Source organism: Flavobacterium sp. ST-158, from assembly GCF_058309975.1.
This window is the reverse complement of sequence record NZ_JBZEEN010000013.1, coordinates 1-57671: the sequence shown is the minus strand read 5'-3', so window position 1 is coordinate 57671 and position 57671 is coordinate 1. Positions and strand designations below refer to the sequence as shown.

Genomic DNA, 57671 nt, shown 5'->3' with positions numbered 1-57671 from the left:
GCCGTTTCCAAAGATTTATTAATCATGATTGTTTTTGCCATTCTGATGATTAGTGCTTCGATTTCGATGATAAAAAAGAATAAAACTGAAATAACAGTTCATAAAACCAATTACCCAAGACTCGCTTTTATTGGGTTTCTGGTTGGAATTGTAACCGGATTTTTAGGCGCTGGAGGAGGCTTTTTAATTATTCCTGCCTTATTATTCTTTGCTAATTTACCTATGAAACAAGCAGTAGGGACTTCATTATTGATTATTTTCATCAACTCCACAATAGGTTTTGCTGGCGATTTATACCTCAATACCCCTATCGATTATGAGTTTTTACTTTTAATATCTACCATGGCATTTATCGGAATGTTTATTGGAGTCTTCCTTTCTAAAAAAATTGATGGAAACAAACTAAAACCTATTTTTGGATGGTTTGTATTGGTAATGGGAATTTATATTATCATCAAAGAAGTTATGATGTAGTAACTCCAACTAATTAATAAATTTCTTAATATTCAAACCCTATTTTTACAAAAAGAGCCAATTTCAAATTTATCGAAATTGGCTCTTTTTATTTTTTATACACAAATCAATGCTCACCATAACCCACATCATCCATTTTTCCATTAAACACTTTGTATTGAATAATAAAATACCCAATTACCAAAACCAAAGCAATAGCAAACCAATAGACACCAACAGACAAAGCATATTCACCATTGGCCACATTATAAATAGTCAAAGAAGGATTAACAGCATTGGTTGATGGCAAAACTTCAGGAAAAATAGAAGCAGTTGTTGAAGTAAATCCACCTACAAGAAAAAGACTAGAAAACAGAAATCCTGTACCGTCTTTCTTAAAAGTTCTGACTTTGAAAAGACCAAACAAACCAATAAAAGTTATCAATGGAAATACAAAAAGTATTGGATTATCAATAAAGTTATGAAATGGTTTTTTCTCGATAATATGCCAAACCGATAACGAGACAATGACCAATGCTAACAACACAAAATTCATTTTATAAACCATTTCTTTTAATTGGGCATTCAACGATGAATTAGTTTTGTAAATAATCCAATTAGCTCCGTGAATCATCAAAGCAACCACACTTACCACTCCCAGAAAAAGCGTAAACCAATCGATAATTCCGAGTTCGCTAGCTACTGGACTCAAAGTAGGATTCCACAATGGTAAGAAGAAAAAATGAGGTTCTTGAGTAGCAACACCATTAACGACCATACCTAGATTGACACCTCGAACAACATTTCCTAAAGCCATTCCGAAAAACAAAGCCAACAATAAACTCGCTATTCCAAAAGCTTTGTCCCAAACGGCTTCCCACATCCTATTGTGAATTTGTCCACGCAATTCTAATCCTACCGCTCTAAAAATAAGCAACCACAAAATCATCATTAAAGGCAAATAAAAACCACTGAAAGAAGCGGCATACAAGGTAGGAAATGCATAGAACAAAACACCTCCCGCAGCAATAAGCCATACTTCATTAGCATCCCAAAAAGGACCAATAGCATTGGTGATTGCTTTCTTGTCTTTTTCTGTTTTGGCAAAAAACAAATGAATGATTCCTGCTCCAAAATCGTAACCATCTAAAACCAGATAAGTGGCTAAAATGCCTATTAATACTATATACCAAAAGAATTCCATACTTTATTTTTTTACTGGTTCTGGACCGTGATAAATAATTTTTCCAACTAAAATGGCAAACAACATTCCTAACAAAGCATACAAACCTACAAATCCCATTAGGGTAAATAAAGTATTCCCTGAGGAAACTGTTGGCGAAGCACCATCAGCTGTTCGCAATAAATCATATACTAACCAAGGTTGTCTTCCTAATTCCGAAGTATACCATCCTGTAATGTTTGCGATATAAGGAAATGGCATCAGGAACATAAATGCCCACAAAAGCCATTTGGTTCCAAACAATTTATTTCGAGTGAGCTGAAAAGCTGCCAGCACCATTACTCCTATAAATAAGGTTCCTAAACCTACCATAATGTGATAGGCATAATACAATCCAGAAATATTGGTTGGATGTACATCTTCAGGATATTGGTCTAATCCTTTTACTTCAGTATCCCAATTGCCATAGGTTAAAAAGCTCAAAACATTAGGTACTGCAATCTTATTATCTAACTTCTTGTCTTTTACATCAGGTTGCCCAATAAGAACAATTTCAGCACCTTTTTTCTCCGTATGAAAAATCCCTTCCATTGCTGCAAACGTCACAGGTTGATGTTTTACTACATTTTTAGCCAATAAATCACCTGTTGGCATCGCCACAATAATACTCGAAATCAATCCAAAAACAACCCCTGTTTTCAAAAACAATTTTCCGTAAGACACATTTTTATTTAGCAAAATATAAAAAGCACCAATTCCTGCAACCACAAAAGAACTAGTCACCATAGAAGCAGCCTGATTATGCAAATAAGAAGGCCACAACCAAACATTAGTAAACAAAGCCGAGAAATTAGTCAGTACAAACTTTCCGTTTTCCAATACTTCATAGCCCACAGGATGCTGCATCCAGGAATGTGTTGCAATGATTAAAAATCCACTGGCCCAAGATCCTAAACAAATCAATAATCCGGTTACAAAATGCCATCGATGACCAAGAATTTTTTCTCCAAAAATAAACATTCCTAAAAAAGAGGATTCAAGAAAAAACGAAAACATTCCTTCCATAGCTAAAGTTTGCCCGATAATTCCTCCAGTAAGTTCCGAAAATTTAGCCCAATTGGTTCCAAATTGAAATTCCATCGGAATTCCGGTTACCACACCCATTGCAAAATTGAGCGCAAATATTCGCATCCAAAAATGAGTGGCTTTGTTATAATGCGGGTCGTTGGTTTTTAGAAATTTCCATTTGAAATAAACAACTATTAACGAAAGTCCCATTGTCAATTGCGGAAATAAATAATGAAAGGTGATAGTAAATGCAAATTGCATTCGGTCATAAAAGAGCATTTCTTCCATAGAAAGGAGTTTTTTTGATAGCACAAATTTAACTCAAATGCTTCGAAAAGCCTTATAAAAAGTACTGTTTTAATTCGCTTTTTTACTATTTTAAACAAAAAACACAATTAGAATTCTTTATGTAACTTTAGTCACTATATACCCCTGATGTAAGCTTTATCTTTGCTATATTAAATTAAAAAAAGTGATTATGAAAATAGAACAAATATATACTGGATGTCTAGCTCAGGGAGCTTATTATATTACTTCTAATGGAGAAGCAGCTATTATCGACCCATTGCGTGAAGTTCAGCCTTACCTTGTGCGTTTAGAGCGTGACAATGTAAAACTAAAATACATTTTTGAAACACATTTCCATGCCGATTTCGTTTCGGGACACATAGATTTAAGTAAAGAAACAGGAGCACCAATTGTTTACGGACCGACGGCTAAACCTGAATTTGAAGCCATAATTGCCACTGACGGTCAGGAATTCAAAATTGGAAATGTAACAATAAAAGCTTTACACACTCCTGGACACACCATGGAAAGTACTACTTATTTACTAATTGATAAAAATGGCAAGGAACACGCTATTTTCTCAGGAGACACTTTGTTTATTGGCGATGTTGGACGACCAGATTTGGCTCAAAAAGCAGCTCATATGACACAAGAACAGCTGGCAGCAACCTTATTCCATTCGCTAAGAGATAAAATTATGACTTTGCCAGATGACGTAATTGTATATCCAGCGCACGGAGCCGGTAGTGCCTGCGGTAAAAACATGAGTAAAGAAACCGTTTCTACTATTGGAAATCAAAAAGCAACAAATTATGCGTTAAGAGCCAATATGACTGAAGCTGAATTCATTAAGGAAGTAACGGATGGTTTATTACCTCCTCCGGCTTATTTTGGAATGAACGTTGCTATGAACAAACAAGGTTATGAAAGCTTTGAAAGCGTTTTAAACCATGGAATGCTTGCTATTTCAGCTGAAGAATTTGAAGCTGTTGCTGATGAAAGTGGAGCCTTAATTTTAGATACCCGAAAAAACTCAGATTTCGCTAAAGGTTTTATTCCGCAATCTATTAATATTGGAATCGAAGGTGACTTTGCTCCATGGGTTGGAGCTTTAATTGCTGATGTAAAACAGCCTATTATTTTAGTAACCGAAATCGACCAAGAAGAAGAATCAGTAACTCGATTGAGTCGTGTAGGTTTTGATAACATCCTTGGACATTTAGAAGGAGGCTTTGAAGCTTGGAAAAAAGCAGGAAAAGAAATTGATACTATTCATAGAATTACAACTGATGATTTTGCTAAAGAAGTAAAAATTGGCGAAAGTAAAATCATTGATGTTCGTAAAGAAAGTGAATATGCTGCTGAACATATAGAAGAGGCATATTCAAAACCATTAGCTTATATCAATGATTGGATAAAAGACATTAATCCGCAAGAACCTTTTTATCTGCACTGTGCCGGTGGTTACCGAAGCATGATTGCTGCTTCAATATTACAAGCCAGAGGTTTTAGAAATTTCAGCGAAATAGAAGGAGGATTTAATGCCATTGCAAAAACAGCAGTTCCAAAAACTAATTTTGTATGCCAAAGCAAAACCCTAAACACTTGATTTTAAACAGATTTATCCGTAAATTTATATCTAATTATCAACTGTTTTAGTAACTTTAAAATTGTAAAAATCATGAAACATAATATGGGAAAAACAGACAAGACAATCCGTGTAATTGTCGCTATTACATTTGCAACATTATATTTTACAAATGTTATTACAGGAAATTTAGGTATCTTCTTCTTAGCAATGGCAGCAATCCTCTTAATTACTGTTTCTATTAATTTTTGTCCAATGTATACACCTTGGGGAATTAACACAAACAAAAAGAAAATAAGTCATTAAAATGATTGCAAATAAAGAACAATGCTGTACCATAGCCTGCGAGAGTCCTTTGGATCAAAATTATTGGGATGCACAATATAAATCTGAAACTACTGGATGGGATCTAGGGCAAATTGCTCCTCCCATCAGTAGTTATATCGAAACTTTAACAAACAAGGATTTTCGGGTATTAATTCCAGGTTGCGGAAACACTTATGAAGCAGAATATCTTTTAGACAAAGGATTTACCAACATTACTGTAATTGATATTGCACCTACTTTGGTCTCTTTATTGCAATCAAAATTTACAGATAATCCTAATATCAAAATTCTATTAAGTGATTTTTTTGAACATCAGGGTCAATATGATTTGATTATCGAACAAACCTTTTTATGTGCACTTCCACCTTTTATGCGTCAAAAATACGCTTGGAAAATGCATCAGCTTTTAGCCCCAAACGGCACATTAAGCGGTTTGCTTTTTAATCGTGATTTTGAAGTAAGCCCCCCTTTTGGTGGCAATAAAAAGGAGTATAAAATGCTTTTCAAAGAAGCTTTTTATATTGAAAAAATGGAAACAGCCCAAGATTCAGTAGAACCAAGAAAAAACACTGAATTGTTTTTTGAACTGAGAAAGAACAATGCAGTTGCCGTTCAACTTTACCATTTTGAAGGAATCACTTGTAGTGGTTGTATGGAAACCGTTTCTTCAAAATTTGCTGCTTTAGACAATGTTCTAAATGTAAGCATGAATACTAACTTTAGCGAAATACTGATAGTAAGTAAAAAGACCATCCCGCTAGAGTTGCTTCAGCAAATAGTTTCATACGATGAAAAATATAAAATCACTCCGGTAGCACCATGAAACAATTATTATTTACAAACTGGCACATCATGCGTTGGATTCGATTAGCATTTGGGTTATTTTCCCTGCAACAGGCTTTTCAGTATCGCGAAATCCTATTTGGAGTAATGGCTGCGTTTTTTCTTTTTCAAGCCATTTTTAATACCGGATGTAGTTTAAACGGATGCACAATTCCAACAAATAAAAATTCTAAACATGAACACTAGATTTGATCAACTCATACAATCTGAAAAACCTATTTTAGTCGATTTCTTTGCAACTTGGTGCGGACCATGCAAAATGCTAAGTCCTATTTTAAAAGAAGTAAAAGATCAATTAGGCGAACAAATTTCGATAATAAAAATTGATGTAGATAAAAATCAACAAATAGCAGCGCAATACCAAGTGCGTGGCGTTCCAACCATGATTTTGTTTCAAAAAGGAAAACAATTATGGAGACAATCAGGTGTAGTTGATAAAAACACTATCGTTAATGTTGTCAAAGAAAAAAGTATAAAATGAACAAAAAATCCATCATAATCACACGCATAGGGATATTAATAGGTGCAGTAGCCGGATATTTGTATTACCGCTATGTAGGTTGCATCACAGGAACTTGTATGATTACTTCAAGACCTATAAATGCTACAATTTATGGAGCTATTCTGGGCGGATTAGTTTCTAACTCATTGATAAAAAAAGAAAAAAAGTAATACCGATTACTTTTTTTTTATACCTTTACTAACCAAATGGTTAAACCAAACAGTTAAAACAAAATGTCCACCGAAGAAAAAATATTTAATGCCGCTCGAATTGTTTTCCAAAAAAAAGGTTTTGCAGGTGCGCGAATGCAGGAAATCGCAGATGAAGCTGGTATTAATAAAGCCATGTTGCATTATTGTTTCAAGAATAAACAACTCCTTTTTGAAGCTGTCTTTATGAAAGCTTTCAGTCAACTGGCACCTCAAATCAATACTATTTTTAATTCGGAAAAAACGGTTTTTGAAAAAATTAAGCAGTTTACAAAGGAATACATCACTTTTGTAATCGAAAATCCTTATTTACCGCCTTTTATAATCCAGGAAATGAATAACAATCCGGAATTTGTAATGGCTATTTTGAACCATGAAAACAAACCTCATCCGGCTGTTTTAATAACTCAAATTGAAAAAGAAATTCAGCAAGGAATCATCAAACCGATTGATCCCAAACAATTATTACTAAACATCTTTTCGATGACAGTTTTCCCATTTGCAGCACAAACAATGGTCAAAGGCATATTGCATATTAATGACTCTGAATTCAGTAATATGATGGAAGAACGAAAAACCAGTATCGCACAAGACATCATAAATTTGATAAAAAAATGAGATCAACCCGCTTTATATTGCTATTCTTAGTTCCTTTTGTCGCACTAGCGCAACAAAAGGTATCTTTAGAAGAATGCTACAATCTTGTGGATAAAAACTATCCTTTGGCCAAACAAAATGATTTATTGGCTAAAAAATCGAGTTTAGAAATTCAAAATTTGGATAAAGAGTACCTCCCAAAAATAGATTTGAATGCGCAAGCTACTTATCAATCGGAGGTCACTCAAGTACCCATTAAAATTCCAAATTCTACCATTGATCCGCTAAATAAAGACCAGTATCGCGCTACACTTGATGTCAATCAAATCATCTACAATGGTGGTTTGCACAACCTAAATACCCAACTAAAGACAACTCAAAATAAAGTACAGCAACAACAAATAGCGGTTTCTTTGTACCAATTAAAATTGAAAATCAACCAACTCTATTTTTCTGTTTTTCTATTACAAGAACGAAAAGCGATTTTATTAGCCAAACAAGAACAATTAAAAACGAAAATTACGGAAGTAAAATCAGCGGTGAAATTTGGGGCAATACTTCCATCATCAGAGAAAGTACTGGAAGCTGAAAATTTAAAAATCCAGCAACAACTCAGCGAAATAAAATTTGACAAAAAAAGAGCTTTAGAAAGCCTTTCGTTACTAACCAATAGCCGTTTTGAAGAAAACACCTCATTCTTAAAACCAGAATCTAATTGGGCTCCAGATAATAATGGTAATCGCCCTGAACTCAAACTTTACGATTTACAAAACGAACAAATTGAAATTTCTAAAAATGTGATTGTAAAAAATAAATTGCCAAAAGTAAAGGCTTTTGGTCAGGCGGGATATGGAAATCCAGGGTTGAACATGCTGGATAATTCCTTTCAAACCTTTTATATGGTGGGATTAAAAGCCAATTGGAATGTATTCGATTGGAACAAATCAAAAACAGACAAAGAAATACTCGCTATTTCAGAAAATATGGTTTCTAGCGAAAAAGAAACTTTTTTACTTAATAACAATTTGCAATTACAGGAAATCAATCATGAGATTCAAAAATTGGAAGAAATTATGACAAGCGATTCGGAAATTATTGATTTAAGAAATTCTGTTTTAAAATCTTCGGATGCGCAATTGAAAAACGGAGTAATCACAGCTTCAGATTATCTTGTAGAATTTACACAATTGTATGAAGCAAAAATCAATTATAAATTACATGAAATTCAATTGCTTTTGGCGCAAGCCAATTATAAAACCATTCAGGGAAATTAAAGAAAATAGCATGAAAAAAATAATCACACTTTTAATTTTAAGTAGTTTCATTTCTTGTAACAAAGACAATGAAAAAGCAGATGGTTACGGGAATTTTGAAGCTACAGAAGTAACAATTTCGGCGGAAGCCAATGGAAAATTACTTTCTTTTACTGTTGAAGAAGGAAATCTACTGGAAACCAACACTCAAATTGGCTTAATAGATACTACCCAACTCTATTTAAGCAAACTACAATTACTAGCAACAAAAAATACAATTGCTTCAAAATCGGAAAATGTGCTTTCGCAAAACAGCATCTTGCAAGAACAGTTAAAAACTGCTTTGATTGAGCAAAAAAGGATTCAAAATATGTTTGCCGAAAATGCCGCTACTCAACGACAACTTGACGAAATAAACGGAAAAGTAAATGTATTGAAACAGCAAATAAATAGTGTAGAAACACAAAATGCTCCCATTATAAACGAAGCCAAATCTATTGATGCACAAATTGAAAAAATTGACGACCAAATTAAAAAAAGTCATATCATCAATCCTATAAAAGGAACTGTTTTGGCCAAATATGCTGAACCCAATGAGATTACAGCTTTTGGAAAACCTTTGTATAAAATTGCCGATATTTCTGAAATGACTTTGCGTGTTTATGTAAGCGAAACCCAATTGCCGCAAATAAAAATAGGTCAAAAAGTCAACGTGAAAATTGATTCCAATGCTGAAATGAAAAATTATGAAGGAACAATTTCGTGGATTTCATCTTCGGCAGAATTTACTCCAAAAGTGATTCAAACTAAAGAAGAACGTGTGAATCTGGTTTATGCCGTAAAAGTGACCATAAAAAATGATGGTGCTCTTAAAATAGGAATGCCTGCCGAAATGTGGATTAGATGAAGTTAAAGGTCAGAAGTTAGAAGGCAGTTAGATAACTATAAGCTACAAACCATAAACTCCTAACAAAAATATGAGTATTCAGGTTCAAAATATATCCAAGTCCTACCAAAATACCTTGGCGGTTTCTGATATTACCTTTGAAGTACAGGAAGGAGAATTATTTGGACTCATAGGCCCTGATGGAGCTGGAAAAACAACGCTTTTCAGAATTCTAACCACTGTTTTATTGGCAAATGAAGGAACAGCAACAGTAGCTGGATTTGATGTGATAAAAGACTATAAAGACATTCGAAAACACATTGGTTATATGCCGGGCAAATTCTCTTTGTATCAGGATTTGACCATCTCCGAAAACTTAAACTTTTTTGCCACTATTTTTGGAACGACACTCGAAGAAAACTACGAATTAATTAAAGAGATTTACATTCAGATTGAACCTTTTAAAGATAGAAAAGCTGGCGCACTTTCGGGCGGAATGAAACAAAAATTGGCTTTATGCTGCGCTTTAATTCACAAACCAAAAGTATTATTTCTGGACGAACCTACCACAGGAGTTGATCCGGTTTCCAGAAAAGAATTTTGGGAAATGCTGAAACGCCTGCAAAAAAAAGGAATAACCATATTAGTTTCGACTCCTTACATGGATGAAGCGGCTTTATGCGACCGAATTGCGTTGATTCAAAAAGGACGAATTTTAAAAATTGACACGCCTGAAACTATTGTTGCCACTTATAACAAGAAAATCTATAATGTTAAAACCAAAAACACTCACCGATTGATTCTGGATTTAAAAGCATACAGCAGTCAATACAGTGTTTATGCTTTTGGAGAATACATTCATTATATTGATAAAAAAGAGGATTTTAATCCTATAGCATTAGAAAATTATCTCAAAGAACGTCATCATAGCGAAATTACGATTGCACAATCCCAAATCAGCATTGAAGATATTTTTATGGATTTAACAACACTAAATCAATAAGTTTTGAGTCAGGAAAAAATCATTTCGGTACAGAACCTCAGCAAGAAATTTGATTCTTTTACAGCTGTAAACAACATTTCATTTGAAGTTTACAAGGGAGAAATATTTGGTTTCCTGGGAGCTAATGGAGCCGGAAAAACCACCGCCATGAAAATGCTAATTGGTATTTCAAAACCTACTTCTGGCGAAGCTTTAGTAGCTGGTTTTGATGTCAAAAAAAATACCGAAATGGTTAAAAAAAGTATTGGCTATATGAGTCAGAAATTCTCCATGTATGATGATTTGACCATCAAAGAAAACATTACTTTTTTTGGTGGAATTTATGGTTTAAGCAGAACTCAAATCAAAGAAAAAACAGAGCAATTAGTTCGTGAATTAGGATTGGAAGATGCTTTAAACAAACTCGTGGGCGATTTGCCTTTAGGCTGGAAACAAAAACTTTCCTTTTCGGTAGCCTTGTTGCACGAACCCAAAATTGTTTTTCTGGATGAACCCACCGGAGGCGTTGATCCTATTACGAGAAGACAATTCTGGGAAATGATTTATGCCCAAGCCGATAAAGGAACCACCATTTTTGTAACCACACATTATATGGACGAAGCCGAATATTGTGACCGTGTTTCCATCATGGTGGAAGGAAAAATTGAAGCACTTGACGCTCCAAAAAATCTAAAACGACATTACAAGGTTGCCTCTATGAACGAGGTATTCTTGAAATTAGCTCGAAACATTGAATAAAAAGTATGAAACGATTTCTAGGTTTTGTAAAAAAAGAATTTTATCACATCTTTAGAGATAAACGCTCGATGTTTATTCTTTTTGGGATGCCGATAGTTCAAATTATGCTGTTTGGTTTTGCCATTACAAACGAAATCAACAATGTAAAAATTGCTATTTTGGATAAATCAAAAGACAAAGAAACTCAACAAATTATTAACAAAATCAGTACTTCAAAGTACTTTCAAATCAAACAGGAAATTAGCAGTGAAAACCAAATACAATCCATTTTTGAAAAAGGAAAAGTAAAAGCCATATTGATTTTTGAAAATAATTTTATCAAAAACCTACAAACGACAAGTTTTGCAAAAGTACAAGTAATTACTGATGCCACCGACCCTAATATTGCAAATACGATTACAAATTATATCAATGCCATTTTACAAAATCATATTCAAGAAAAGAACACAATTAATGGTCAAAATTTTCAAATTGACACTCAAACTCAGCTGTACTACAACCCTGAATTAAAAGGTGTTTTTACTTTTGTTCCGGGTGTAATGACGGTTATTTTAATGTTAGTTTCCGCAATGATGACTTCGATTTCCATTACAAGAGAAAAAGAATTAGGTACTATGGAAGTTTTATTAGTTTCACCGCTGAATCCTTTGCAAGTTATTTTGGGAAAAGTGTTTCCGTATGTATTTCTATCCATTATCAATGCCTCTGTAATTATTGTTTTAGGAGTTTTCGTTTTTAGAATGCCTATACAGGGAAGTCTATTTTTATTAGCCTTAGAAAGCATTCTTTTTATCATAACCGCTTTGTCGCTTGGAATTTTAATTTCAACCGTAGCTCAGTCGCAACAAACTGCTATGATGATGTCATTAATGGGGCTGATGCTTCCTGTAATTATTTTATCCGGATTTATTTTCCCAATATCCAGTATGCCCCTACCCTTGCAAATTATCAGCAATATAATCCCGGCTAAATGGTTCATTATTATTATCAAAGCCATCATGCTCAAAGGTGCCAGTTTCTCTATTATTTGGAAAGAAACTTTGATTCTCATCGGAATGACATTATTTTTCATTTTGCTGAGTATCAAAAACTATAAAATCAGATTAGAATAATTTTAAAATTAAAGATTTTGAAAACCATTTTATTCATCATACAAAAAGAGTTCCGACAAATTTTTAGAAACAAAACCATGTTGCCTATTCTCTTTGTGATGCCTTTTATTCAACTGCTCATTTTATCCAATGCTGCCAGTTTTGAAGTCAAAAATATTCGGTTTTCATACATTGATAATGATCATTCAAAATCTTCAAGAGAACTAATTAATAAGTTCCAATCTTCAAATTATTTCATTAGTTTCGAAAGTTTTTCATCTAAAAAAGAAGCTGATTTGCAAATGCAAAAAGGAAAAGTAGATGTGATTCTGGAAATCCCTAACCATTTTGAGCGTAATCTTTTGACCGAAAAAAGAACCAATTTATCAGTTAGTATCAATGCTATTGATGGCGCAGCAGCTGGAGTTGAAAACGTGTATATTTCTCAAATCATCAACAGTTACAATCAAAAAATACGAAGCCAACTTTATCAATACAATGACGCTTCTTTTGTTCCTGCTCAAAACATAGTTACAATACCTTCTTTTTGGTACAATAATACTTTAAATTACAAAACACTAATGGTTCCCGGAATATTAGTATTACTAGTAACTATGATTACTCTGTTTCTTTCTTCAATGAATATTGTTCGGGAAAAAGAAATAGGAACTTTGGAACAAATTAATGTCACTCCCATCAAAAAATACCAATTTATCATTGGAAAATTATTTCCTTTTTGGATCTTGGGATTAGTTATTTTAACAATAGGTTTAGCAATTGCAAAACTGGTTTTTAGTATTCCAATTTTAGGCAGTGTGCTTCTTATTTACTTTTTTACTTCAGTCTATTTACTTGTGGTTTTAGGAATTGGCTTGTTTATTTCTAATTTTACCGAAACTCAACAACAAGCCATGTTCATAGCCTGGTTTTTTATGGTTATTTTTATCCTAATGAGCGGTTTATTTACGCCTATTGAAAGTATGCCCAATTGGGCTCAAAAAATTACTTTATTCAATCCTATCCGTTATTTTGTAGAAATTATTAGAATGGTGATGCTCAAAGGAGCCCGGCTTGAAGATATAACCAAACCTTTTTGCGTCATTTGTTTTTATGCGGTTTTGATAAATTCTTTGGCGGTGTGGAGTTATAAAAAAACCAATTAATCCGTAAGCCACTTATACATGATTGACTCTAAATCATTTACATTTATTGGTTTTGCAAGATAATCATTCATCCCAGACTTTAGACATTCTTCTTTTTCTTCCACAAAAATTCCTGCTGTTAAAGCTATAATTGGAGTAAATCTATTTTGTTCTATTTTCCTAATTTCATAGGTAGCCTCAAATCCGTTTTTATTAGGCATTTGGATATCCATCAAAATGATATCCGGCTGATGCATTTTGTATTGTGTTACCGCCTCATCGCCATCAATTGCTTCCACAATGATACTCTCTGGCATTATTTTTTTTATTAAAGTTTTAGCTAAAAACATATTAATCTTATTGTCCTCAACAATTAAAATCTTCTTAGTTCCAAAAATATTTTTCTTTATGATTTCTCCATTCATAGGATGTTCTCGTTTAATTTTAATTTCTGATTTTTTCAATCTAACAGTAAAATAAAAATTACTTCCTTTTCCAAAAGTACTCTCTAATTCTAACGAAGAATTCATTAATCCTAAAAGCTGATTCGAAATAGCCAATCCTAATCCTGTACCTCCAAACTGACGACTAGTTGATGTATCTTCCTGGACAAAAGAATGAAATATTTTGGCCTGATTTTGTTCTTTGATACCAATTCCGGTATCTTTTACAGAAAAAATGAGATATACATAATCCGCTTCAAGCGACATAAGATTTTTAACTTCCAATTGAACCTTACCTTTTTGAGTAAATTTAATAGCATTCCCTACCAAATTGATAACAATCTGTTTCAATCGCAAAGGATCTGCATAAAGAAACTGAGGAACATCTGGCTCTATATACAACTCTAGTTTTATTTGTTTCTGACTGGCTTGGTATTTAAACAAAGTAATAACCTGATTGACCAGTGCTAAAAGATCGATTTCTTCTATTTTTAATTCCAATTTTCCTGCTTCAATTTTAGAAAAATCCAAAATATCATTTACAATATCCATCAAAGTGGCAGCCGATTCATTAATGGTATGAATGTATTCTTTCTGGGGTTCTTTCAATCCCGATTCCATTAATAAAGAACTAAAACCAATAATTCCATTCAAAGGTGTTCGTATTTCGTGACTCATATTGGCCAAAAAATCTGTTTTGGATTTATTAGCTTTTTCTGCAATTTCTTTCGACTTCTGAATTTCAAAATTCATCTGTTTTTGTTCACTGATATCGATAAAACTAATCACGACTTCTAGTATTTCTCCATCTTCGGAAAACATTGGAAAACCATTAACTAAAACCCAAACGACCTCATCCTGATCTCTTTTTTTTATGCCTAAGGGATAATTTTTAATGGGCTTTTTGGTAAACAAAATTTGACTAATTGGAAAATCTTCCATAAGCATTTCTGAAAAATCTTCGTTTAAAAAATTCCACTGTAACAATGCTTCATTTCCAGACATTAATTCCTCAACTGAATAGTCTAATAATTCAGCCGATTTACTATTACACATAATAATTTTCCCTTTATCATCGTGTACAACGATTCCTGCCTCTAAATTTTCTAATAAGCCTCGATACCTTTCTTTATTTTTTACCAAAGCTTCATCGGCCAATTTTTGTTCGGTTATATCTCTAGAAATCACAATAAAATGTTGTTCCCTTTTTTCAGATTCTTTCATGGGAGCTAATGATAATTCGAACCAAAATTTTCCAGAAAGTAAATCTAACGAATATTGTTTTCCTCTAGAAAAACCTTTTTGGTTTGCCTCATTCAAAGCAGAATGACAAACCAAAACCGCATCTGGAGGCAATACTTCATCGATTTTTTTCCCAATAAACATGTATGGTGGCATTAATAACAAATCATTATTAGGAGAATGATAATTATATATTTTGCCTTCCAAATCAATTTCAAACATCATATCTGGAATGGCCTCTATAATGGCTTCCATTTTTTTACTAGTCTTAAAAAACTTGTTTTCGGCCTTTTTCCTTTCCGTAATATCAGTAATAGTACCTATGAATCCTATAATCTTATTCTCGGCATCGGTCTCGGGTGTTGCCTGCCCTATTACCCAAATAATACTTCCGTCAGGTTTTATAAAACGATATTCTAATATGGATCGAATGCGCTCTGCGGTTACTTTTTTCCATTCATTATACAATTTAATCTGATCTTCAGGATGTATGGCCAAATACCATCCATTACCTAATGATTCCTGGTAACCAATACCTACTATTTGAGTCCAACGCTGATTGACATAAGTAGTAGCTCCCGTCAAATCGGTTCTAAAAATACCTACTGGAGAAACTTCAGTAAGTGTATGAAATCTTTTTTCGCTTTGCGCCACAGCTTCTATTGCTTGTTTACGCATTGTTTCTTTTTCAAAAACTTCTAATGCAAAAGTAACATCACTGGCAGCCTTATCTAATAATTGAATTTCTTCCTCGTCAAAGTAATTTTTCTCAACTGAATAAATTACAAAAACACCTATTGTCTTTTCGAAGGTTTTAATAGGAATTGCTATTAGAGACTGAAATCCTCTTTTTAATGCGGCATCCCTCCATGGTTCCATTAAAGGTTCATCTTCAACAGAATTACAAACCTGATACTTTCCTTGCCTAATAGCTGTTCCCGCAGGGCCTTTTCCTGCTTTTTTGTCTAGATTAATCGAAATATTTGTTATTTCTTTCAAATACTCTTCAGCATCACCAGACATACCAACAGGAATCACATTTCGCGTTTCAAAATCAATTAGTCCTACCCAAGCCATTTTAAATTTCCCAACCTCCACGGCTACATCACAAACTTCCTCAAAAAGCTGTCCTTTATTTTTAGTACGAACAATAAGTTGATTTATTTTACTAATAAAAAGGTACAAGCGTTTGGCTTTATTGATTTTCTGCTCAAACAAAACCCTATCTGTAATTTCTGAAACCACACCATAGCATACAATAGTTCCTTCGTTATCAATACTAGAACTAATATGCATGTCGTGCCAAATCATACCTTTTACAGGATGAAGATATCGGTATTCTATGTCTATTGGTGTTAAATCTGATTTAGCATTATTAATAGTGTCTAATAAATACTTCTTATCCTTTTCATGAACTTTATCAAAAAATAAAGCAACAGTATTGTCTTTCTCTGAAAAATCCAAACCATAAACGGCATCAACAGCCCCACAGATGTAGTTGTAAAATAAACTTCCATCTTTTTTTATTGACAACGAATAAATGGACACAGAAGATGCTGTAATATTATTCTTAAGCTCGTTTACAATATTTTTTTGAGCAGCTAAATCCTTTTCAATTGCTTGTATTTTCAACTCCTGAACTTGTACCATAGCTTGTAATTCTTCATAGCTAGGTTTAATATCTTTCATTTGATCCTGCATAAGTCCACCTATTTGATAGCTAAAAATACACAATTCCATTTAGAAAACTATCCTTGCACTATTGAAATAAGACTCTTGAAATACATTTTTATTCCTAAATTTGAGAAAAACTAAAAATCATGCTAGTAAGATTTAGAACACATCTCGAAAAATTCATCACAGTAAATGATGAAGAGTTCCTTACTATTACTACATTTTTCAAAACAAAAAAAGTTTCAAAAAAAGATAACATACTATTAGAAGGTACCATTTGTAGGCAACATTTTTTTGTATTAGAAGGATGCTTGAGAAAATTTTTTATCAACGATAAAGGAATCGAACAAACCACCGAATTTGCTATCGAAAACTGGTGGATTACGGATAATATAGCCTATGAACATGGATTAGCAACTTCATTTTACATCCAAGCCGTAGAAAACTCAGAAATACTTATAATTGACAGAGAAAATCAAGAAAAATTACTAGAACAGTTTCCTAAAATGGAACGCTATTTTAGATTTATCTATCAACGAGCTTATGCCGCTTCGCAAATGAGAATCAAATATTTATATGATTTTACAAAAGAAGAATTTTACGAACACCTTTGTAAAAATCATCCCGAATTTGTACAACGTATTCCACAATACCTGATAGCATCTTTTCTAGGTTTTTCTCCCGAATATCTAAGCGAAATCAGAAAAAAAAGACGTTCTTAAACCAGTTTAAGTTTTTACCGTTTCTTATTGCAGAACTTTGTTCTATTAAAATATAAAAACAATAATCATGCGAGTAAACATTAACGAAACAGAACCACAAGCTTTTAAAGCAATGTATGCATTAGAAGGTTATTTAGCCACAATTCAATTGTCTAAAATCCAAAAAGAACTTATTAAAATTCGTGCTTCTCAAATCAATGGCTGTGCTTTTTGCATTGACATGCACACTAAAGACGCCCTTAAATATGGCGAAACTACCCAACGTATTTTTCTTTTAAATGCTTGGCGCGAAACCCAGTTATTCTCTGAAGAAGAAAAAATAATTTTAGCCATTACTGAAGAAATCACCTTAATTTCTAATAAAGGACTGTCTGATGAAACCTATGCTAAAGCCGAACAATTTTTTGACAAAAATCAAATTGCACAAATTATTATGGCAGTAGTGACCATCAATGCTTGGAACAGAATAGCCATCAGCACCCATTTAGAACCAGCCGCTTAAACTCATTTATTTTTTTTTAAAACAGCTCGATTAAACAACTTTAGTCGAGCTGTCTGTTTTAAAATCAGGATACTTGAATAAACTTGCTTTTATATATTTGCTATTCATTCAAAATTTATTTTTCTATTAACCTAAAAAACGATTCATGAAAAATTTAATATTTTGTGCTACTTTAATGCTTTCTTTTAGCCTTTTTGCATTTACAATTGAACCTTCTAAAGTAACCATAAAAACCATAAAAGTAAAAGCTCCATTTGGAACTACAAAAATTAATATTCCTGATTTTAGCAAATGTAAAAAACTATCTATCGTTGATTTTGGAGCCGTAATAGGCAACAAAGAAAAAACGACTCTAGCCATTGCTAAGGCCATAGACGAAGCGAACAAAATAGGTGGAGGAATTGTAATTATTCCAGAAGGAGAATGGCTAACAGGAAAAATTCATTTTAAAAGCTCTGTGAATTTACATCTAAACAAAGATGCCTTATTACTCTTTTCTGAAGACCCGAATGATTATTTGCCAGCAGTTCACACCACTTGGGAAGGTATGGAATGTTACAATTATTCGCCACTAATTTATGCCTATCAATGTCAAAATATTGCCATTAGCGGGGAAGGAGAAATTAAGGCCAAAATGGATGTCTGGAAAAAATGGTTTTCCAGACCGAAAGAGCACATGGAAAATTTAAAAAATTTATACATGATGGCATCCTACTACAAACCGGTGGAAGACCGCCAAATGGTAAACGGAAGCGCTAATTTTCGTCCGCAATTTGTTCAATTTAACCGTTGCGAAAATATTTTAGTGGAAGATATCACTATTACCAACAGTCCTTTTTGGACCGTTCATCCTTACCTGTCAAAAGACATTGTCATAAGAGGAATTAAAGTTTTTGCACATGGCCATAACAATGACGGAATTGACCCGGAAATGTCACAAAACGTATTAATAGAAAATTGTATTTTAGATCAAGGTGACGATGCTATTTCAATCAAATCAGGTCGAAATCAGGATGCTTGGAGATTGAAAACTCCTTCAAAAAACATTATTATCAGAAACCTTACCGTAAAAAACGGACATCAGCTGGTAGCGCTAGGAAGTGAGTTGTCCGGTGGTATCGAAAATGTATTTATTAAAAATTGTAATGTTATAGATGGTGCCAAATTAAACCATCTTTTGTTTATAAAAACAAACGAACGCAGAGGCGGATTTGTCAATAATATCTATGTCCAAAATGTCACTTCAGGAAAAATAGACTTAGGCATTTTGGGAATCGAAACAGATGTATTGTACCAATGGAAAGATTTAGTCCCAACCATTGAACGGAAATTAACACCAATATCCAATGTTTTTCTTAAAAATGTAAAAGCCAAAGATGTTCAATTTATTTCTAGAATAAAAGGTGAAAAAGAATTACCAGTCAGCAACATTTTTCTAAAAAATGTAACCGCCGAAAAAGTGGAGGGAAAAGAAAAATACATTAAAGAAAATGTTTTGAATTTTAATGTTAGTCCAAACAAAAATTAATTCTAAAAAAAAAGAGAAATCCCGTTTTGATAGCTGTCAAAACGGGATTTCTCTTTCTTAATAAAGCAGTATACTATTCTTCCTCTTCTGCCTGATGCGATTTCGAATAATTGCGCCATTTTTCAATACAATCCTGAAAATCCTGTGGCAATTCGGTGTCAAAGCGCATCATTTCACCCGTATTAGGATGCACAAAACCTAATGTTTTAGCATGAAGAGCTTGTCTTGGCAATGCTTTAAAACAATTTTCTATAAACTGCTTGTATTTGGTAAACGTTGTTCCTTTTAGAATCAAATGACCGCCATAACGTTCATCATTAAATAACGGATGTCCTATGTGCTTCATGTGGGCTCTAATCTGGTGTGTTCTTCCTGTTTCTAAAATACAAGAAACCAAAGTTACATAACCAAAACGCTCTAAAACCTTATAATGTGTAATCGCTGGCTTCCCAATTTCTGGATCAGCAAAAACAGCCATTTGCATACGATCTTTCAAGTGACGCGCTAGGTTTCCTTCAATCGTTCCACTCTCTTCAGCCACATTTCCCCAAACCAAAGCTACATATTCCCTTTCGGTTGTTTTGGCTTCAAATTGTTTCGCTAAATGCGTCATCGCCGCTTCAGTCTTAGCAATTACTAATAATCCTGAAGTATCCTTATCAATACGATGTACTAATCCTGGACGCTCGCTGCTGTTCATTGGTAAATTCTCAAAATGAAAAGCCAAAGCATTTACTAAAGTTCCCGTGTAATTTCCATGCCCAGGATGCACTACTAATCCTGGCTCTTTGTTCACTAACAACAAAGCCTCATCTTCATACACAATATTCAACGGAATATTCTCAGGAAGCACATGATTTTCAAACGGCGGATGCGACAGCATTACCGTTACAATATCAAAAGGTTTTACTTTATAATTGGGTTTTACCGTAGCATTATTTACAAAAATATTGCCTTCGCTAGCGGCATTTTGTATTTTATTTCGGGTAGCATTGGGAATCAATCCCATCAAATATTTGTCTATTCGCAACAAAGCCTGCCCTTTTGGAACTTCAAATTTAAAATGTTCAAATAATTCCTCTTCGTCTAGATCAATCTGCTCAATATTATTGTTCATTTGGCAATTCTTCTTCTGTAGGGTTAGCTATTGTATCTGTTGCAAAATCTTCTTCATAACTCGCTTTTCCATCTCCTAAAACCAAGTCAATTTTAGAGGATTTCAAAACTTTATCACCCGGTTTTATATTTCTTCCTTTATAACGCATTTCTAAAACCATATCTTTTCCAAGATTTGGAATATAAGTAATAGTTCCTTCTTCTAGACCTAAGGCTTTTAAAGTAGGTACCGCTTCACGATAGGTTTTCTCAATCAAATCAGGTACTCTAACCGATGAAAAACCAGAACTATTAATCTTAATATATACTTTTCTTCCTTCCTTCACTTTTTCGCCAGGCAAAGGGTCCTGCTGAATTACACTGTATTTTGGATAATCACTTCTGTAATCCATACTGTCCAGCAATACATAAGCCAAATCCAATCCATCCAACTTTTCTTCTACCTGTTCTTCCGTCAATTTACTCAAATCAGGCACCGTAATTTCATGTCCGTGATCGGTTGTAAAAGTCAACCAATGCATAAAAAGATACCCCAAAACAGCTATGATTAAAGCAGCAAGAAAAAGCTGTGTAAAAAACACACGACTAGTAAGATATTTACGTAAACTCATATATTAATTTTTATAGGTGGCAAAGATAAAGCTATTTCGTTTCAAAAAAAATGATAATTTTGTTTAATGCAACTTAGCCATTAGTCATTACTAGAATAAGGAGCTTTTTCCTGTTATCCGCTCTATCTTTTTCCCTGTAAAGAACAGGAAAAAAGGATGCCGCTACTACCAGGGCTAAATAAAAAAATCGATTTTTACAATACAAACGCAACTAAATGAAAAACATTGCCATTATCATGGGCGGCTATTCTAGTGAATATAAAATTTCACTAATCAGCGGTAACGTAGTTTACAATTTTTTAGACAAAAACCAATTTAACGGTTTCCGCATTCACATTTTCAAAGAAAAATGGGTGTATGTGGATGATACCGACAACGAATTCCCAATCGACAAAAACGATTTTTCAGTAACTGTAAACGGTAGTAAAATAAGTTTTGATTGTGTATTCAACGCCATTCATGGAACTCCTGGAGAAGATGGTTTAATGCAAGCTTATTTTGAATTATTAGGGATTCCACAAACTTCTTGCGATTATTACCAAGCTGCTTTAACTTTCAATAAAAGAGATTTATTGTCGGTTTTAAAACCATACGGAATCAAAACAGCGATTTCTTATTACTTAAATAATGGCGATATTGTCAACACTACCGAAATTATCAACAAAGTTGGTTTGCCTTGTTTTGTAAAACCCAACAAAGCCGGATCGAGTTTTGGAATCTCAAAAGTAAAAACCGAAGCCGAATTACCAATTGCTATCGAAACCGCTTACAAAGAAGACAACGAAATTATCATTGAAAGTTTCCTGGACGGAACAGAAGTATCTGTTGGTGTTATCAATTACAAAGGAGAAATTATCGTATTGCCAATTACCGAAATTGTTTCTGAAAATGATTTCTTTGACTACGAAGCCAAATACCAAGGAAAATCTCAGGAAATCACTCCTGCCCGACTTTCGGACGAAATGACGCAAAAAGTAGGTGCTGTTGCCAAACGTGCTTATGAAGTTTTAAAAATGAAAGGTTTCTCTCGTTCCGAATTCATCATTGTTAACGATGAACCACACATGCTCGAGATGAATACCATTCCAGGATTAACTACCGAAAGTTTGATTCCGCAACAAGCTGCAGCAGCTGGAATTTCTTTGACTGATTTATTTACTAATGCTATTGAGTTGGCGCTAACTTAATACAATTTCAAAATATTTAAGCCACAGATTTAAAAGATGAATTTGAATCTGTGGCTAATAATAAACTTCAATCCTTCAATTCAGAATAAATTATGATGGTACTTGTTGGAAATCAAACAATTCTAATTCAGGAAGGACAACTTTCTGAACTTAATTGTACAAACTGTTCAAGCAAAAACTCACTATCTTTCCAAATTTATTCTAAATATGTCCAAATCACTTTTGTTCCTCTATTTGCAGTTGGGAAAATTTTTGAATGCGAATGTTCTAATTGTAATAAAGAATTTGATTTTGAAGATTTTTCAGAAAATGAAAAACAAAAAATACTCAATCAAAAAGAAATAAAAGAAGCCAAAACACCTTGGTGGACTTATATTGGAATTATAATTCTAACAGGATTTATCATTTTTAGTATCAACTCTTATTTTGACAATAACAAACTAACAAAAGAGAGAATCAATAATCCAACAGCTGGCGATATTTATGTTTTAAAATTGGATACTGGTTATTATTCGACTTTAAAAATTGATTCAATAACCCATAATAAGATTTATACAACGGAAAATGATTTTGAATCCTATTTATCTTCCAATATTGATGAAATAGACAATCCAGACAACTATACGACCAAAAAAGAAACCTATTCCAAAAAGGAACTACTAGAATTATTTAAAAAAGATATAATTACCTCAATACTAAGGAAAGAATAAATATGGGTAAAGTTCATTCCTAAAAAATCTTTGTAACTTAGCCTCTCAGAATCTTAGTAACTCAAAAAATGAGAAAAGCCATATTTCCGGGATCTTTTGATCCTATTACTCGAGGTCATGAAGACATTATCAAAAGAGGAATTCCGCTATTTGATGAAATCGTGATTGCTATTGGGATTAATGCAGAAAAAAAATACATGTTCCCACTGGAAGAACGCAAACGCTTTATTGAAGAAACTTTTAAAGATGAACCTAAGGTTTCAGTTATTACTTATGAAGGCTTAACCATTGATTTATGTAAAAAAATAGGTGCTAATTTCATTCTTCGTGGTTTGCGTAATCCCGCCGATTTTGAATTCGAAAAAGCCATTGCACACACTAATAGACATTTGTCCAAAATAGAAACCGTATTCTTATTAACTGCTGCCAGTACTTCATATATCAGTTCGAGTATTGTTCGTGATGTATTGCGTCATGGTGGTGAGTATGAATTATTAGTTCCAAAGGCGGTAAGAGTGAAGTAGTTTTCGGTTGTGAGTTGTGAGTTATGAGTTGACAAATAGTAGACGGAACACTAAGGACTAAAAACTAAGGACTAAGGACTAATATCTAGAAACTAAACTTGCAAAAAGTACTCAATAAGTGTACATTCGCCAAAAAAATAAAAAATGAGCTTAGACAGAGAATTAAATAAACGCAGTGGAGGAAAATGTGAACTTTGCGGCGCAACGGAGAACCTTAAAGTTTACGAAGTACTTCCTACCAAAAAAGGTGGAATTGATGAAGCTATTTTAGCTTGTCCAACTTGCAAAGATCAAATTGAAAACCCAGATAACGAAGATTTAAATCACTGGAGATGCTTAAACGACAGTATGTGGAGCGAGCACACTGCAGTTCAGGTGGTGGCTTGGAGAATGTTGAGCCGTTTACGTTCCGCTGGCTGGCCACAGGAATTATTAGATATGATGTATCTGGAAGACGATGTGCTGGAATGGGCAAAAGCAACCGGAGAAGGCGATGATGATGAAAACAAAATCATTCACCGTGATAGTAATGGCGTGATTTTGGAACATGGTGACTCAGTAGTTTTGATTAAAGACTTAAAAGTAAAAGGTTCTAGCATGGTGGCCAAACAGGGAACTGCTGTTAGAAACATCCGTTTAGACCACGAAAACGCCGAATATATTGAAGGAAAAGTAGATGGTCAGCAAATTGTAATTATTACGCAATACGTGAAGAAAATATAATTTCTAGTACCTAGTAATTAGTGATTAGTAACTAGTTTCTTTTTAAGAGCAATAAAAAAACAAATCGTCAACAGCTAGCTGTTGACGATTTATTTTTTTTAAAAGCTAATCACTGATTACTAAAAAACTACTCCTCTACTTTCTTAATCACGTTTCGAGCTACTTGAATTTTATATTTCTTGCCTTTCATTTTTTCGTCCTTGATATTGTGCAGTAAATCCTTTACTTTACTAAATTTCACTGCGGCAAACGAAATAAAATCTTTTACTTCTATTAATCCCAAATCGCCTTTTTCGAGTTTTCCTTTTTGAGAAAAGAAGCCCACAATATCAATTTTATTCAATTTATTTTTCTTTCCACCACTGATATAAATGGTTTGAAATTGAGGTGCTTTTGGTAAAGACTTCGCATTTTCAACCGATAAAACAGCGGTATTTTCATAATCCAAATACTCCATTTTTTTCTCGGATTCGTGTGCAATAATATACGCTGTTCCCGTAGCTGTCATACGCGCCGTACGTCCATTTCTATGGGTGAATTCGTCTTCTTTTAATGGTAAATGATAATGAATTACATGATTCATTTCAGGAATATCCAGTCCACGAGCGGCCAAATCAGTCGTGATTAAATAGCTGACGCTTCCATTTCGAAACTGAATTAAAGCCCGTTCTCGTTCTTCCTGATCCATTCCTCCGTGATAATAAGTAGAATAAATTCCTTTTTCGTTTAAAGTATCGCTAATACGCTCAGCCGCATCACGGTGATTGCAAAAAACAATTGCCGATTCGGATTGCAACGAACAAAGCAATTGGAACAAAGTATTTAGTTTGTCTTTTTCTTTAGAAATAACCAGTTTGGTAGAAAGATTTGACTCATCTTCGGTTTCTGGAATAAAATCCAATACGGTCGGATTTACTACTCTGGTGTATTTTGGAATTTCAATATCAGAAGTCGCCGAAACTAAAACACGTTTATTTACCTTGGATAATTTTCCAATGATAAAAGACATTTGCTCATGGAAACCCAATTGCAAGGATTTATCAAATTCATCCAAAATTAAGGTTTGAATTTTATCCAAACGAAAACTTCCTCTGTCAATATGATCGGCAATTCTACCTGGAGTTCCTATTAAAACGGCTGGCGGATTGCTTAAATTTTTAATTTCAGTATCAATGGAATGTCCACCGTAGCAGACATTTACTTTATATGGCGTTCCCATTTTTTTCCAAACCTGCTCAATTTGTAATCCTAATTCGCGGGATGGAACTAAAATTAAACATTGAACCGATAGGATTTCAGGCTGTAACATTTCTAAAACAGGCATCAGGAAAGCCAAAGTTTTTCCTGAACCTGTAGGTGATAACAACAGCACATTATTTTCATTCAAAATGGTTTCTTGTGCTGCTTCTTGCATTTCATTTAGGTTCTCGATGCCTAAATTCAAAAGTATATTGTTGGAATGCTGATTTTTATTCATTTTGCAAATGTAGTGAAAAAGTTGGCAGTGTTTAGAATCCAGAAAACAGTCGGCAAAATTTAGAAATCAGAAGACAAAAAAAGATTCCAGATTAGATGTTTAGTTTTCTAAATCTGAAATCTTCTTTCTAAATTCTGCCGACTGAACAGTGTCGACTGCATTCTAGTTTCTAACTTCGAATAATATTTTCTTCTTCAAATAATAATTTGATGTTCTCATAAGAGTTTTTCAACACTTCTGGAATGTCATTAGGATGAATCCAAGCTACTTTTTCAATTCCTTCTTCCAATTGTCCTTGAGGAGTTCCTTCAAAGTCAGAAAACATTTCAAACCAATGGGTTATTTTTAACTTATAAACGCCATTTCGCTTGAATACATGGTACGTTTTCTGGAGTTTATTGATAATTCTCAATTGATTTACTCCTGTTTCTTCTTCCACTTCTCGCATGGCAGTATGCTCTATTTCTTCCTTTTTTTCGACACCTCCTTTTGGTAAGTCCCATTTCCCATTTCGAAAAATAAATAACACTTCTCCTTTTTTGTTATAAACCAGTCCTCCACCGGCTTTATTCACAGGAATTTTAGCCTTCAAGGTTTTCATAATCTCCTTTTCATCAGGATGATAGAGATAGGCTTTTTGAATTTTATTTTGAAAAATTTTAACTATAATTTGCTTAATATCAACACTTTCCAATAAAAACAACTGAAAATCTGTCTCTTTAGAGATTTTATTTGTCAAAAAAAGTGGTTTGTCGTTCACAAAAACTTTATACATTTGTACTATGATTTTTAATAAAGATACAGCCGAAAAAACAGCCGAATTGCTTTTACAAATAAATGCAATTAAATTGAATCCTGAAAATTCTTTTACATGGGCTTCTGGATGGAAATCACCTATTTATTGTGATAACCGCCTAATACTATCATTTCCAACCATAAGAAATTATGTTAGAGATGAATTTGCAAAAAATATTGAGAAACAATTTGGTAAACCAGATGTCATTGCCGGAGTAGCTACTGGAGCTATAGGTATAGGTATGCTTGTTGCCGAAAGCATGGGATTGCCTTTTGTTTATGTACGTCCTGAACCTAAAAAACACGGTCGACAAAACCAAGTAGAAGGTTTCTTGCAAAAAGGTCAAAATGTAGTTGTTGTTGAAGATTTAATTAGTACGGGAAACAGTAGTTTACTAGCCGTTGAAGCATTGCGTGCTGCAGGTGCTAATATTAAAGGTATGGCAGCTATATTTACCTATGGATTTGATGTTGCTGAAGCAAACTTTAAAAATGCAAAATTAGATCTATATACATTAAGTAATTACCAAAACCTTTTAAATTTAGCGGTTACTAAAAATTACATTACCGAAAAAGAAGAAAGCACCTTAAGAGAATGGAGCGTTACTCCATCTACTTGGGGACAAGAAGCTACCAAATAAACAAACTATATCATGAACTTAGAAAGTCCAAAGGTTAACGTTGAAAAATCAGCACAAGAATTATTCGATTTATTGACTGATATGAAAAATTTCGAAAAATTAATGCCTGAAAACATTGCTAAGTTTGAAGTTATTAGTGAAGATTCTTTTCTTTTTGGTCTAAAAGGAATGCCGGAAATTCAATTAAAAGTAACCGAAAAAACCGCACCTAACAAAATTGTTTTTAGCGCTGCAAATGACAAAGTTCCTTTTACATTAATCACAAATATTGATTCCGTTTCAGCAACTTCCAGTGCTGTTCAATTTGATTTTGAAGGCAGCTTCAATCCTATGATGGCTATGATGGTAAAAGGTCCAATAGGTAAATTTATTGAAACACTAGCTTCAAATATGTCAAAATTATAATAAGAACTTTCAAACTTATAACAGAACCCTTTTAGTATTCAAACTAAAAGGGTTTTTCTTTTTAATAAAAAATAAAATCGATTATTCTTATCGATAGTATCTTATACCGATTTGTGCTTTCCTATCAAAAACTAAAGAAGACTATTTTAAAGAACTCTTTATTCAAAACTACATACAAATACTTTGTTTTGTTATTTATCCTCTAAATGAATTATTAGCTCTTTATAGAAAATAAATTAAGATTATTAATTCTAATCAATCTCGCCCTCCATTTATTGTATTCCTTTTCGAAATAATTAATAACATATAGTTGTTTCATGTTTAACATTTCAATTGTAAAAATGAGATAAAAAAGAACAAATCTATTTTTTTATAATTAAATCAGCAGTTTTAGTTTTTTTCAACCAACAATTAATTCAAAAAACACAAAAAATTACACATACCCCCTGTTTTTTAGATACCAATAACAAAATATCTATAAAAATTTAACCAAAAAAGGCATTTAAATAACAAAAAACGAAACATACCCCTATTTTAAACATACATATCCCTAAAATAATTTTGTGAATAAATCAAAATATAAGAGTTGAAATTAAAGAATATCTATTATTTTGATTTGATTTTCGGTAATTGACAATTCTTTATCCTTTTTAGCAAAAAATACTAATTCTTTAGCTTTTTTAAAGCAAAAGTTAATAAATTCGCCATTATCAATAACAAAACAAAGAAATATTAATAATCCTTAAAAAACAGCAAGGATAAAAAAACAAAAAAAAAGTCCACGACCTAATTATTAATATAACAGAATCAAAGATGAGAAAACAAATTACCCTAAAACAAATTTCAAAAGCAATTACTTAATTAACCAAAGAGATTCTCTTAAATAACAAACAAAATAACTTTTACCATAAATCAATTTAAATCTAATTATTATGAAAAAAATCGAAGCAGTGATACGAAAATCCAAATTTGATGATGTAAAAAAAGCATTACACCAAATTGAGGTTAACTTTTTCACCTATTGGGATGTTACTGGAGTTGGTAACGAAAAAGAAGGACACGTATACAGAGGAATCACTTACAGTACTACTGACATTCAAAGAAGATACATTTCTATCGTAGTTTCTGATCCTTTTTTAGAAAGAACTGTTGACGCAATCTTAAATGCTGCAGGTACAGGAATGGTAGGAGATGGAAAAATATTTGTTTACGACATTATCGAAACTTACCGAATCAGAACTAAAGAAAAAGGAACAGACGCTGTTAACTAAAACATTTTTTTAAAATTAACTTATAAAATATATATTATGGATACGAATGCTGTATTAGACTTAATGTGGGTATTGATCTGCGGAATTTTAGTGTTTTTCATGCAAGCTGGTTTTACCTTAGTAGAAGCTGGTTTTACAAGATCAAAAAACACAGGAAATATTATAATGAAAAACTTAATGGATTTCTGTATTGGGAGTGTTGCTTTCTGGGCAATAGGTTACTCTTTAATGTATGGAGATTCAATTAGCGGCTTTATTGGGACACCAAGTTTGTTTTTTGATACTGCTGCTGATATGCATAGCTTATTCTTCCAAACTGTATTTGCTGCTACTGCTGCAACTATCGTTTCTGGAGCTATTGCTGAAAGAACAAAATTTACAACTTACTTATTCTTCTCTTTATTGATGACTTTAGTTATCTACCCTATCTCAGGAAGCTGGGTATGGAACGGAGGCGGATGGTTAGCTCAAATGGGCTTTACTGATTTTGCTGGTTCAACTGTAGTACACTCTGTAGGAGGATGGGCTTCTTTAGTAGCTGCTGCAATGGTAGGACCTAGAATTGGAAAATACAATGCTGATGGAACTTCAAATGCGATTCCTGGACACAACATTATGTTAGGAGCTTTAGGGGTATTCATCTTATGGATGGGTTGGTTTGGATTTAATCCAGGTTCTCAATTAGCTATCTCAGGAGACAACGCTATTGCTGTAGCTGGAATCTTCATCACAACAAACTTAGCTGGAGCTGCTGGAGCATTAGCTGCAATGTTTGTAACTTGGATTACTTACAAAAAACCAGATATCTCAATGACATTAAACGGTGTATTAGCTGGACTTGTAGGTGTAACTGCTGGTTGTGCTGCCGTTAGCCCAATGGGAGCATTTTGGATTGGATTAATTTGTGGTATCGCTGTAGTTTTCTCTATCGAATTCATCGACAAAAAACTTAAAATTGACGATCCAGTTGGAGCAGTTTCTGTACACGGTGTATGTGGTGCTTTAGGTACTATATTAGTAGGTGTATTTGCTACTGACGGAGGTTTACTTTACGGAGGTGGATTTGAAAAATTAGGAGTTCAAGTTACTGGAGTAGTTGCAATTGGTGCATGGGCTATGGCAACAACATTTGTGGTACTTTTCATCCTTAAGAAAATAATGGGATTAAGAGTAAACAAAGAAGAAGAAATTGACGGATTAGATATTCACGAACATGGTTCAAATGTTTATAACGACTAAATAAAAAATTACTTCAAAGTAAAAATAGCCACAACAATGTTGTGGCTATTTTTTTTTTAAAACAAATAACTTTACACCTCCTTTATTTAACTGTTAATTTTCTAAAAACCCTAAACTTTAATAAATATTCACAAAAATTTGAGACTTTGTTTAAAGTAAATTCGAAGAGAATTGTTTAAATTTAACATATAAAAAGCTATTTAAAAATAGCTATAACAGTATTAATTTAAATACATATACATTATGAGCTTATTGACAGAAAATATTATTCCAGGAGAACACGGTAAAGTTTTTGGCACGAATGCTAATGAAGAACCTGAACTTTTAGAAATAAAAAACAAACTCCTAAAAATAAATGGCATCACCCAAATTCAGTTAAACAACGCTGTTTTCCCCAAAGAATTTACTGTATTCACAAACAAAGTAATCAGTATTGAAGAAATCGAGAAAGCAGTAAAATCCATTGGCTTCCACGCAATACCTAAAGCCGTTATATAAACCATAAAGAACATAAAAAACTCCACTTGAGAAAAGATATTTTCAAGTGGAGTTTTTTTTTATTGCAAATACCAATAGACTTTTGATTAATTATCGTAATATTGCAATATAAATATATAACGATGGGGACAACTAAAACGGAATACTTTACAGAAGAACAAAATGAATTAGCTACCCTAGCTAAAGCTATTGGACATCCAGCTCGAATAGCCATAATCCAACACCTGATTAAAGTAAACAGTTGCATTTGCGGCGATATTGTAAACGAACTCCCACTAGCGCAGCCAACGGTTTCACAACATCTGAAAGAATTAAAAAATGCAGGGTTGATTAAAGGAAATTTTGAAGGAAATGCCATTTGTTATTGTTTGGATGAAAATGGATTTGAAAAAATAAAACATTTTTTTCAGCACATCCATTCCTATCTAGACAGCAAGAAAAACCAATGTTGTTAATTTAAAAAAATAGAATCATGAAATTATCAGAACTAAAAACCATATTAAGTGCAATAGAAAATGTTGCTTTCACCTTAGAAGACGGAACTTATGTTCCAGAACATTTCCATGTTACTGAAGTGGGACTAATCACCAAAAACTTTATTGATTGTGGTGGAACTGTTAGAAATGAAAAAGTAGTCAACTTTCAGTTATGGAATGCCAACGATCTTGAACACCGTTTGAAGCCTAAAAAACTTTTAGACATTATCACGCTTTCTGAAAAAGTTTTAGCGATTGAAGATTACGAAATTGAAGTAGAATACCAGTCTGACACCATAGGGAAATACGATTTAGGTTTTAATGGTATCCATTTTATTTTACTAAATAAAAAAACAGCTTGCCTAGCAGAAGACCATTGTGGAATTCCTGCTCAAAAACCAAAAATAAAACTATCTGAAATAAAAAACCAATCTAATAACTGCACTCCTGGAAGCGGTTGTTGTTAAAACTTTAAGCATCTGAAATGAAAACGACTCAAACAGTATTATTCGAAGCCATCGAAAATAAAATGCAATCTTTACAAACAAACTCAATTTCAGAGGAACGCAAAATCACCTTACAACCTCTAATTGATTTTATACAACAAAAACACACTAATCAACAAGAAATTAGACTTAATTTTATCTGCACCCACAATTCCAGAAGAAGTCATTTATCTCAGGTCTGGGCACAAACGATGGCCGCTTATTTTGATATTAAATCTGTTTTTTGTTATTCTGGAGGAACTGAAGCTACTGCCTTATTCCCTATGGCAGCACAAACTTTAACAAATACCGGTTTTCAAATTAAAACTATTGCAGGAGGAAAAAATCCAATTTACAGCATTAAATATTCCGAAAACGCACATCCAATTATAGGATTTTCTAAAACGTATGACGATACCTTTAATCCGCAATCTGAATTCGCGGCTATTCTAACCTGTTCAAGTGCCGACGAAGGCTGCCCATTTATTGCTGGTACCGAAAAAAGAATTCCAATTACGTTTGAAGACCCAAAAGCTTTTGATAACACCAACCAACAAGCCGAAAAATACGAAGAACGAAGCACGCAAATTGCTACCGAATTGTTTTATGTCTTTTCTCAAATAACAAAATAATATGTCAGCAAATCATTGTGCTCCGGCTGTTTCTAGAAAAAAATTAAGTTTTTTAGATCGCTATCTCACTCTTTGGATATTCCTCGCAATGGTAATTGGAGTTGCTATTGGAAGTTTCATACCATCTAGTGGCACCTTTATCAATTCATTTTCAAACGGAACAACTAATATTCCTCTTGCTATAGGACTTATATTAATGATGTATCCGCCACTTGCCAAAGTAAAATACGAACAAATGGGCGAAGTATTTAAAAATACTAAAGTTTTAAGCGCTTCACTTTTATTAAATTGGGTTGTAGGTCCAATATTAATGTTCTTTTTAGCATTACTATTCCTGAACGATTATCCAGAATACATGATTGGAGTAATTTTAATTGGTCTTGCTAGATGCATAGCTATGGTAGTGGTATGGAACGATCTAGCTGATGGAAACAGAGAATATGCAGCTGGACTGATTGCGCTAAATAGCATTTTCCAAGTACTTTTATATAGTGTTTATGCATATTTCTTTATAACCATCCTACCACCCTATTTTGGATATACTGGATTTGAAGTCAATATAAGTATTGGACAAATAGCCGAAAGTGTGGGTATTTATTTAGGAATTCCTTTTGCCCTAGGAATCATAAGTCGTTACAGTTTAATAGCTTTAAACGGAGAAAACTGGTTTCTAAATAAGTTTGTACCATTCATTTCTCCCATAACCTTAACTGCTTTACTATTTACTATCGTAATTATGTTTAGTTTAAAAGGAGCACTTATTGTCCAAATTCCCATGGATGTCATCCGAATAGCGATTCCATTAGTAATTTATTTCACACTAATGTTTATTAGCAGTTTCTTCATCGGAAAATATTTTGGTGCCGATTATTCTAAAAGTACAGCCATTGCATTTACGGCTACTGGAAATAATTTCGAATTAGCCATTGCTGTTGCTATTGGTGTTTTTGGAATCAATAGCGGACAAGCTTTTGCTGGAGTAATAGGCCCATTAGTAGAAGTTCCTGCCCTAATAGCATTAGTAAATATAGCTTTTAGCTTCCAAAAGAAATACTTCAACACACTTAAGTAATCTTACTTAAAAACAACTTTTCCCCAATTTTATCAAAGCATCAGAATAAGTATCAAAGAAGAGAGATATTCTGGTGCTTTTTTTGCTAAATCTATCTTCTATGAATAATTTGAGCACAATTTAGCTTCTAAAAAAAGTAAAAATAGCTTCCCAAAAGCCTTATCAACCAATATTTGATTAAAAATTAAAAAAAACAAACCTCATTTTTTACACATTATCCATTTTATTAGACTCCTTTTCATAATATCTCAATTAACTACGAAAATTAAAAATTAAGTATTACATATAAGTATTTATACGTATATTTGCTTCGTAATACTTAATAATGATATTATGATTAAAATAATTGTAGTCGGAAACGGCATGGTAGGTTTCAAATTTTGTGAAAAATTCATATCGAAACAAGGACAAGAAAAATATCAAATTACCGTATTTGGAGAAGAGCCAAGACGCGCTTATGATCGCGTTCACCTGAGTGAATACTTTGCAGGAAAATCAGCTGACGACTTATCTATGTCAACAGCTTCATGGTACGAAGAAAACAATATCATATTAAACACTTCTGAACTAGTTACTGATATTCATAAAGAAAACAAAACAATAACTACTCACTTAGAAAAAACACATGCTTACGATTACTTAGTTTTAGCTACAGGTTCAGCAGCTTTTGTTCCACCAATTGAAGGTGTTGAAAAAGAAGGTGTTTTTGTATACAGAACCATTGAAGACTTAGATGCTATCATGGCTTATGCTGCTAAAATAAAACAAAATGGTGCTACTGAAGCAGCAGTTCTAGGAGGAGGATTATTAGGACTAGAAGCAGCAAAAGCAGTACGCGATTTAGGATTAAATCCACATGTAGTTGAATTTGCACCGCGCTTAATGCCTAGGCAGCTGGACAAAGGAGCTAGTAATATGCTTCGTTCAAAAATCGAAGAATTAAACATTAAAATTCACCTAAGCAAATCAACACAATTCATTGACGGTGACAAAGCCATCACAGGAATGATGTTTGAAGAAGAAGAATTGCTTAAAGTAGATATGCTAGTTATTTCTGCAGGTATCAAACCTAGAGACGAGTTAGGAAAAGGCGCGGGTCTTGAAGTAGGTGTTCGTGGAGGAATTGTAGTAAACAACCAAATGCAAACTTCTGATCCATCCATTTTTGCCATCGGTGAAGTGGCCTTATACAACCACATGATTTATGGGTTAGTTGCTCCCGGTTATGAAATGGCCGATGTGGCTGCTGAGCAAATTTTGCAAGGCGAAAAAACCATGAGAGAAACCATTGATATGTCAACCCAATTGAAATTGATTGGTGTTGAAGTAGCTAGTTTTGGCGATCCATTTATAGAACACCAAGATGGGACTCCTATTGTTTATGAAAACAAGCTAAGTGGAATTTACAAAAGAATCAATATTTCTAAAGATGGTACTAAACTATTAGGAGGTATTCTTGTTGGAGATTCTAGCGATTACAATACTTTATTCCAAATTTACAGCAACGGAATGGCTATTCCTAAAAACCCTGAGGATTTAATTTTAGGTTCTAGAGGAGGAGAGTCTTCTAGTATGGGTAGCGCAATGGATTTACCAGATACTGCTGTTATTTGTTCTTGCGAAAATGTAACCAAAGGCAGCATCTGTTGCTCAATTACTGATGGTAGCTGCGAAACATTCTCTGATGTAGTAAAAGCTACTAAAGCAACTTCAGGTTGTGGTGGTTGTAAACCAATGGTAGTTGACTTGGTAAAAGAGGCTCAAAAATCATTAGGAAAAGAAGTGAAAGATGTGGTTTGTGAGCATTTTGCTTATACGCGTCAAGAATTATTTGATATTGTAAAAATCAACAAATTCACAAATCATAATGAAGTATTAGGAACGGTAGGTAAAGGAGATGGTTGCGAAATTTGTAGACCTGTGCTCTCTTCTATTTTCTCCAGTATTTACAATGACACAGCTAATAAACATGTTACTTCTCAAGATTCTAACGATAGGTTCTTAGCTAACATTCAACGTAACGGAACCTATTCCGTAGTACCTAGAATGGCCGGTGGTGAAGTTACTGCCGAAAAACTAATCGCTATTGGAGAAGTTGCTAAAGAATACAATTTATACACTAAAATCACAGGTGCACAACGTGTGGATTTATTTGGTGCTGAATTGAACGATTTGCCAGCAATTTGGAAAAAACTTATTGATAATGGTTTTGAAAGCGGACATGCTTATGGAAAATCATTAAGAGCAGTAAAAAGCTGCGTAGGTAATGCTTGGTGTCGTTACGGGATGGATGACAGTACCACATTAGCCATCGAATTAGAAAACCGTTACAGAGGTATTCGTTCTCCACACAAATTAAAAGGAGGAGTTTCGGCTTGTATCCGTGAATGTGCCGAAGCAAGAGGAAAAGATTTTGGCGTTATAGCCGTTGAAGGCGGTTGGAATCTTTACGTATGTGGTAACGGAGGTGCAAATCCTAAACACGCAGTTCTTTTAGCAGAGCAAATTGACAAAGAAACTGTTTTTAAATACATGGATCGTTTCTTAATGTATTACATCCGTACAGCAGGACCATTAGTAAGAACTTCTACTTGGTTAGAAAAACTGGAAGGCGGACTTGACTACTTGAAAAATGTAGTAATTAATGATAGCCTAGGAATCAACGCAACTCTTGAAGAAGAAATGCAACAACTAGTAGACACCTTTGAATGCGAATGGAAACAAGCCATTGAAGATCCAGAAATGATGAAACGTTTCAGTCATTTTACCAACTCTGATGAACGTGATGACAACCTAGTGTACATTCCGCTTAGAGAGCAAAAAATGCCTAAAGCCTGGTAATCCTATCGCTTATTTCCTAAAAGCATAGCATTACAACTTATAGAATTACAAAAATAGACTAAAAACAGAAGCTTCCCCACCTCCATCCCTCTCGCATTGAGAGGGATGGAATTAAGGAAAATAAAATCAAAGATCATGGAAAACTTACTAACTCAATACGAATCAGTTGCTCTTAATGATGTAAAAATATGGTTCAAAGCAGGAAAAATTGCTGATTTCCCTGCAGATGGAGGCGGATGTATTAAATACAAAAACAAACAAATCGCAGTTATTAATTTTGAAAGAAGAAACGAATGGTATGCCTGTCAAAATGTATGCCCACACAAAATGGAAATGGTACTTTCCAGAGGAATGATTGGTTCAGTTGAAGACACTCCAAAAATTGCCTGTCCAATCCACAAAAAAACTTTTTCTCTTAAAGATGGAAGCAACTTAAGCGGTGACGATTTAAAAATTGCCACTTATCCCGTAAAAGTTGTCGAAGGCGAAGTATTGATTGGCTTTATAGATTAAATATGTATCTTTGAAGTATTAAAAATACTGCAAATGACAACTACAGCATTCCAAAAAGCAAGCGAGTGGATTGATGCCGAAAACGCGCAAGACCCGAATATAGAAATACATGAATCCGTAAGTTTTCCTAAAGAACTATTATATTCTAACAGAATGTATGCAAAACTTATGGATTTTTACCCAACTGCTTCGGAAGCAGTTCAAATAGCTGCCAAAGCACAACACATTTGTCGCTGGAAAATAGCTCGCGAATCCTACCCAATGGACCGAGTAGGCTATTTAAAATGGCGTGAAGAATTGAAAAAATTTCATGCTAAAACCACCGCAAACATTTTAGAAAAAGCAGGTTACGATGCCGAATTTATCGCCAGAGTTTCCTTCTTAATCGAAAAAAAATTACTTAAAAAAGACGAAGAAACACAACTTTTAGAAGATGTTATTTGTTTGGTATTCTTAGAGTATTATTTAGAACCTTTTGTTGAAAAACACGATACTGAAAAACTAAAAAACATCATTCTAAAAACTTGGAATAAAATGTCTGAAAAAGGACATCAAGCAGCACTACAAATCAACTATAGTCCTGCTAACCTTCAACTTATAAAAGACGCTCTCGGATTGTAATTAAATGCCATTATGATAAAAGAAGCCAAAGCGTTTTCTGAAAATCTTAATTTTAAAAAGCTAAAGCAAATGTACCTGTTTGCTTTAGTTACTATTGCTATTACCATCCTATTAAGTCAGTTGCTTATTCAGCACAACATTAGTAGTCAATTGAATGATTCCCGACTGATTAATATTTCGGGAAAACAACGAATGCTGAGCCAAAAGTTAGCTAAAGAGGTGCTTATTCTGAATGCTGCTGCTGAAAATTCTCAAAATAAAGAGGCTATTTCCAATATTAAAAACACATTAGAATTCTGGAAATACACCCATCTAGCTTTAGAAAAAGGAAGTGATTCTCTTAATTTTCCTTATGAAAAAAGCACCATGCTCTATGCTTTATATAAGGATATCAAACCTAATGTAGAAAATATAGACAAAGCAACCCGAAGTTATTTAAACGACAGAAGCAACGGAATTTCGAATACTTCTAACCAAGTTGAAGTACAAACAATTCTGGACAATGTTGCCGTATTTTTAACCAAAATGAATCGTATTGTTGGTCAGTACGAACACGAAGCCTTAGAAAAAGTAACCCGTCAGCGCAACATTGAGTACGGCATTTTAAGCTTTACCCTTATTGTTTTACTGATTGAATTTTTATATATTTTTAAACCTACAAATAAAAAGATTGAACAACTGATTACCAAGTTGTTGATTTCTGAAAAAAGAGCCATCAAATTAGCTCGTGACACTGAAGCCATTAGCATCATCAAAGAAAATTCAGTAAAAGAATTAAAGTCATTGAATTATGCTATGGAAAATACCTTATTGTATTGCCGCATCAGTCCGCAAGGAAAAATCATCCACATGGGCGAAAAATTTGCCAAACTATTGCAATACAATCCTTCATTTGATGTTGATAAAAGTTTTTCAAAAGCCTTAACTAAGGTTGAAAAAGAACAGCTGGAAATAGATCGAATTATTGGCGATAAACAGCGAAGTGGCTGGCAAGGCGAAATGAACACAACTGATAGAAATGGTGACAAATTGTGGCTTGATATGTCGATGATTCCTGTCCGCATTCGCAAAGAAGAATCAGAATTACTAGTGATTTGCTTTAACATTACCGTTCGTAAAAATGCCGAATTAGAAGTCGAGCGATTGAACCGGGAAAATATTATAGAAAAAATCAACCAACAAAAAATTATTTCGAGCAAAATAGTTGAAAATCAAGAAAATGAACAAAACCGAATTGCGCGAGAAATTCACGACGGTATTGGACAAATGCTTACCGGACTTAAATTTAGCCTGGAAAGTATTAATTTAGACGACAAAGAAAAATCAGCTCAAAAAATAGAATACCTTAAAAAATTATCACTAGACATCATTAAGGGAGTTCGTACAGCAACTTTTAACCTGATGCCTCCTGAATTAAGTGATCATGGAATTGTTTCATCTATTGCAAAACTTACTTTAGAACTAGCTAAACTGACGGGTAAAAACGTGCAATTTTACAATAAAACCGATTTTGACCAAAGACTAGATTCTTTAATTGAAATCAATATTTACCGTCTTACACAGGAAGCCATTAACAATGCCATAAAATATGCCAATTCTTCGCATATTATAGTGCAATTGTCGCACAGCAACAAAATACTTAGTATTACAGTGGATGATAATGGAAAAGGATTTGACGTTACTACAGTAGAAAAAAAGCGCAATAGTGAATCTGGAATGGGATTATTATTCATGAAAGAACGCGTGCAATATATCAACGGAAGAGTCTTTATCAACTCAATTCCAGGCGAAGGAACCCGAATCACTTTTAATATTCCAATATAAACGAACAATAAATTACGTAAAAAATACGTATATTGCACTACTTTTGATTAAATACGTAAATTTTATATTCTTAAAAATAAGTAAGTTATGAACCAAACGATTAAAGTTGTCCTTGCTGATGATCATTTTTTTGTGAGAGATGGTATAAAATCACTTTTAGAAAGCGAAAATAACATTACTGTTGTTGGAGAAGCAACTGATGGACTAGAAGCATTAGAAGTGGTTACCACTACTAAACCTGACTTATTAATTGTTGATATTAGAATGCCACACCATACTGGTATAGAAGTGGTTGAAAAATTACGCAGCCAGCACAATAATGTAAAAATTATTGTGCTGTCTATGCACGAATCAGAAGAATATGTTTTAAAATCGATTAAAGCAGGTGCCGATGGTTACTTACTAAAAGGTTCCAGTAAAGAAGAATTCTTGAAAGCTTTACATGCCGTAGCTAATGGTGGTAAATATTTTACAGGAGATATTTCGTCTATTTTAATCAATCAATTGACAAACACAAATGCTCCGCTAGAACCTAAACCAACTTTAGCCGAAGATTTGACAATTACCAAAAGAGAAAAAGAAATCCTAACCTTATTGCTTTCTGGTAAAGGAAACAAAGAAATTGCCGAAGCTTTAGAAATTAGTAAACGTACTGCCGAAGTACACCGTTTTAATTTAATGAAAAAACTGAAAGTCAAAAATTTAATGGAACTTTCTAATAAAGCTACCGAATATTCGTTGATATAAAGGCTTATAAATAGCTATTTTTAAAATCCTGTTTTTAGTTGCGGCTAAAACAGGATTTTTATTTATGTTTTTTTTTAACACAAAGGACATACAGTTTTCCAAAAATCTAAAAGAAGCATCTAATACTTTTATTTCGATGAACCGCTGAGTAATCAACACTTAGAAAACAACTTTTAAAAATACGTATTAAAATAAGTATTTTTACTTAATTACTTTCTAAAAACTGCGTTTTCGCAGCTTTTTACTAGTTTATACTACTTAAATTTGTAGAAAAATAATAAGTAGTATGAAAAACACAAACTCCCTATCAAAATCACACCGAATGTTATTTCTAAATACATTGGCCTTTACAGTATGCTTTGCCTGCTGGACGCTAAACGGTGTATTAGTAACTTACTTAGTAGACAAAGGTATTTTTAACTGGAATGTCGTACAAGTTGGATGGTTACTTGGAATCCCTATTTTAACTGGTGCCGTAATGCGTTTACCAATGGGAATTTTAACCGATAAATTTGGTGGAAAATACGTTTTCTCACTACTATTATTACTGTGTTCTATTCCGTTGTTTTTACTTCCCTTTGCCGATAGCTTCTTTATGTTTGCTCTTTTAAGTTTCTTATTTGGAATGGTAGGAACCAGTTTTGCTGTGGGTGTGGGTTACACTTCTATTTTGTACCCAAAAGAGTGGCAAGGTAGAGCTTTAGGAATTTTTGGAATGGGAAATGCTGGTGCAGCTATTACTACTTTTATTGCCCCTTCCCTATTGAATCAATTTGCCATTGACGATCCCGAAAACGGTTGGAAAATACTTCCGGTAATCTATGGAGCTAGTCTGTTAATTATTGGAGTATTGTTCCTTGTATTTGCAGAAAATAAAAAATTAGAAAAGTCAACCAAGAGTATTCCTCAAATGCTTTCTACCTTAAAAAATGTACGTGTATGGCGTTTTGGAGCTTACTATTTCTTAGTATTTGGTAGTTTTGTGGCCTATTCCCAATGGTTGTTGCCTAACTTTATGAATGTGTACCAAACCAGCCTGGTTATGGGCGGAATGTTTGCCACGCTATTCAGTTTACCATCAGGAGTTATTCGTGCCTTTGGAGGCTATTTATCGGATAAATATGGTGCCCGAAAAGTAATGTACTGGGTATTGGGTTCTTCTGTACTACTGAGTGCTTTATTGATGGTACCTAGAATGGAAATTACTACAGCAGGATCGGGAGTTATGGCTAAAAAAGCAGGAGTTATAACTGAAATTTCTGCTACCAATGTAAAAGTAGGAGATGTTGATTTTCCAGTAACAGCCAAACAAGAAATAACATCGGATGGAAACGGAATTTTCCCAACCAAATCTACTTGGCAGGAAGTGATTGTAGCACAAAACCAAAGTGTGGCTAAAAAAGAACTTTTGGCACGTGGTATCACCAAAATTAAATTTGATGCTAACATGTGGGTGTACTTAGTTTTAGTAGTGCTCATTGGTATTTCATGGGGAATAGGAAAGGCAGCCGTTTACAAACACATCCCTGAATATTTCCCTAACGAGGTAGGAGTTGTAGGCGGAATGGTAGGTTTACTGGGCGGACTAGGAGGATTCTTTTGCCCAATCATCTTTAGTTACCTCCTTAATTTCACAGGACTTTGGTCTAGTTCATGGATATTTGTATTGCTGTTCTCTGCCATCTGTTTGATTTGGATGCACATTACCATTACTAAAATGATGAACAAAAACGAGCCCGCACTTTCTAAACTAATAGAAATAAAAAGCTAAATTCAACAATTGTATATACTACCTTAAAGCCATCCTTTTTAAAAAGGATGGCTTTTTTTGTGGAGCTATTAGAGCCAATTGTAGTTGGATAAAATACAGCTAGACTTATCTTATATTTTTTGGATACAAAATAAAAAATACTACAAATAAAACATACATTTACAAGTATAATCGTTCAATAATTACCCTGCTTGCACTAGCTGTGATTGCTGAGAAATTCAATACAGCTATTTTAATGAAATAAAAGAAGGATTTAAATAAAAAAAAATGGCACTTGTTTATAACGCCGCTCATTAAAAAATAAATGTTTGCCAGCATTCCCATGAGTAACATGATTACATTTAACAAAAACTATTTTGCAGTAACCATTTTGATTTTCTGTATCGAAATCATAATTGCACTTTTTGTCCATGATGCTTTTGTTAGACCTTACCTTGGCGATGTATTGGTTGTTATTTTGATTTATGTTTTTTTGAAATCTTTTCTAAAACTACCCGTGTTAACAACTGCTCTATTTGTATTGATTTTTTCTTTTGTTGTAGAATTTCTTCAGTATTTAAATATTGTCCAAAAACTCCATCTTGAACAATCAAAAATAGCAAGAACAGTTATCGGGACTTCATTCTCCTGGATTGATTTGTTAACTTATATCATCGGGATTAGTATTGTACTCCTTGTTGAAAAATACGGGTTTAAAAAATCAATACAATCAACTTCTAACTATTAAAAAAACATTGAATTATCAATGTGGGTTGCATCAACTTTGTTTGGAGAGAAATTCAATTCAGTAATTTTAATGAATTAAAAGAAATTTTTAAATAAAAAAACAGGCACTTGTTTATAACGTAGTTCACTAAAAAATAAATGTTTACCAGCACCTCCATAATTAATCTTGCACTAAATCAGTTATATTTACATTTTGTTTTTTGTCGCCAAGACAATAGAATACCATAACAATTAATATAACTATGGAAAAACTAAATAAAGTTGCTCAAATAACTTTGCTCTTCTGGTTGATGAAAATTGTGGCTACCACACTGGGAGAAACGCTGGGAGATTATTTATCAATGACTTTAAATTTGGGGTATTTAACCGGTATTATAGTTACACTGCTTTTCTTTTTAGTAGTATTGACAATACAATTGGTCTCCAAAAAATACATTCCTATTTTTTATTGGTTGGTTATCATTGCTACCACAACGTTAGGAACTGAAATATCTGATTTCATGGACCGAAGTTTGCATTTGGGGTATACTATGGGAAGTATTGTTTTGTTTCTGGGCTTGCTACTTACTTTATTGCTTTGGTACAAAAAATTCAATTCACTAAGTGTCTTTCCTGTTTTTGATAGAAATCAAGAAATCTATTACTGGATTGCTATTTTATTCTCTAATAGTTTAGGAACAGCTTTTGGTGATTATTTGAGTGATGAAATTGGTTTAAGTTACCTAAATGGTGCGATGCTAACAGCAGGAATCATTCTGATTGTGGTGCTGTTGCATTATTTTTCTAAAATCAATCACATCATTCTTTTTTGGATTGCTTTTGTTTTTACAAGACCTTTTGGTGCGACTTTTGGTGATTTTTTAACCAAACCCATTGCTAAAGGCGGCTTGGATTTAGGAACTCTAAATGCTTCGATAGTATCCATTACACTTATGAGCATTATGATTGCATTAGCTCATCAATCGATTAAAAAACAAAGCAATGCATAGATTTATTCTCTTCCTCTTTTTATGTTGCTCTTGCTCTATTTTTGCCCAAGATTTGAACCAAAAAGAGTTCGATGCTCTAAATCAATCCAGCCAATGGCAGTTGCAACTTAAGGACAGCGGAACTAAAAACTGGCAATCCAATTGGTTCTTAGACGGACTTCATGCTACAGTAACAAATAGTAAAAAAGGAATGCATTTTAGCGCGGGTAAAGTTGAAAGAGACGACGCTTATCATGCGGTTTTATGGACTAAAGCCTCGTTTAAAGGTGATTTAAAAATAAGCTACCAATTTACCCGAACCGACGAAAAAACTACTTGGGCAACAATCTTATACCTTCAAGCTACCGGAATTGGGATTGCGCCTTATGAAACGGATATTTCCAAATGGAATTCGCTAAGAGAAATTCCCGCCATGAAAACCTATTTCAACAACATGAAAGCACTGCACATTAGCTATGCTTCGTTTGACAACAGCAATACTGATAAAAACAAAGATTACATTAGAGTGCGCCAATATCCTGTAGAGAAAGGACAAAACTTCAATACCACAACCGAAATTCCGAATCCCTATTTTGAAACGGGACTTTTTAAAACCGGAAAAAGCTACCAGATTACGGTAATTAAAACTAAAAACAAACTGTTTTTTAAAGTTACTGGAAAAGATATTTCAAAGCTTTTTTCTTGGGATCTCAGTAATTATGCACCACTTGACGAAGGTCGTATTGGGCTGAGACAAATGTTTAGCCGAGCAGCAATTTATAAAGATTTTTCCATTTACACCATGCAATAACTACCCCATTGCTTTTGCAAAACCTACCGTTTCGCGATACATTTGTGGAGAAACTGCTGCATTATTCTTGAAAAATCGGCTAAAATAATGTTCGTCATCATATCCTAATTCATAAGCAATCTCTTTTACTGCTTTGTTAGTCAGGTACAATTCTCTTTTGGCTTCAATGATAATTCGTTCTGAAATTAAATGTGTTAGGGTTTTATTGAAATGGTTTTTGGTGATTCTAGCCAATGCTTTTGGAGTAATATTTAACATTTCGGCATAATCGCTGGCAGAATGTTTGGTTTTAAAATGCAACTCAATATAATTCTTTAAATTCTGAAGAATAAACGGTTCTTTCGCATCGGTTGTTTCTACAAATTCTTCATCAGGTTGTTGCTGGTTTTTAAGCCTTGTTGCGGTAATCAAAAAGATTTTGAGATAGGAAACCAATAATTCGTACTGCGCCAATTCAGGATTTTGCATTTCAGTTTTTATCTGCTCAATGACCATTTCAAAAACAGCTTTTGAGGCTTCATCAACGCTTACATAAGGCGGTTTAAAGATGTTATTAAAAAGAATTCCGTTACAGGCAATCTCAGGTTGGTGTTTGTAGATACAAAAAAACTCGGGATGAAAATTCAAAATAATTCCTTCCAAATTTTCTTCAGCATTTAGCATAAAAGGTTGGTAAGGCGAAAACGCAAAAAGATTTCCCGCTTCGAATGGGTTTTCCGAAAAATCAGCCGTTACTGTTCCACTTCCTTTTTTTATCCAAATCAACGAGAAATAATTCAATCTTTGGATTTCCTGAAACTCACATTTGCTATCAAATGCGGCTAATTTAAAAGCTAAATTTCCGTTTTGTGGATTGATTAATGTAAAAGTGGTTTGGTCCAGCATCTATTTTATTTTTTTCAGTTAATTTTATACTTACTGTCACATTGAGCTTGTCGAAATGCATCTTATGTAAAGTCTTCGACAGGCTCAGACTGACATTATTGGTTCCATTTTACTTTTGGTTAAATTTAGAATCCCCTTTTTTTTAAAAAAATTTTGATTAATTACACCCAACGGATTAATCTAATGAAATTTAATTAATTCCCGCTTCTTTTAATTTGTCGGTCAGTCTTTTATTTTCTTCTTCTAATTTTGCAATATAATCTTGCTGCGGTTGCAACGCAATTTTAATTTCCTCGGCGGTATAACGCGGTGTAATGTGTTGCGGACAGTTCCAATCGTAAGCTTCGATATGAAAAACCAGCATTCGTTCTGGGCGAAATTTATAATCCCCTAAATCAAGTGTCGCTAGTAATTCGGGATTGTCATTGAGTTCCACAATCTCCGTTTTCGCATAGATTTTCAATCGGGATTGTGACGGATAATCGACCATTATTAAAGCAACATTATGGTTTGTTGCCATATTCCCAACCGTGATGTATTGCTTATTTCCGGTGAAATCAATAAAGCCAATTCGGTGTTTATCCAGAACTTTCAAAAAACCGGTTGGTCCACCACGATGTTGTACATAAGGAAAATCATTTGCACCATAGGAAGCCAAATAAAAACTATTTCGATTGGCAATAAAAACCATTTCGTTTTCCGACAAACCATCAACAACATTGAACTTTTCCATTCGTTCGTAGCTATTACGACTGCCGTGTACCGTCTGCAAGGCTTTAACCCCATCGGTAAAAGCGATTTGGTGAAAATTTTGTGCCATAGTAATCCGAATTAATTAGTTGTCTAAAAGTCGTCTGTGATAATTAATTTGTCCCAAATGATAAGCCAAATGTGTCGTTAAATGAATCAGCATATATTCCGTTGAAGTCGGTTTATCGAACACAACTATGGGGAATTCTTGCCCTAAATCACTAATTTCTAGATTTGACAAACTCGTTTGAACTAGTTTTTGAGTAGCTTCAATTTGAGAAAGCAACTCTTCTTTCGGTATGTATGGACAAGAAAATTCGAATTCTCGATTTCGAACATACTCGACTTTACCCAAAGCTAATCCAACAAAAGTGTTGAGATTCCCTATCAAATGCAAGCAAAGATTTCCAGCGGAATTACTGATTCCTTTATCAATTGCCCATATTTTACTTTCGTCTTTGTAAGACTCTATTTCCACTTTCAACTTCTTTAAATCACGATCAAAAAGTGCGATGATATTTTGAATATTCATACTTTATTGGTTTAACGATACTAATTACTTAAACTTTCTGTCTTTTTCCTCGATTGCCAAATCATTAATACTGGCAAAACGTTTTTGCATCAAGCCATTTTCGTCAAATTCCCAGTTTTCGTTGCCATAAGCTCTAAACCATTCTCCTGCGGCATTGCGGTATTCGTATTCAAAACGAACGGCAATACGGTTTTCATTAAAACTCCATAACTCTTTTTTAAGTTTATAATCGAGTTCTTTTTCCCATTTTCCTTTTAGGAAAGCTTTTACTGCTTCCCTACCGTTAATAAACTCATTGCGATTACGCCATTCAGAATCAATGGTGTACGCCAAGGCAATGCGCTCTGGATCTTTGCTGTTCCAGGCATCTTCTGCCAATTGCACTTTTTGCAAAGCAGTTTCCAAAGTAAAAGGCGGAAGTGGTAATTTTTGTTCCATACAAGCTGTTTTAAGGATTATAATGTATTGCTACCATACAAAGATGCAAAAAATTGAGATTGAAACAATTGGAGCATTGACGCAAAAGCATGGACAATTTTCCCTTGCTATTTATTTTTTCAAATTATTTGTTTTCTGTAAGTAAAATCACTAGGTTTGATTAACGTATAAAAAGCATAAGAATTGCTGCAATCTAGATTAATTTGGGTGTATAAGTGCAACTTTTAGGTGAGTATATAACAAGTTCGGCACAATTTAACCACAAAATCAAATAATTCAGAATTATGGAAGAAAATATGAAAGAAAAATATTTTTGTAGAAATTGTAAAGGTTTAAGAAATCATAAAGAGCTTTTCAAAAAAGAATTAAGAGGTAGCGATGAAAATGACTTTTTTATGTGGATTGAAAATTATTGTGTAATAGAGTGCTTAGGTTGTGAAAATATATCTTTCTTAAAAGTATACGGAGACACAGATATGGTGGTGCATGATGAAGAAGGTAAGCCTGATTACTATTTTGACAAAATGATTTTTCCTTTTTATTTAAAAAAAAGTAATGAATTGGAATATCAAAATTACATTCCTGAAAATATTAGAATTATATATATTGAAACCATAATGGCTTTTAAAGCCGACCTGTCAATTCTGACGGCAGGAGGTTTAAGAGCGATAATTGAAGCATTATGCAATCACTTAAAAATAAAGAATGATAATCTTTCTATTAGAATTGATTTACTAAATAAAAAAGGACATCTTACGTTAAGTGAATCCAAAAGATTACATTCAATAAGATTCATGGGAAATGATGCTTTACATGAAATTGTAAAACCTAAAAAAGAGCATTTGTATTTATTACTTGAAATTATTAATCATTTATTAGCAAATCTATTCATAAACGATAAAATAATAAAAGGGCAAGTAGAGACTTTAGTTGACAACTATGATGAATTTTTTAGACTAGTAAAAGCTAAAATAACTAAAGAAAATGTTGGAAATAAATTGTCTCTTTTACAAATTTTAGACAAATCAAAAAAATTACTATCTAAAGAAAATATAGTTGAATACGAGAAAAAACTCATTGAAGAAATAAATGATAGCAAGTACGATTTCATAAAATTTGAAATTCATGAAGGAGTAAATCTTTATGAAATAATAAAAGTGCCATCTCGTTATAATTTTAAATCATTGTAAATAAACAAACTGTACCTAAACCCGATAGCTCGGAAATGTTTTCCGTGCCCATTCCAATTGTTACTCCTTTTTAATACAAAACTAAATTAAAAAATGAAATTGATTGTGAGATTGCTTCGTTCCTCGCAATGACACCAATTGCTGCTCGAGTGCATCGATTATCTATAGAAACAAAATTCCAAAAGCCCCACAATCCATGTGGGGCTTTTGGAATAAAAAACCTATTGTAATTAAGCAACTTCCAACTCTAAAGCGGGAGCCAAAGGAAAATCTACAGGAACTTGAGTTAAATTGTGCAAAAAGTTCATAGCAGTTTTGTCGCTAATGAGCAGGATTAAATCCACCAAATTTTCATGGGTATAGCCATTTTTAAAAAAGGCATCTACGGTTGCGGCACTTGCATTTCCTTTGTTGGCTGCAATATCAGCAGCAAGTTGTACTAAGGCATGGAGTTTAGCATCGGTGCTTTTTCCTTTTCTAATGTCTAACAATTGCTCGTCGGAGAAACCATTCATTTTTCCAATAACGAGATGCGCACTTTGGCAATAGACACAACCATTTACTTGGCTTACAATTAGGCTTACGGCTTCTTTTTCTTTGTTATTCAGCGATGTTTTGGCATTTTGGTACGCTAAAAATCGAGACAAACCATTTTTGGAATACCCAATTGTAGCGTACAAATTAGGAACAAAGCCTAAGGCTTTTTGTAAGTTATCAAAAATTTCCTGATTAGCAGGAGCTACTTCTTCTCTGGTAGGTACGTTAAATGTTTTCATTTTTATATTGTTTTAAATTGCTTGTCTTTATTGACTTTACAAAGATGCGACAGTTCTAAAACAGTTAAAATGGAGGATCAACGCCAGCACATGGACAATTTTCCCTGGCACAAAACAAGCCCATTCCGATCCCAATTTTTATGGATATGCATCAGATTATACGCATTTAAAAGTTTTCGCTACGAATTCACGAATTGTCAGTAACATTCAAAAATTCAGAAAATTAAATTACACGAATTTATCTGCTTTCAGTTTATCCGTTTAATACTAAGCTTCCTAATTTGTATTAATTCGTGAATTCGTAGCTATTTTGATTTTTCCTGACAAATAAGTGAGAAAATTACACTTTATATCTAAAAAAACTTAGATTTGTAATTATCTATTTCCAAACCATTTCATTATGAACCAAAAAACAACCCAATACTTTCTGGCATTACTACTGTTGTGGAGCGCAGCGACTTTTGCTCAAAAATTAGAAAATTTCTTCCCTTCCAAGGATTTAACTTCCGTAGGAGTGTATTATTATCCTGAACATTGGGATCCGGCGCAATGGGAACGCGATTTTCAGAATATGGGAAAAATGGGTTTTGAATTCACACATTTTGGCGAATTTGCCTGGGCACAACTTGAACCCGAAGAAGGCAAATACGATTTTAAATGGTTGGATAAATCCTTAGAATTGGCTAAAAAATACCATCTCAAAGTAATTATGTGTACTTCGACCGCTACGCCTCCGGTTTGGTTGGTTCGCAAGCATCCTGATGTATTGGCCACTATGGAAGATGGTTCTAAAATGGATCATGGAACGCGTCAACATGCTACTTTTTCAAGTAATTATTACCGTTCGTATTCAATGAAAATGATTGCCGAATTAGCTAAAAGATATGGAAATGACAAAAATGTAATCGGCTGGCAGTTAGACAATGAACCACGTCGTTTTCTGGATTATGGAAAAGATGCGCCACAACGATTTCGCAATTGGTTAAAAGAAAAATACAAAACCATCGATGCCTTGAATGAATCTTGGGGTAATAATTTCTGGAGTGGAACGTATAGTAATTTTGATGAAATCAATATTCCGCTACACGCCCTTTGGGGAATGAACTTGCACGCTCAACTGGATCATTACCGTTTTGCCGATAACGAAACTGCTACTTTCCTAGATGAACAGGCTAAAGTGATTCGTCAATATTCGAACCCAAATCAATGGATTACTTCTAACTATATTCCGATGTACGATGTGGGTTATGTAGGAGCAAGCAAAGAATTGGACTTTGTTTCCTATACCCGTTATATGGTTTATGGAAGTGATTTAGGAATTGGACCAAAAGGGTATCGTGTGGGCGAATATTCTAGAATTGCGATGTCGAATGATTTTTTCCGTCCCATGAAAGGCGCTTATGGTGTTATGGAATTACAACCTGGTCAAGTGAATTGGGGAAGCATTAATCCGCAACCTTTACCAGGAGCTATGAGACTTTGGTTGTGGCATGTTTTTGCTGGCGGAAGTAAGTTTACTTGTACCTATCGCTATCGCGCACCCTTGTATGGCTACGAGCAATTTCATTACGGAATTGTGGGTCCTGATGGCGTTACGCCAACAACTGGCGGATTAGAATTCAGCCAATTTATCAAAGACATCAATACTTTGCGTAAAAAACACAATCCTAAATCCCAATTGCCAAAGGAATATGCACAACGCAAAACGGGAATTCTATTCAATGCCGATAATGTAATGGGAATTGATTTGAACAAACAAACCAATCAATGGAATACCGAAAAACATTTTTTAAAGTATTACAAAGCGGTGAAATCCTTTGGCGCTCCAGTAGATTTTGTTCGTGATACGACTGATTTTTCTAAATATCCCGTTTTAATTGTTCCTGCTTACCAAATGATCGATCAACAAATGATTGACAAATTAACGGCTTACGCCCAAAACGGAGGAAACTTAATATTGAGTTGTCGTTCAGGAATTCAAAATCGTGAAGGACATCTTTGGGAAGCCAAATTCTACGAACCGATGTGGCAATTAATTGGTTCCGAAATAGAATCTTATGATTTATTGATGCCGCAATCTCCCGATAAAATTAAATTCAACAATCAGGATTTTGAATGGGTTTCTTGGGGCGATTTGTTAAAACCAAACAAAGGAACTGAAATCTGGGGAACCTATCAGGGCGATTTCTATGCTGGAACTCCCGCTGTAATTTCACGTAAATTAGGTAAAGGAACGGTGACTTATATTGGTGCGGATTCTAAAAAAGGAGATTTGGAAAAACAAGTCTTGACTAAATTATACCAACAACAAAATATCCAAATTGAAAATTATCCTGAAGGAATTATGGTGGAATACCGTGATGGTTTTGGGATTGCCGTAAACTATTCGGATAAAGTGTACGAAATGAAATTGCCTGCCAATGCCGAAATTATCATTGGAACAAAAGCCATGAAAACGGCTGATGTGTTGGTGTGGAAATACAAAAAAATATAGAACACGGATGAAACTGATGTAAACAGATAAACACTGATTTTTTTTAATTAAAATTGAATAGAATTGGGCTAAAGCCCAATTACAAATTAAAGCTTTCAAAAGGCTTTAGCCGAAATCTAAATTTAAAGATTAGGCTGAAGCCTTTTTTTTACAATCAACCCTGTCAGAGTTTAAACTCTGACAGGGTTCTAAGACAGCAATCAACATTGAATACAATAAAAAAGCCCGTCCGAAGCATCTATCAACCTGACGGAAGACCGTATCAGATCATTATTTTTGCTTCGGACGCCTTATTTTACTGGACTTAGCGTAAAAACAGCACAAATAATCATAAAAAATAAAATTCCACTTTGTAAGTATTATTTTCTATATTTGAAAAAAGAATAAACGCTTATGTTTTTCAGACTTAACAATCAAATTCAAATAATAATAAGTCTGACAACATAAGTGTATATATAAATTGTTAGCAAGAATAGAAACAAAAGTTTATAAGTCAATTTTTATTAAAGCATACATGAGTCATTTGTATAAAATTTTTATTTCACGTCTTAAAGCTCTCAATTCAATCGTAAAATATATATTCATAATATGTTTTATTTCAATTGTTTTCACAGAATTATACTTTATAAAAATTGAGTCCTTTAACGAATTACAATATAGTATAGGAATTATTTATATTAAATTATGTTACTCGTATTTTTCTGCTTTTATCTTTTATTACTTAATTGTTTTCAATCCTAAAGAGAATCGAAAAGTCATTAGTTTTATGCATATAACTAATAAAATAAGGTTCCTTGCAATTTTGTTAAATAAAATATTCGTCATCGTTTTAAAAAATGATATCGAATTTACCAATGAAGTTACAAGAGAAAACCTAGATATTCAGATTGACCTTTATATTAAAAGTAAATGGCCAAAGGAAGATGCCAATAGAGGTAGAACATTTCAAAATATTTCTTTCAATCAAGAAAACAACTATCTCTTAAATTCTATTATTGATAAATCAATTCAAATCATTGATGAAATTCTACTGATAAATGATTTAATTGATAGTAAAACCCTTTATTTTCTATTACGCATTAAAAATGACTTACAATTAATTAAAGACATGAAATTTTTTCATATCCCAGATTATAATTCTATGATGTCAGAAATAAATATTTCACTATTAGAGCTTAGTGAAATTAAAGATTTAAGGAAACAATTAATAGATAATTATAAAAACAAAATGGAAAATATCTATGGCTATGAATCAAGAATTCAATACCATAAAAATAAAAAGGATATTTTTAATTCAAATATTATCAAATCCGATAGCCCAGATAACGTGGATTTGTAATCCGTGCCCACAAAGAGGAACAACTTTGTCAAGTTCCTTCCTTCGTCAAGATTAGAAATATGCGGTAAAAGTCCTTTTATAGTAATGGCTGTTATATGAAATTTTTCAAAAATCTTAGGTTAGTAAGATTGTCAAATTACCAAAAATTGGTAACTTTACTTAAAATTGTAGCAATCATGGGAAGAAACACATCAATATCATTAGGTCATCATTTTGAGAATTTTATAGAACAGAGTGTAAATGATGGAAGATTTAATAACGCAAGTGAAGTGGTGAGAGCCGGCCTTCGTCTTTTAGAAGATGAGGAAAATAAAATTATGGCTTTAAGAAAAGCGATCAATGATGGAATAGAAAGTGGACGTGCAGTAGATTTTGATGCTAAAAAACATCTTGCTGTTTTAAAAGCAAAAAAGAAATCAAATGGCTAAATATTATTTAACAAATAAAGCTGTTGATGACTTATCGGATATTTGGGATTATACAGTCGAAACCTGGTCTGAATTACAAGCTGAAAAGTATTATAATTTGCTTTTGGCATCCTGTGATGATTTAGCAAATAATCCGGAATTTGGTAGAAACTATGATATAGTGACTAAAGGGATGTTAGGTTTTAAATCAGGTGAACATATTATCTTTTATTCGATTGTATCAAAGAATGAAATAGAAATTGCAAGAATACTTCATGGAATGATGGATTTAAAAACTAAACTTTAAGTAACCACACATAATCGAGTAACTTCAATTAAGGATTGAGTTCTATTAATTCATTCCAAACTCAAAAAAGCTTCACCAAGATGTCCAATAATATCCGAAGCAATAAAGGATTGAATTCCGGTTGTGGGCAAAGCTAAATCAGCTGTTAATCCGTGTAAATACACTCCTAATTTTGCCGCCTCTATTGCATCATAAGATTGCGCTAACAAACTCGTAATTATTCCTGTCAACACATCACCACTTCCGGCTGTAGCAAGAGCTGGATTTCCTGTTGTATTTTTATAAATCGTTTCTCCGTCGATAATATGTGTCGGAGCACCTTTCATTACAATTATCACATTGTATTGCAGGGAAAAAGAAATCGTTTTTTCGAATTTCTCTTCTTCTGAATTCCATTTCCCTATCAAGCGTTCTAATTCTTTGGGATGCGGAGTCAAGATGGTTCTGGATGGCAAAAGCAGAAACCATGATTTATTTTGAGATAAAATATTCAAAGCATCGGCATCAATAACTAAAGGAATGGTATTAGTTTTTAAAAATTTCAAAAAAGCTTTTTGAGTCACTTCGTCCTTTCCTATTCCTGGGCCAATTCCAATAGCATTGGGTTGAAATTCAAAACTGATGTTAGATATGCATTTTTTCTTTACATCCGTCAAAACCATCACTTCGGGAATAAATGTTTGAACTATTTCATAACCGCATTTTGGAACAAAAGCAGTCACTAATCCGCAACCTGTTTTCAAAGCGGCTTTGGAAGACAAACACACAGCACCTATTTTTCCATAACTTCCCCCAATAACTAAAGCATGCCCTTGAATTCCTTTGTGCGCATCCACAGCAATCTTTTGGTAGTGTTTTAGAATTTCACTTTTATCAATTGGAATAGAAGTTATCATAAATTTCGCTTTGAATAGTTTCCTCTAATTTAACTTTATTTCAGCGAATAGAAAATGAGTTTAGAAAATAATTTTTCTTCAGAAGAAACTTCAGCTTATTCACTACAAACTTTGACTCTCACGCCTTTGTCACTCAAAATAAAAGCAATAAATTAGCGCCATCAAAATTTACACAAAAATCATAATGAAAAATACTGCGCTAACGCACATACACGAAGCTTTGGGAGCAAAAATGCTACCGTTTGCTGGATACAATATGCCTATTACTTATGAAGGAATTAATGCAGAACATGAAACAGTTCGTACTGCTGTTGGTGTTTTTGATGTATCGCACATGGGAGAATTTCTTCTTTCTGGTCCAAATGCATTAGCGTTGATTCAAAAAGTGACTTCTAATGATGCTGCAACTTTAACCGACGGAAGAGTGCAATATTCTTGTTTACCAAATAATGACGGAGGAATTGTAGATGATTTATTGGTTTATAAAATCAAAGACGAAAAGTATTTATTAGTGGTTAATGCATCTAACATAGATAAAGATTGGGATTGGATTTCAGCTCAAAATGATTTAGGCGTTGACATGAAAAACCTTTCGGATGATTATTCCTTATTGGCTATCCAAGGACCTAAAGCGGTAGAAGCATTACAATCTTTAACATCAGTCGATTTATCATCTATAAAATATTATCATTTTGAAGTGGGTGATTTTGCAGGAATCGAAAATGTAATTATTTCGGCTACGGGATACACAGGTGCTGGTGGTTTTGAAATTTATTGTAAAAATGAAGAAGTAGAACAAATCTGGAACAAAGTTTTTGAAGCGGGAGCTCCCTTTGGAATTCAACCAATTGGTTTAGCTGCTCGTGATACTTTGCGTCTGGAAATGGGATTCTGTTTGTATGGAAATGACATCAACGATACTACTTCACCAATCGAAGCCGGATTAGGATGGATTACAAAATTCAACAAAGAATTTACCAATTCAGATAATTTGAAAAAACAAAAAGAAGTTGGTGTTACTAAAAAATTAGTCGGTTTTGAAATGCAGGAACGTGCTATTCCAAGACACGATTACGAAATTGTAGATACCAATGGAAATCCTATCGGTATTGTAACATCAGGAACCATGGCTCCTTCTTTAAATAAAGGAATCGGAATGGGGTATGTTACAACCGAAAACAGTACTGTTGACAGTGAAATCTTTATCCGAATAAGAAAAAAAGATGTTCCTGCCAAAGTGGTAAAAATGCCATTTTATAAAAACTAAAACTTAGAAAAAAACAAAATATTTATATTTTTGCATCGTTAAAAAAATAATCAGAAATGGGAAGAGCATTCGAATTTAGAAAAGGAAGAAAAATGAAACGTTGGGCTGCAATGGCAAAAACGTTTACTAGAATTGGTAAAGACATTGTAATGGCCGTAAAAGAAGGCGGACCAAATCCTGACACTAATTCTAGATTGAGAGCCGTAATCCAAAATGCTAAGGCAGCTAACATGCCTAAAGACAACGTAGAACGTGCTATAAAAAATGCATCTAACAAAGATACTGCTAACTACAAAGAAATTTTATTTGAAGGATATGCACCTCATGGAATTGCCATTTTAATCGAAACAGCTTCTGATAACAACAACAGAACTGTAGCTAACATCCGTAGCTATTTCAACAAATGCAATGGTACTATGGGAACTCAGGGTTCTGTAGAATTCATGTTTGACCACACTTGTAACTTCCGCATCCCAAAAGACGGACTTGATGCCGAAGAATTAGAATTAGAGTTTATTGATTTTGGTGCTGAAGAAGTTTTTGAAGACGAAGACGGAATCTTAATCTATGCTCCTTTCAATAGTTTTGGAACCATCCAAAAGGAATTAGAAAATAGAAGTATCGAAATTCTATCTTCTGGTTTCGAAAGAATTCCACAAATCACAAAACAATTAACTCCTGCTCAAGTAGCCGATGTTGAAAAACTAATCGAGAAAATTGAAGAGGATGATGACGTAATGAACGTATACCACACTATGGAAGAAGCTGAAGAGTAATCTTCATCAGAATATCATATCCAGAAAGAGTTTAGCAATTATGTTAAACTCTTTTTTTATGGCGTTACCTTATTGCAGAACTTTTCGTAAAACAGCCTATTTTTATCAGCAACAAGGTCGGGCTGTACGCTGTATCTTTTGTTCGGGTACTATTAATTTAAACCTGAAAATTACCACTCTCACAAAAGGATGCCCTACCATCCCTAACGCAACCCCGAATAAACACAACTATTTAATTTGCTTCCACGACTTGTAAAACAAAGGAGTTTCATAAGACAACATACAAATCCAGCCCACTAAGCATGCTAAAGCAATTCCTTCTATTCCAAAATAAGGAGCCAAAACATAGGCAGCAATAACCCTACCTAACATCTGCGAAAAAGTAGAATTCAAAGTGATTTTCATCTTCCCTAATCCTCTAAAATAACCTTGAATTACATTTGTTATTCCTGGAAGTAAATAAAGCAACATCATTATCTTAAGGTATTTTTCACCTGCATTAATAACAGCTAATTCACCTTTACCTAAAAATAGAGCGATCAATTCTCTAGAAAAAAACAATACAACTACCGAGGTTACTAAAGTATACACAATTTCCATTTTGAGTCCAGTTAAAAACCCTTTCTTGATTCGGGAAAAATTCCCCTTACCATTATTTTGTGCAATAAATCCAGTGGTTCCATGCGCAATATTCTGCTGAACAATCATTACAAAATCATCAATTCTACCCACTGCATTAAAAGCTGCTATTGCAACAACACCTAATGGATTTACTGCACCTTGAATTAAAAACTTCCCCAAATGCAGTGTAATTTGCTGCATAGCAGCCACAGAACTATAATTTACAATCGTGCGTAATAAACTCCTATCAAAAACAAAATCATTGCTAGAAAATCTTAAAATAGGAATACGAAATCTAACATATAAAACACAAAACAAAGCTGCAATAGCCTCAGCTAACACAGTAGCCCATGCAGCACCTTCTACACCTTTTTTCCAAACCACCACAAAAAGAAAGTCCATAACTACATTTAATAAGGCCGAAGCGATCAAAAAATAAAGTGATGCTTTAGAATTCCCCATGCTTCTTAAAGTAGACGCATAAATATGATATATAAAAGTAAAAATAAGACCTATAAAAATAATTTGAAGATAAGAAGTAGCATCATTCAAAATTGCTTCAGGAGTATTCAAAAAAACAAGAATCAACCGAGAGCAAAAAAAGCCAAAAAGTACTAATCCAACTGTAAAAACTCCTCCTGAGATTAATGACGTTGAGATAACGCGTTTAAGTTTGTCAAAATTTTGCTCACCAAAATACTGCCCCATCAATACCGACATCCCCAAACAGATCCCAATGATTAAAAAAAGAAGTACATTCATCACAGGACTCGCCGCGCCCAAAGCTGCTAAAGCTCCAGCACCAATAAAACGTCCTACAATCACAGAATCAGCTGCATTGTACGTTAAAACAAAAAAATTACCTATTATTAATGGTAAAGTAAAATGAATAATTTGTGGAACAATAGGTCCACGGGTCATATCCACTAGTTTTTGTTTTTCCATAATAAAATAATAATCTTTACAAAAATAGTATAAAACAAAAAACCCTGTTCGTTTAGAACAGGGTTTATAGAATCTGAAAGAA

General features: G+C 33.6%; 60 protein-coding genes (1 of these 60 running past the window's edge). 46 read left to right on the top strand and 14 right to left on the bottom strand.

Annotation, left to right across the window (positions count from 1 at the left end; all coding sequences use genetic code 11):
- Positions 1 to 474, top strand: the 3' portion of a protein-coding gene (locus tag AC4FRF_RS16075) for a sulfite exporter TauE/SafE family protein (RefSeq protein ID WP_491161051.1). 312 nt of this gene lie to the left of the window's left edge; the window shows 474 of its 786 coding nt (coding positions 313–786); its start codon lies beyond the left edge, outside the window; its stop codon occupies positions 472 to 474.
- 106 nt (positions 475 to 580) lie between these two features.
- Here AC4FRF_RS16075 and cydB read toward each other — a convergent pair whose 3' ends face one another.
- A complete protein-coding gene (gene cydB, locus AC4FRF_RS16070) occupies positions 581 to 1657 on the bottom strand; it encodes a cytochrome d ubiquinol oxidase subunit II (RefSeq protein WP_491161050.1) in 1077 nt (358 codons plus the stop codon).
- A 3-nt stretch (positions 1658 to 1660) separates the two neighbouring features.
- Complete coding sequence (locus tag AC4FRF_RS16065; RefSeq protein ID WP_491161048.1) at positions 1661 to 2992, bottom strand: cytochrome ubiquinol oxidase subunit I; 1332 nt, start codon at positions 2990 to 2992, stop codon at positions 1661 to 1663.
- Positions 2993 to 3182: 190 nt separating this feature from the next.
- Here AC4FRF_RS16065 and AC4FRF_RS16060 point away from each other — a divergent pair, with 190 nt between their 5' ends.
- From AC4FRF_RS16060 to AC4FRF_RS16000, 13 genes are all read left to right on the top strand, one after another.
- On the top strand, positions 3183 to 4601 hold the full coding sequence (locus AC4FRF_RS16060; RefSeq protein WP_491161046.1) for an MBL fold metallo-hydrolase: 1419 nt from the start codon (positions 3183 to 3185) through the stop codon (positions 4599 to 4601).
- A 72-nt stretch (positions 4602 to 4673) separates the two neighbouring features.
- Positions 4674 to 4886, top strand: a complete 213-nt coding sequence (locus AC4FRF_RS16055; protein ID WP_491161044.1) for a YgaP family membrane protein — start codon at positions 4674 to 4676, stop codon at positions 4884 to 4886.
- A 1-nt stretch (position 4887) separates the two neighbouring features.
- Entirely contained in the window at positions 4888 to 5730 is an 843-nt protein-coding gene (locus AC4FRF_RS16050) for a methyltransferase (RefSeq protein ID WP_491161042.1), read from the top strand.
- A complete protein-coding gene (locus tag AC4FRF_RS16045) occupies positions 5727 to 5936 on the top strand; it encodes a hypothetical protein (protein WP_491161040.1) in 210 nt (69 codons plus the stop codon). Before AC4FRF_RS16050 ends, AC4FRF_RS16045 begins: the two co-directional genes overlap by 4 nt.
- On the top strand, positions 5926 to 6231 hold the full coding sequence (trxA, locus tag AC4FRF_RS16040) for a thioredoxin (protein WP_491161038.1): 306 nt from the start codon (positions 5926 to 5928) through the stop codon (positions 6229 to 6231). Before AC4FRF_RS16045 ends, trxA begins: the two co-directional genes overlap by 11 nt.
- The gene (locus AC4FRF_RS16035; RefSeq protein WP_491161036.1) at positions 6228 to 6422 is read left to right on the top strand and encodes a DUF6132 family protein; all 195 of its coding nucleotides are present in this window, start codon (positions 6228 to 6230) and stop codon (positions 6420 to 6422) included. Before trxA ends, AC4FRF_RS16035 begins: the two co-directional genes overlap by 4 nt.
- A 63-nt stretch (positions 6423 to 6485) precedes the next feature.
- A complete protein-coding gene (locus tag AC4FRF_RS16030; RefSeq protein ID WP_491161034.1) occupies positions 6486 to 7079 on the top strand; it encodes a TetR/AcrR family transcriptional regulator in 594 nt (197 codons plus the stop codon).
- A complete protein-coding gene (locus AC4FRF_RS16025) occupies positions 7076 to 8332 on the top strand; it encodes a TolC family protein (RefSeq protein WP_491161032.1) in 1257 nt (418 codons plus the stop codon). The genes AC4FRF_RS16030 and AC4FRF_RS16025 overlap by 4 nt, the downstream gene beginning before the upstream one ends.
- A 10-nt stretch (positions 8333 to 8342) precedes the next feature.
- A complete protein-coding gene (locus AC4FRF_RS16020) occupies positions 8343 to 9218 on the top strand; it encodes an HlyD family secretion protein (protein ID WP_491161030.1) in 876 nt (291 codons plus the stop codon).
- Between the two features lie 70 nt (positions 9219 to 9288).
- Positions 9289 to 10200 (top strand): ABC transporter ATP-binding protein, encoded by a 912-nt coding sequence (locus tag AC4FRF_RS16015; protein ID WP_491161028.1) that lies wholly within the window; start codon positions 9289 to 9291, stop codon positions 10198 to 10200.
- A gap of 3 nt (positions 10201 to 10203) precedes the next feature.
- Positions 10204 to 10938, top strand: a complete 735-nt coding sequence (locus tag AC4FRF_RS16010) for an ABC transporter ATP-binding protein (RefSeq protein ID WP_491161026.1) — start codon at positions 10204 to 10206, stop codon at positions 10936 to 10938.
- 5 nt (positions 10939 to 10943) lie between these two features.
- Positions 10944 to 12050: an ABC transporter permease gene (locus AC4FRF_RS16005; protein ID WP_491161024.1), complete on the top strand. Its 1107-nt coding sequence runs from the start codon at positions 10944 to 10946 to the stop codon at positions 12048 to 12050.
- Positions 12051 to 12067: 17 nt separating this feature from the next.
- Positions 12068 to 13192: an ABC transporter permease gene (locus tag AC4FRF_RS16000; protein ID WP_491161021.1), complete on the top strand. Its 1125-nt coding sequence runs from the start codon at positions 12068 to 12070 to the stop codon at positions 13190 to 13192.
- Here the strand turns inward: AC4FRF_RS16000 and AC4FRF_RS15995 are convergent.
- The gene (locus AC4FRF_RS15995; RefSeq protein ID WP_491161019.1) at positions 13189 to 16596 is read right to left on the bottom strand and encodes a PAS domain S-box protein; all 3408 of its coding nucleotides are present in this window, start codon (positions 16594 to 16596) and stop codon (positions 13189 to 13191) included. The two genes, AC4FRF_RS16000 and AC4FRF_RS15995, sit on opposite strands and share 4 nt — an antisense overlap.
- A gap of 80 nt (positions 16597 to 16676) precedes the next feature.
- Between AC4FRF_RS15995 and AC4FRF_RS15990 the strand changes: the two genes are divergently transcribed.
- From AC4FRF_RS15990 to AC4FRF_RS15980, 3 genes are all read left to right on the top strand, one after another.
- Positions 16677 to 17252 (top strand): Crp/Fnr family transcriptional regulator, encoded by a 576-nt coding sequence (locus AC4FRF_RS15990; RefSeq protein WP_491161017.1) that lies wholly within the window; start codon positions 16677 to 16679, stop codon positions 17250 to 17252.
- A 67-nt stretch (positions 17253 to 17319) separates the two neighbouring features.
- Entirely contained in the window at positions 17320 to 17754 is a 435-nt protein-coding gene (locus tag AC4FRF_RS15985; RefSeq protein WP_491161015.1) for a carboxymuconolactone decarboxylase family protein, read from the top strand.
- Between the two features lie 145 nt (positions 17755 to 17899).
- Positions 17900 to 19282, top strand: a complete 1383-nt coding sequence (locus tag AC4FRF_RS15980) for a glycoside hydrolase family 28 protein (RefSeq protein ID WP_491161013.1) — start codon at positions 17900 to 17902, stop codon at positions 19280 to 19282.
- A 73-nt stretch (positions 19283 to 19355) separates the two neighbouring features.
- Here AC4FRF_RS15980 and AC4FRF_RS15975 read toward each other — a convergent pair whose 3' ends face one another.
- Both AC4FRF_RS15975 and AC4FRF_RS15970 read right to left on the bottom strand, forming a co-directional pair.
- The gene (locus AC4FRF_RS15975; protein WP_491161011.1) at positions 19356 to 20399 is read right to left on the bottom strand and encodes an RluA family pseudouridine synthase; all 1044 of its coding nucleotides are present in this window, start codon (positions 20397 to 20399) and stop codon (positions 19356 to 19358) included.
- Positions 20389 to 21009: a PASTA domain-containing protein gene (locus tag AC4FRF_RS15970; RefSeq protein ID WP_491161009.1), complete on the bottom strand. Its 621-nt coding sequence runs from the start codon at positions 21007 to 21009 to the stop codon at positions 20389 to 20391. Before AC4FRF_RS15970 ends, AC4FRF_RS15975 begins: the two co-directional genes overlap by 11 nt.
- Positions 21010 to 21224: 215 nt before the next feature.
- On the opposite strand from AC4FRF_RS15970, the gene AC4FRF_RS15965 reads away from it, so the two are divergent.
- From AC4FRF_RS15965 to AC4FRF_RS15950, 4 genes are all read left to right on the top strand, one after another.
- Positions 21225 to 22196 (top strand): D-alanine--D-alanine ligase, encoded by a 972-nt coding sequence (locus tag AC4FRF_RS15965; protein ID WP_491161007.1) that lies wholly within the window; start codon positions 21225 to 21227, stop codon positions 22194 to 22196.
- A gap of 92 nt (positions 22197 to 22288) precedes the next feature.
- Positions 22289 to 22906, top strand: a complete 618-nt coding sequence (locus AC4FRF_RS15960; protein ID WP_491161005.1) for a hypothetical protein — start codon at positions 22289 to 22291, stop codon at positions 22904 to 22906.
- 68 nt (positions 22907 to 22974) lie between these two features.
- Positions 22975 to 23430, top strand: a complete 456-nt coding sequence (gene coaD / locus AC4FRF_RS15955) for a pantetheine-phosphate adenylyltransferase (protein WP_341701582.1) — start codon at positions 22975 to 22977, stop codon at positions 23428 to 23430.
- 144 nt (positions 23431 to 23574) lie between these two features.
- Positions 23575 to 24153, top strand: coding sequence for a PhnA domain-containing protein (locus tag AC4FRF_RS15950; RefSeq protein WP_491161003.1), 579 nt, complete (start codon positions 23575 to 23577; stop codon positions 24151 to 24153).
- Between the two features lie 127 nt (positions 24154 to 24280).
- On the opposite strand, the gene AC4FRF_RS15945 is transcribed toward AC4FRF_RS15950, so the two are convergent.
- Both AC4FRF_RS15945 and AC4FRF_RS15940 read right to left on the bottom strand, forming a co-directional pair.
- A complete protein-coding gene (locus AC4FRF_RS15945; protein ID WP_491161001.1) occupies positions 24281 to 25630 on the bottom strand; it encodes a DEAD/DEAH box helicase in 1350 nt (449 codons plus the stop codon).
- A 169-nt stretch (positions 25631 to 25799) separates the two neighbouring features.
- Positions 25800 to 26405: an NUDIX hydrolase gene (locus tag AC4FRF_RS15940; RefSeq protein ID WP_491160999.1), complete on the bottom strand. Its 606-nt coding sequence runs from the start codon at positions 26403 to 26405 to the stop codon at positions 25800 to 25802.
- A 7-nt stretch (positions 26406 to 26412) separates the two neighbouring features.
- Between AC4FRF_RS15940 and pyrE the strand changes: the two genes are divergently transcribed.
- From pyrE to AC4FRF_RS15850, 18 genes are all read left to right on the top strand, one after another.
- Entirely contained in the window at positions 26413 to 27066 is a 654-nt protein-coding gene (gene pyrE / locus AC4FRF_RS15935; protein ID WP_491160997.1) for an orotate phosphoribosyltransferase, read from the top strand.
- Between the two features lie 12 nt (positions 27067 to 27078).
- Complete coding sequence (locus tag AC4FRF_RS15930) at positions 27079 to 27471, top strand: SRPBCC family protein (protein ID WP_491160995.1); 393 nt, start codon at positions 27079 to 27081, stop codon at positions 27469 to 27471.
- 932 nt (positions 27472 to 28403) lie between these two features.
- Positions 28404 to 28742 carry a P-II family nitrogen regulator gene (locus AC4FRF_RS15925; RefSeq protein WP_491160993.1) on the top strand — a complete coding sequence of 113 codons (339 nt, stop codon included), beginning with the start codon at positions 28404 to 28406 and terminating at the stop codon, positions 28740 to 28742.
- A 36-nt stretch (positions 28743 to 28778) separates the two neighbouring features.
- On the top strand, positions 28779 to 29981 hold the full coding sequence (locus AC4FRF_RS15920; protein ID WP_491160991.1) for an ammonium transporter: 1203 nt from the start codon (positions 28779 to 28781) through the stop codon (positions 29979 to 29981).
- A gap of 243 nt (positions 29982 to 30224) precedes the next feature.
- Positions 30225 to 30479, top strand: a complete 255-nt coding sequence (locus tag AC4FRF_RS15915) for a heavy-metal-associated domain-containing protein (RefSeq protein ID WP_491160989.1) — start codon at positions 30225 to 30227, stop codon at positions 30477 to 30479.
- Between the two features lie 122 nt (positions 30480 to 30601).
- The gene (locus AC4FRF_RS15910; RefSeq protein WP_491160987.1) at positions 30602 to 30934 is read left to right on the top strand and encodes an ArsR/SmtB family transcription factor; all 333 of its coding nucleotides are present in this window, start codon (positions 30602 to 30604) and stop codon (positions 30932 to 30934) included.
- A 17-nt stretch (positions 30935 to 30951) separates the two neighbouring features.
- Positions 30952 to 31422 (top strand): DUF6428 family protein, encoded by a 471-nt coding sequence (locus AC4FRF_RS15905; protein ID WP_491160985.1) that lies wholly within the window; start codon positions 30952 to 30954, stop codon positions 31420 to 31422.
- 17 nt (positions 31423 to 31439) lie between these two features.
- On the top strand, positions 31440 to 32072 hold the full coding sequence (locus AC4FRF_RS15900; RefSeq protein ID WP_491160983.1) for an arsenate-mycothiol transferase ArsC: 633 nt from the start codon (positions 31440 to 31442) through the stop codon (positions 32070 to 32072).
- A 1-nt stretch (position 32073) separates the two neighbouring features.
- Positions 32074 to 33144, top strand: coding sequence for an ACR3 family arsenite efflux transporter (gene arsB / locus AC4FRF_RS15895; protein WP_491160981.1), 1071 nt, complete (start codon positions 32074 to 32076; stop codon positions 33142 to 33144).
- 333 nt (positions 33145 to 33477) lie between these two features.
- A complete protein-coding gene (gene nirB / locus AC4FRF_RS15890; protein WP_491160979.1) occupies positions 33478 to 35985 on the top strand; it encodes a nitrite reductase large subunit NirB in 2508 nt (835 codons plus the stop codon).
- A gap of 135 nt (positions 35986 to 36120) precedes the next feature.
- Positions 36121 to 36498, top strand: a complete 378-nt coding sequence (gene nirD / locus AC4FRF_RS15885) for a nitrite reductase small subunit NirD (protein WP_491160977.1) — start codon at positions 36121 to 36123, stop codon at positions 36496 to 36498.
- A 33-nt stretch (positions 36499 to 36531) separates the two neighbouring features.
- The gene (locus AC4FRF_RS15880; protein ID WP_491160975.1) at positions 36532 to 37119 is read left to right on the top strand and encodes a DUF4202 domain-containing protein; all 588 of its coding nucleotides are present in this window, start codon (positions 36532 to 36534) and stop codon (positions 37117 to 37119) included.
- Between the two features lie 12 nt (positions 37120 to 37131).
- Positions 37132 to 38943, top strand: coding sequence for a sensor histidine kinase (locus AC4FRF_RS15875; RefSeq protein ID WP_491160973.1), 1812 nt, complete (start codon positions 37132 to 37134; stop codon positions 38941 to 38943).
- A gap of 87 nt (positions 38944 to 39030) precedes the next feature.
- Complete coding sequence (locus tag AC4FRF_RS15870; RefSeq protein ID WP_491160971.1) at positions 39031 to 39690, top strand: response regulator; 660 nt, start codon at positions 39031 to 39033, stop codon at positions 39688 to 39690.
- 286 nt (positions 39691 to 39976) lie between these two features.
- On the top strand, positions 39977 to 41461 hold the full coding sequence (locus AC4FRF_RS15865; RefSeq protein WP_491160969.1) for an MFS transporter: 1485 nt from the start codon (positions 39977 to 39979) through the stop codon (positions 41459 to 41461).
- Between the two features lie 304 nt (positions 41462 to 41765).
- Positions 41766 to 42188 (top strand): ribosomal maturation YjgA family protein, encoded by a 423-nt coding sequence (locus AC4FRF_RS15860; protein ID WP_491160967.1) that lies wholly within the window; start codon positions 41766 to 41768, stop codon positions 42186 to 42188.
- Between the two features lie 241 nt (positions 42189 to 42429).
- On the top strand, positions 42430 to 43176 hold the full coding sequence (locus AC4FRF_RS15855) for a COG4705 family protein (RefSeq protein WP_491160965.1): 747 nt from the start codon (positions 42430 to 42432) through the stop codon (positions 43174 to 43176).
- Positions 43169 to 43966 carry a DUF1961 family protein gene (locus AC4FRF_RS15850; protein ID WP_491160963.1) on the top strand — a complete coding sequence of 266 codons (798 nt, stop codon included), beginning with the start codon at positions 43169 to 43171 and terminating at the stop codon, positions 43964 to 43966. The genes AC4FRF_RS15855 and AC4FRF_RS15850 overlap by 8 nt, the downstream gene beginning before the upstream one ends.
- Here AC4FRF_RS15850 and AC4FRF_RS15845 read toward each other — a convergent pair whose 3' ends face one another.
- From AC4FRF_RS15845 to AC4FRF_RS15830, 4 genes are all read right to left on the bottom strand, one after another.
- Complete coding sequence (locus tag AC4FRF_RS15845; protein ID WP_491160961.1) at positions 43967 to 44851, bottom strand: helix-turn-helix domain-containing protein; 885 nt, start codon at positions 44849 to 44851, stop codon at positions 43967 to 43969. It abuts the gene before it with no gap.
- Positions 44852 to 45041: 190 nt separating this feature from the next.
- On the bottom strand, positions 45042 to 45671 hold the full coding sequence (locus AC4FRF_RS15840) for a pyridoxamine 5'-phosphate oxidase family protein (RefSeq protein ID WP_491160959.1): 630 nt from the start codon (positions 45669 to 45671) through the stop codon (positions 45042 to 45044).
- Positions 45672 to 45686: 15 nt separating this feature from the next.
- Positions 45687 to 46133: a DinB family protein gene (locus AC4FRF_RS15835; RefSeq protein ID WP_491160957.1), complete on the bottom strand. Its 447-nt coding sequence runs from the start codon at positions 46131 to 46133 to the stop codon at positions 45687 to 45689.
- Positions 46134 to 46157: 24 nt separating this feature from the next.
- Complete coding sequence (locus AC4FRF_RS15830) at positions 46158 to 46571, bottom strand: nuclear transport factor 2 family protein (RefSeq protein WP_491160956.1); 414 nt, start codon at positions 46569 to 46571, stop codon at positions 46158 to 46160.
- 284 nt (positions 46572 to 46855) lie between these two features.
- Here AC4FRF_RS15830 and AC4FRF_RS15825 point away from each other — a divergent pair, with 284 nt between their 5' ends.
- Complete coding sequence (locus tag AC4FRF_RS15825; protein WP_491160954.1) at positions 46856 to 47761, top strand: DUF4145 domain-containing protein; 906 nt, start codon at positions 46856 to 46858, stop codon at positions 47759 to 47761.
- A gap of 230 nt (positions 47762 to 47991) precedes the next feature.
- Here AC4FRF_RS15825 and AC4FRF_RS15820 read toward each other — a convergent pair whose 3' ends face one another.
- Positions 47992 to 48537, bottom strand: coding sequence for a carboxymuconolactone decarboxylase family protein (locus AC4FRF_RS15820; RefSeq protein ID WP_491160952.1), 546 nt, complete (start codon positions 48535 to 48537; stop codon positions 47992 to 47994).
- Between the two features lie 400 nt (positions 48538 to 48937).
- Here AC4FRF_RS15820 and AC4FRF_RS15815 point away from each other — a divergent pair, with 400 nt between their 5' ends.
- From AC4FRF_RS15815 to AC4FRF_RS15800, 4 genes are all read left to right on the top strand, one after another.
- Positions 48938 to 51031 carry a beta-galactosidase gene (locus AC4FRF_RS15815; RefSeq protein WP_491160951.1) on the top strand — a complete coding sequence of 698 codons (2094 nt, stop codon included), beginning with the start codon at positions 48938 to 48940 and terminating at the stop codon, positions 51029 to 51031.
- Between the two features lie 766 nt (positions 51032 to 51797).
- Positions 51798 to 52370 (top strand): hypothetical protein, encoded by a 573-nt coding sequence (locus AC4FRF_RS15810; protein ID WP_491160949.1) that lies wholly within the window; start codon positions 51798 to 51800, stop codon positions 52368 to 52370.
- Between the two features lie 176 nt (positions 52371 to 52546).
- Positions 52547 to 52798, top strand: a complete 252-nt coding sequence (locus AC4FRF_RS15805; RefSeq protein WP_491160947.1) for a type II toxin-antitoxin system ParD family antitoxin — start codon at positions 52547 to 52549, stop codon at positions 52796 to 52798.
- Positions 52791 to 53084 carry a type II toxin-antitoxin system RelE/ParE family toxin gene (locus tag AC4FRF_RS15800; protein WP_491160945.1) on the top strand — a complete coding sequence of 98 codons (294 nt, stop codon included), beginning with the start codon at positions 52791 to 52793 and terminating at the stop codon, positions 53082 to 53084. Before AC4FRF_RS15805 ends, AC4FRF_RS15800 begins: the two co-directional genes overlap by 8 nt.
- Before the next feature lie 50 nt (positions 53085 to 53134).
- Here the strand turns inward: AC4FRF_RS15800 and AC4FRF_RS15795 are convergent, their stop codons facing one another.
- On the bottom strand, positions 53135 to 53980 hold the full coding sequence (locus tag AC4FRF_RS15795; RefSeq protein ID WP_491160943.1) for an NAD(P)H-hydrate dehydratase: 846 nt from the start codon (positions 53978 to 53980) through the stop codon (positions 53135 to 53137).
- 184 nt (positions 53981 to 54164) lie between these two features.
- Between AC4FRF_RS15795 and gcvT the strand changes: the two genes are divergently transcribed.
- Both gcvT and AC4FRF_RS15785 read left to right on the top strand, forming a co-directional pair.
- Positions 54165 to 55247, top strand: a complete 1083-nt coding sequence (gene gcvT / locus AC4FRF_RS15790) for a glycine cleavage system aminomethyltransferase GcvT (RefSeq protein ID WP_491160942.1) — start codon at positions 54165 to 54167, stop codon at positions 55245 to 55247.
- Between the two features lie 56 nt (positions 55248 to 55303).
- Complete coding sequence (locus AC4FRF_RS15785; protein ID WP_491160940.1) at positions 55304 to 56023, top strand: YebC/PmpR family DNA-binding transcriptional regulator; 720 nt, start codon at positions 55304 to 55306, stop codon at positions 56021 to 56023.
- A gap of 228 nt (positions 56024 to 56251) precedes the next feature.
- On the opposite strand, the gene AC4FRF_RS15780 is transcribed toward AC4FRF_RS15785, so the two are convergent.
- Positions 56252 to 57589, bottom strand: coding sequence for an MATE family efflux transporter (locus AC4FRF_RS15780; protein ID WP_491160939.1), 1338 nt, complete (start codon positions 57587 to 57589; stop codon positions 56252 to 56254).
- Positions 57590 to 57671 lie beyond the last annotated feature (82 nt).

Bases quoted from the DNA above. Each gene is read 5' to 3' on its own strand.
- AC4FRF_RS16050 (WP_491161042.1), top strand. From the start codon at position 4,888: ATGATTGCAAATAAAGAACAATGCTGTACCATAGCCTGCGAGAGTCCT.
- AC4FRF_RS15870 (WP_491160971.1), top strand. From the start codon at position 39,031: ATGAACCAAACGATTAAAGTTGTCCTTGCTGATGATCATTTTTTTGTG.
- AC4FRF_RS15780 (WP_491160939.1), bottom strand. From the start codon at position 57,589: ATGGAAAAACAAAAACTAGTGGATATGACCCGTGGACCTATTGTTCCA.
- AC4FRF_RS15995 (WP_491161019.1), bottom strand. From the start codon at position 16,596: ATGGAATTGTGTATTTTTAGCTATCAAATAGGTGGACTTATGCAGGAT.
- AC4FRF_RS15800 (WP_491160945.1), top strand. From the start codon at position 52,791: ATGGCTAAATATTATTTAACAAATAAAGCTGTTGATGACTTATCGGAT.
- nirD (WP_491160977.1), top strand. From the start codon at position 36,121: ATGGAAAACTTACTAACTCAATACGAATCAGTTGCTCTTAATGATGTA.
- AC4FRF_RS15810 (WP_491160949.1), top strand. From the start codon at position 51,798: ATGCATATAACTAATAAAATAAGGTTCCTTGCAATTTTGTTAAATAAA.
- AC4FRF_RS15910 (WP_491160987.1), top strand. From the start codon at position 30,602: ATGGGGACAACTAAAACGGAATACTTTACAGAAGAACAAAATGAATTA.
- gcvT (WP_491160942.1), top strand. From the start codon at position 54,165: ATGAAAAATACTGCGCTAACGCACATACACGAAGCTTTGGGAGCAAAA.
- AC4FRF_RS16030 (WP_491161034.1), top strand. From the start codon at position 6,486: ATGTCCACCGAAGAAAAAATATTTAATGCCGCTCGAATTGTTTTCCAA.
- AC4FRF_RS15940 (WP_491160999.1), bottom strand. From the start codon at position 26,405: ATGTATAAAGTTTTTGTGAACGACAAACCACTTTTTTTGACAAATAAA.
- AC4FRF_RS16035 (WP_491161036.1), top strand. From the start codon at position 6,228: ATGAACAAAAAATCCATCATAATCACACGCATAGGGATATTAATAGGT.
- coaD (WP_341701582.1), top strand. From the start codon at position 22,975: ATGAGAAAAGCCATATTTCCGGGATCTTTTGATCCTATTACTCGAGGT.
- AC4FRF_RS15900 (WP_491160983.1), top strand. From the start codon at position 31,440: ATGAAAACGACTCAAACAGTATTATTCGAAGCCATCGAAAATAAAATG.
- AC4FRF_RS15825 (WP_491160954.1), top strand. From the start codon at position 46,856: ATGGAAGAAAATATGAAAGAAAAATATTTTTGTAGAAATTGTAAAGGT.
- AC4FRF_RS15860 (WP_491160967.1), top strand. From the start codon at position 41,766: ATGTTTGCCAGCATTCCCATGAGTAACATGATTACATTTAACAAAAAC.
- AC4FRF_RS16045 (WP_491161040.1), top strand. From the start codon at position 5,727: ATGAAACAATTATTATTTACAAACTGGCACATCATGCGTTGGATTCGA.
- AC4FRF_RS15850 (WP_491160963.1), top strand. From the start codon at position 43,169: ATGCATAGATTTATTCTCTTCCTCTTTTTATGTTGCTCTTGCTCTATT.
- AC4FRF_RS16020 (WP_491161030.1), top strand. From the start codon at position 8,343: ATGAAAAAAATAATCACACTTTTAATTTTAAGTAGTTTCATTTCTTGT.
- AC4FRF_RS15805 (WP_491160947.1), top strand. From the start codon at position 52,547: ATGGGAAGAAACACATCAATATCATTAGGTCATCATTTTGAGAATTTT.
- AC4FRF_RS15965 (WP_491161007.1), top strand. From the start codon at position 21,225: ATGAAAAACATTGCCATTATCATGGGCGGCTATTCTAGTGAATATAAA.
- AC4FRF_RS15975 (WP_491161011.1), bottom strand. From the start codon at position 20,399: ATGAACAATAATATTGAGCAGATTGATCTAGACGAAGAGGAATTATTT.
- trxA (WP_491161038.1), top strand. From the start codon at position 5,926: ATGAACACTAGATTTGATCAACTCATACAATCTGAAAAACCTATTTTA.
- AC4FRF_RS15820 (WP_491160952.1), bottom strand. From the start codon at position 48,537: ATGAAAACATTTAACGTACCTACCAGAGAAGAAGTAGCTCCTGCTAAT.
- AC4FRF_RS15875 (WP_491160973.1), top strand. From the start codon at position 37,132: ATGATAAAAGAAGCCAAAGCGTTTTCTGAAAATCTTAATTTTAAAAAG.
- AC4FRF_RS16015 (WP_491161028.1), top strand. From the start codon at position 9,289: ATGAGTATTCAGGTTCAAAATATATCCAAGTCCTACCAAAATACCTTG.
- AC4FRF_RS15845 (WP_491160961.1), bottom strand. From the start codon at position 44,851: ATGCTGGACCAAACCACTTTTACATTAATCAATCCACAAAACGGAAAT.
- AC4FRF_RS15950 (WP_491161003.1), top strand. From the start codon at position 23,575: ATGAGCTTAGACAGAGAATTAAATAAACGCAGTGGAGGAAAATGTGAA.
- AC4FRF_RS15835 (WP_491160957.1), bottom strand. From the start codon at position 46,133: ATGAATATTCAAAATATCATCGCACTTTTTGATCGTGATTTAAAGAAG.
- AC4FRF_RS15945 (WP_491161001.1), bottom strand. From the start codon at position 25,630: ATGAATAAAAATCAGCATTCCAACAATATACTTTTGAATTTAGGCATC.
- AC4FRF_RS16060 (WP_491161046.1), top strand. From the start codon at position 3,183: ATGAAAATAGAACAAATATATACTGGATGTCTAGCTCAGGGAGCTTAT.
- AC4FRF_RS16005 (WP_491161024.1), top strand. From the start codon at position 10,944: ATGAAACGATTTCTAGGTTTTGTAAAAAAAGAATTTTATCACATCTTT.
- AC4FRF_RS16065 (WP_491161048.1), bottom strand. From the start codon at position 2,992: ATGGAAGAAATGCTCTTTTATGACCGAATGCAATTTGCATTTACTATC.
- AC4FRF_RS15990 (WP_491161017.1), top strand. From the start codon at position 16,677: ATGCTAGTAAGATTTAGAACACATCTCGAAAAATTCATCACAGTAAAT.
- AC4FRF_RS15795 (WP_491160943.1), bottom strand. From the start codon at position 53,980: ATGATAACTTCTATTCCAATTGATAAAAGTGAAATTCTAAAACACTAC.
- AC4FRF_RS16025 (WP_491161032.1), top strand. From the start codon at position 7,076: ATGAGATCAACCCGCTTTATATTGCTATTCTTAGTTCCTTTTGTCGCA.
- nirB (WP_491160979.1), top strand. From the start codon at position 33,478: ATGATTAAAATAATTGTAGTCGGAAACGGCATGGTAGGTTTCAAATTT.
- AC4FRF_RS15865 (WP_491160969.1), top strand. From the start codon at position 39,977: ATGAAAAACACAAACTCCCTATCAAAATCACACCGAATGTTATTTCTA.
- AC4FRF_RS15785 (WP_491160940.1), top strand. From the start codon at position 55,304: ATGGGAAGAGCATTCGAATTTAGAAAAGGAAGAAAAATGAAACGTTGG.
- AC4FRF_RS15880 (WP_491160975.1), top strand. From the start codon at position 36,532: ATGACAACTACAGCATTCCAAAAAGCAAGCGAGTGGATTGATGCCGAA.
- AC4FRF_RS15830 (WP_491160956.1), bottom strand. From the start codon at position 46,571: ATGGAACAAAAATTACCACTTCCGCCTTTTACTTTGGAAACTGCTTTG.
- AC4FRF_RS15925 (WP_491160993.1), top strand. From the start codon at position 28,404: ATGAAAAAAATCGAAGCAGTGATACGAAAATCCAAATTTGATGATGTA.
- AC4FRF_RS15920 (WP_491160991.1), top strand. From the start codon at position 28,779: ATGGATACGAATGCTGTATTAGACTTAATGTGGGTATTGATCTGCGGA.
- AC4FRF_RS15915 (WP_491160989.1), top strand. From the start codon at position 30,225: ATGAGCTTATTGACAGAAAATATTATTCCAGGAGAACACGGTAAAGTT.
- AC4FRF_RS15960 (WP_491161005.1), top strand. From the start codon at position 22,289: ATGATGGTACTTGTTGGAAATCAAACAATTCTAATTCAGGAAGGACAA.
- AC4FRF_RS15815 (WP_491160951.1), top strand. From the start codon at position 48,938: ATGAACCAAAAAACAACCCAATACTTTCTGGCATTACTACTGTTGTGG.
- AC4FRF_RS15905 (WP_491160985.1), top strand. From the start codon at position 30,952: ATGAAATTATCAGAACTAAAAACCATATTAAGTGCAATAGAAAATGTT.
- AC4FRF_RS15840 (WP_491160959.1), bottom strand. From the start codon at position 45,671: ATGGCACAAAATTTTCACCAAATCGCTTTTACCGATGGGGTTAAAGCC.
- AC4FRF_RS15930 (WP_491160995.1), top strand. From the start codon at position 27,079: ATGAACTTAGAAAGTCCAAAGGTTAACGTTGAAAAATCAGCACAAGAA.
- arsB (WP_491160981.1), top strand. From the start codon at position 32,074: ATGTCAGCAAATCATTGTGCTCCGGCTGTTTCTAGAAAAAAATTAAGT.
- AC4FRF_RS15985 (WP_491161015.1), top strand. From the start codon at position 17,320: ATGCGAGTAAACATTAACGAAACAGAACCACAAGCTTTTAAAGCAATG.
- AC4FRF_RS16055 (WP_491161044.1), top strand. From the start codon at position 4,674: ATGAAACATAATATGGGAAAAACAGACAAGACAATCCGTGTAATTGTC.
- AC4FRF_RS15970 (WP_491161009.1), bottom strand. From the start codon at position 21,009: ATGAGTTTACGTAAATATCTTACTAGTCGTGTGTTTTTTACACAGCTT.
- pyrE (WP_491160997.1), top strand. From the start codon at position 26,413: ATGATTTTTAATAAAGATACAGCCGAAAAAACAGCCGAATTGCTTTTA.
- AC4FRF_RS15855 (WP_491160965.1), top strand. From the start codon at position 42,430: ATGGAAAAACTAAATAAAGTTGCTCAAATAACTTTGCTCTTCTGGTTG.
- AC4FRF_RS15980 (WP_491161013.1), top strand. From the start codon at position 17,900: ATGAAAAATTTAATATTTTGTGCTACTTTAATGCTTTCTTTTAGCCTT.
- cydB (WP_491161050.1), bottom strand. From the start codon at position 1,657: ATGGAATTCTTTTGGTATATAGTATTAATAGGCATTTTAGCCACTTAT.